The sequence below is a fragment of the Exiguobacterium sp. SL-10 genome, assembly GCF_004337025.1.
GTDB lineage: Bacteria > Bacillota > Bacilli > Exiguobacteriales > Exiguobacteriaceae > Exiguobacterium.
Map to the genome: position 1 here is coordinate 1 of NZ_SJUP01000008.1, position 57,671 is coordinate 57,671.

53 protein-coding genes, 2 tRNA genes and 3 rRNA genes (1 of these 58 running past the window's edge) are annotated in these 57,671 nt (G+C 49.6%); 46 read left to right on the forward strand and 12 right to left on the reverse strand.

What is annotated here, in order from left to right; genetic code table 11:
• The 7 genes from EVJ33_RS09920 to EVJ33_RS09950 all read left to right on the forward strand — a co-directional run.
• Positions 1–121: ribosomal RNA gene (locus EVJ33_RS09920) — 23S ribosomal RNA — on the forward strand; the annotation flags it as partial.
• Between the two features lie 100 nt (positions 122–221).
• Positions 222–337: ribosomal RNA gene (rrf, locus tag EVJ33_RS09925) — 5S ribosomal RNA — on the forward strand.
• Positions 338–427: 90 nt separating this feature from the next.
• A 5S ribosomal RNA gene (rrf, locus tag EVJ33_RS09930) occupies positions 428–543 on the forward strand.
• Between the two features lie 109 nt (positions 544–652).
• Entirely contained in the window at positions 653–1,525 is an 873-nt protein-coding gene (locus EVJ33_RS09935) for a GNAT family N-acetyltransferase (RefSeq protein WP_131436715.1), read from the forward strand.
• Positions 1,518–2,456, forward strand: a complete 939-nt coding sequence (locus EVJ33_RS09940) for a coiled-coil domain-containing protein (RefSeq protein ID WP_131436717.1) — start codon at positions 1,518–1,520, stop codon at positions 2,454–2,456. Before EVJ33_RS09935 ends, EVJ33_RS09940 begins: the two co-directional genes overlap by 8 nt.
• A gap of 161 nt (positions 2,457–2,617) precedes the next feature.
• Positions 2,618–3,247 (forward strand): uridine kinase family protein, encoded by a 630-nt coding sequence (locus EVJ33_RS09945; RefSeq protein ID WP_131436719.1) that lies wholly within the window; start codon positions 2,618–2,620, stop codon positions 3,245–3,247.
• A complete protein-coding gene (locus tag EVJ33_RS09950; protein ID WP_131436721.1) occupies positions 3,244–3,435 on the forward strand; it encodes a hypothetical protein in 192 nt (63 codons plus the stop codon). The genes EVJ33_RS09945 and EVJ33_RS09950 overlap by 4 nt, the downstream gene beginning before the upstream one ends.
• A gap of 15 nt (positions 3,436–3,450) precedes the next feature.
• On the opposite strand, the gene EVJ33_RS09955 is transcribed toward EVJ33_RS09950, so the two are convergent.
• A complete protein-coding gene (locus tag EVJ33_RS09955; RefSeq protein WP_131436723.1) occupies positions 3,451–4,233 on the reverse strand; it encodes a sporulation protein in 783 nt (260 codons plus the stop codon).
• A gap of 139 nt (positions 4,234–4,372) precedes the next feature.
• Between EVJ33_RS09955 and EVJ33_RS09960 the strand changes: the two genes are divergently transcribed.
• The 7 genes from EVJ33_RS09960 (at position 4,373) to EVJ33_RS09990 (ending at position 7,813) form a co-directional block, all read left to right on the forward strand.
• Positions 4,373–4,449: transfer RNA gene (locus EVJ33_RS09960), tRNA-Met, on the forward strand.
• Between the two features lie 25 nt (positions 4,450–4,474).
• Positions 4,475–4,551, forward strand: a tRNA-Met gene (locus EVJ33_RS09965).
• Positions 4,552–4,656: 105 nt separating this feature from the next.
• Positions 4,657–5,106, forward strand: coding sequence for a tRNA (adenosine(37)-N6)-threonylcarbamoyltransferase complex ATPase subunit type 1 TsaE (gene tsaE / locus EVJ33_RS09970; protein ID WP_131436725.1), 450 nt, complete (start codon positions 4,657–4,659; stop codon positions 5,104–5,106).
• Entirely contained in the window at positions 5,103–5,759 is a 657-nt protein-coding gene (gene tsaB / locus EVJ33_RS09975; RefSeq protein WP_131436726.1) for a tRNA (adenosine(37)-N6)-threonylcarbamoyltransferase complex dimerization subunit type 1 TsaB, read from the forward strand. Before tsaE ends, tsaB begins: the two co-directional genes overlap by 4 nt.
• Positions 5,752–6,237, forward strand: a complete 486-nt coding sequence (gene rimI / locus EVJ33_RS09980; protein ID WP_131436728.1) for a ribosomal protein S18-alanine N-acetyltransferase — start codon at positions 5,752–5,754, stop codon at positions 6,235–6,237. The genes tsaB and rimI overlap by 8 nt, the downstream gene beginning before the upstream one ends.
• Positions 6,209–7,231: a tRNA (adenosine(37)-N6)-threonylcarbamoyltransferase complex transferase subunit TsaD gene (gene tsaD, locus EVJ33_RS09985; protein ID WP_131436730.1), complete on the forward strand. Its 1,023-nt coding sequence runs from the start codon at positions 6,209–6,211 to the stop codon at positions 7,229–7,231. Before rimI ends, tsaD begins: the two co-directional genes overlap by 29 nt.
• A gap of 15 nt (positions 7,232–7,246) precedes the next feature.
• Complete coding sequence (locus tag EVJ33_RS09990; protein WP_131436732.1) at positions 7,247–7,813, forward strand: hypothetical protein; 567 nt, start codon at positions 7,247–7,249, stop codon at positions 7,811–7,813.
• Positions 7,814–7,863: 50 nt separating this feature from the next.
• Here the strand turns inward: EVJ33_RS09990 and EVJ33_RS09995 are convergent, their stop codons facing one another.
• Both EVJ33_RS09995 and EVJ33_RS10000 read right to left on the reverse strand, forming a co-directional pair.
• Complete coding sequence (locus EVJ33_RS09995) at positions 7,864–8,271, reverse strand: hypothetical protein (RefSeq protein ID WP_131436734.1); 408 nt, start codon at positions 8,269–8,271, stop codon at positions 7,864–7,866.
• Entirely contained in the window at positions 8,268–10,169 is a 1,902-nt protein-coding gene (locus EVJ33_RS10000; RefSeq protein WP_131436736.1) for an ABC-F family ATP-binding cassette domain-containing protein, read from the reverse strand. Before EVJ33_RS10000 ends, EVJ33_RS09995 begins: the two co-directional genes overlap by 4 nt.
• A gap of 149 nt (positions 10,170–10,318) precedes the next feature.
• Here EVJ33_RS10000 and EVJ33_RS10005 point away from each other — a divergent pair, with 149 nt between their 5' ends.
• The 6 genes from EVJ33_RS10005 to EVJ33_RS10030 all read left to right on the forward strand — a co-directional run bounded on the left by EVJ33_RS10005 (position 10,319) and on the right by EVJ33_RS10030 (position 16,712).
• Positions 10,319–10,975 (forward strand): redox-sensing transcriptional repressor Rex, encoded by a 657-nt coding sequence (locus EVJ33_RS10005; RefSeq protein WP_029596207.1) that lies wholly within the window; start codon positions 10,319–10,321, stop codon positions 10,973–10,975.
• Positions 10,975–11,193 (forward strand): twin-arginine translocase TatA/TatE family subunit, encoded by a 219-nt coding sequence (locus EVJ33_RS10010; RefSeq protein WP_131436738.1) that lies wholly within the window; start codon positions 10,975–10,977, stop codon positions 11,191–11,193. The genes EVJ33_RS10005 and EVJ33_RS10010 overlap by 1 nt, the downstream gene beginning before the upstream one ends.
• Before the next feature lie 3 nt (positions 11,194–11,196).
• Positions 11,197–11,985 (forward strand): twin-arginine translocase subunit TatC, encoded by a 789-nt coding sequence (gene tatC, locus EVJ33_RS10015; RefSeq protein WP_131436740.1) that lies wholly within the window; start codon positions 11,197–11,199, stop codon positions 11,983–11,985.
• 142 nt (positions 11,986–12,127) lie between these two features.
• Positions 12,128–14,773 carry a hypothetical protein gene (locus EVJ33_RS10020; RefSeq protein ID WP_131436742.1) on the forward strand — a complete coding sequence of 882 codons (2,646 nt, stop codon included), beginning with the start codon at positions 12,128–12,130 and terminating at the stop codon, positions 14,771–14,773.
• A 106-nt stretch (positions 14,774–14,879) separates the two neighbouring features.
• A complete protein-coding gene (locus EVJ33_RS10025) occupies positions 14,880–15,173 on the forward strand; it encodes a hypothetical protein (protein ID WP_131436744.1) in 294 nt (97 codons plus the stop codon).
• Positions 15,174–15,365: 192 nt separating this feature from the next.
• A complete protein-coding gene (locus tag EVJ33_RS10030; RefSeq protein WP_131436747.1) occupies positions 15,366–16,712 on the forward strand; it encodes an FAD-dependent oxidoreductase in 1,347 nt (448 codons plus the stop codon).
• A gap of 31 nt (positions 16,713–16,743) precedes the next feature.
• On the opposite strand, the gene EVJ33_RS10035 is transcribed toward EVJ33_RS10030, so the two are convergent.
• Complete coding sequence (locus EVJ33_RS10035) at positions 16,744–16,926, reverse strand: PspC domain-containing protein (RefSeq protein WP_131436749.1); 183 nt, start codon at positions 16,924–16,926, stop codon at positions 16,744–16,746.
• Positions 16,927–17,010: 84 nt separating this feature from the next.
• Positions 17,011–17,946, reverse strand: coding sequence for an ABC transporter substrate-binding protein (locus tag EVJ33_RS10040; protein ID WP_131436751.1), 936 nt, complete (start codon positions 17,944–17,946; stop codon positions 17,011–17,013).
• A 126-nt stretch (positions 17,947–18,072) separates the two neighbouring features.
• On the opposite strand from EVJ33_RS10040, the gene EVJ33_RS10045 reads away from it, so the two are divergent.
• The 5 genes from EVJ33_RS10045 to EVJ33_RS10065 all read left to right on the forward strand — a co-directional run bounded on the left by EVJ33_RS10045 (position 18,073) and on the right by EVJ33_RS10065 (position 22,070).
• Positions 18,073–19,053, forward strand: coding sequence for a FecCD family ABC transporter permease (locus EVJ33_RS10045; protein ID WP_131436974.1), 981 nt, complete (start codon positions 18,073–18,075; stop codon positions 19,051–19,053).
• Positions 19,050–20,096 (forward strand): FecCD family ABC transporter permease, encoded by a 1,047-nt coding sequence (locus tag EVJ33_RS10050; protein ID WP_131436753.1) that lies wholly within the window; start codon positions 19,050–19,052, stop codon positions 20,094–20,096. Before EVJ33_RS10045 ends, EVJ33_RS10050 begins: the two co-directional genes overlap by 4 nt.
• Positions 20,093–20,905 carry an ABC transporter ATP-binding protein gene (locus EVJ33_RS10055; RefSeq protein ID WP_131436754.1) on the forward strand — a complete coding sequence of 271 codons (813 nt, stop codon included), beginning with the start codon at positions 20,093–20,095 and terminating at the stop codon, positions 20,903–20,905. The genes EVJ33_RS10050 and EVJ33_RS10055 overlap by 4 nt, the downstream gene beginning before the upstream one ends.
• Before the next feature lie 90 nt (positions 20,906–20,995).
• Entirely contained in the window at positions 20,996–21,469 is a 474-nt protein-coding gene (locus EVJ33_RS10060; protein WP_131436755.1) for a hypothetical protein, read from the forward strand.
• Positions 21,470–21,485: 16 nt separating this feature from the next.
• On the forward strand, positions 21,486–22,070 hold the full coding sequence (locus EVJ33_RS10065; RefSeq protein ID WP_131436756.1) for an NADPH-dependent F420 reductase: 585 nt from the start codon (positions 21,486–21,488) through the stop codon (positions 22,068–22,070).
• A 40-nt stretch (positions 22,071–22,110) separates the two neighbouring features.
• On the opposite strand, the gene EVJ33_RS10070 is transcribed toward EVJ33_RS10065, so the two are convergent.
• Both EVJ33_RS10070 and tnpB read right to left on the reverse strand, forming a co-directional pair.
• Positions 22,111–22,434 carry a TM2 domain-containing protein gene (locus EVJ33_RS10070; protein ID WP_236634596.1) on the reverse strand — a complete coding sequence of 108 codons (324 nt, stop codon included), beginning with the start codon at positions 22,432–22,434 and terminating at the stop codon, positions 22,111–22,113.
• An 86-nt stretch (positions 22,435–22,520) separates the two neighbouring features.
• Positions 22,521–23,693 (reverse strand): IS200/IS605 family element RNA-guided endonuclease TnpB, encoded by a 1,173-nt coding sequence (gene tnpB / locus EVJ33_RS10075; protein ID WP_131436759.1) that lies wholly within the window; start codon positions 23,691–23,693, stop codon positions 22,521–22,523.
• A gap of 257 nt (positions 23,694–23,950) precedes the next feature.
• Here tnpB and EVJ33_RS15560 point away from each other — a divergent pair, with 257 nt between their 5' ends.
• The 3 genes from EVJ33_RS15560 to bsh all read left to right on the forward strand — a co-directional run bounded on the left by EVJ33_RS15560 (position 23,951) and on the right by bsh (position 25,603).
• Positions 23,951–24,109, forward strand: coding sequence for a hypothetical protein (locus EVJ33_RS15560; protein ID WP_021065374.1), 159 nt, complete (start codon positions 23,951–23,953; stop codon positions 24,107–24,109).
• Entirely contained in the window at positions 24,106–24,510 is a 405-nt protein-coding gene (locus EVJ33_RS10080) for a hypothetical protein (protein ID WP_131436761.1), read from the forward strand. The genes EVJ33_RS15560 and EVJ33_RS10080 overlap by 4 nt, the downstream gene beginning before the upstream one ends.
• 118 nt (positions 24,511–24,628) lie before the next feature.
• Positions 24,629–25,603 carry a choloylglycine hydrolase gene (gene bsh / locus EVJ33_RS10085; protein WP_131436763.1) on the forward strand — a complete coding sequence of 325 codons (975 nt, stop codon included), beginning with the start codon at positions 24,629–24,631 and terminating at the stop codon, positions 25,601–25,603.
• Positions 25,604–25,636: 33 nt separating this feature from the next.
• Here bsh and EVJ33_RS10090 read toward each other — a convergent pair whose 3' ends face one another.
• The gene (locus tag EVJ33_RS10090; protein WP_131436765.1) at positions 25,637–25,915 is read right to left on the reverse strand and encodes a hypothetical protein; all 279 of its coding nucleotides are present in this window, start codon (positions 25,913–25,915) and stop codon (positions 25,637–25,639) included.
• Between the two features lie 120 nt (positions 25,916–26,035).
• Between EVJ33_RS10090 and EVJ33_RS10095 the strand changes: the two genes are divergently transcribed.
• Together EVJ33_RS10095 and EVJ33_RS10100 are read left to right on the forward strand one after the other, a co-directional pair.
• Positions 26,036–26,407, forward strand: a complete 372-nt coding sequence (locus EVJ33_RS10095; RefSeq protein ID WP_131436767.1) for a hypothetical protein — start codon at positions 26,036–26,038, stop codon at positions 26,405–26,407.
• A gap of 135 nt (positions 26,408–26,542) precedes the next feature.
• Entirely contained in the window at positions 26,543–26,944 is a 402-nt protein-coding gene (locus EVJ33_RS10100) for a hypothetical protein (RefSeq protein WP_131436769.1), read from the forward strand.
• Between the two features lie 13 nt (positions 26,945–26,957).
• Here EVJ33_RS10100 and EVJ33_RS10105 read toward each other — a convergent pair whose 3' ends face one another.
• Entirely contained in the window at positions 26,958–27,167 is a 210-nt protein-coding gene (locus EVJ33_RS10105) for a YdiK family protein (RefSeq protein ID WP_021065367.1), read from the reverse strand.
• Positions 27,168–27,183: 16 nt separating this feature from the next.
• Complete coding sequence (locus EVJ33_RS10110) at positions 27,184–27,879, reverse strand: CPBP family intramembrane glutamic endopeptidase (RefSeq protein WP_236634597.1); 696 nt, start codon at positions 27,877–27,879, stop codon at positions 27,184–27,186.
• Between the two features lie 213 nt (positions 27,880–28,092).
• On the opposite strand from EVJ33_RS10110, the gene groES reads away from it, so the two are divergent.
• Complete coding sequence (groES, locus tag EVJ33_RS10115) at positions 28,093–28,377, forward strand: co-chaperone GroES (RefSeq protein WP_021065365.1); 285 nt, start codon at positions 28,093–28,095, stop codon at positions 28,375–28,377.
• Positions 28,378–28,419: 42 nt separating this feature from the next.
• Positions 28,420–30,060: a chaperonin GroEL gene (gene groL, locus EVJ33_RS10120; protein WP_131436771.1), complete on the forward strand. Its 1,641-nt coding sequence runs from the start codon at positions 28,420–28,422 to the stop codon at positions 30,058–30,060.
• A 151-nt stretch (positions 30,061–30,211) separates the two neighbouring features.
• Here the strand turns inward: groL and EVJ33_RS10125 are convergent, their stop codons facing one another.
• The gene (locus tag EVJ33_RS10125) at positions 30,212–30,862 is read right to left on the reverse strand and encodes an RNA-guided endonuclease TnpB family protein (RefSeq protein ID WP_483297311.1); all 651 of its coding nucleotides are present in this window, start codon (positions 30,860–30,862) and stop codon (positions 30,212–30,214) included.
• A 90-nt stretch (positions 30,863–30,952) separates the two neighbouring features.
• Between EVJ33_RS10125 and istA (EVJ33_RS10130) the strand changes: the two genes are divergently transcribed.
• From istA (EVJ33_RS10130) to EVJ33_RS10185, 12 genes are all read left to right on the forward strand, one after another.
• Positions 30,953–32,494 (forward strand): IS21 family transposase, encoded by a 1,542-nt coding sequence (gene istA / locus EVJ33_RS10130; RefSeq protein WP_131436978.1) that lies wholly within the window; start codon positions 30,953–30,955, stop codon positions 32,492–32,494.
• Positions 32,491–33,249 (forward strand): IS21-like element helper ATPase IstB, encoded by a 759-nt coding sequence (gene istB, locus EVJ33_RS10135; protein WP_131436773.1) that lies wholly within the window; start codon positions 32,491–32,493, stop codon positions 33,247–33,249. The genes istA (EVJ33_RS10130) and istB (EVJ33_RS10135) overlap by 4 nt, the downstream gene beginning before the upstream one ends.
• Positions 33,250–33,565: 316 nt before the next feature.
• The gene (gene istA, locus EVJ33_RS10140; protein WP_131436775.1) at positions 33,566–34,795 is read left to right on the forward strand and encodes an IS21 family transposase; all 1,230 of its coding nucleotides are present in this window, start codon (positions 33,566–33,568) and stop codon (positions 34,793–34,795) included.
• On the forward strand, positions 34,792–35,565 hold the full coding sequence (gene istB / locus EVJ33_RS10145) for an IS21-like element helper ATPase IstB (RefSeq protein ID WP_131436776.1): 774 nt from the start codon (positions 34,792–34,794) through the stop codon (positions 35,563–35,565). The genes istA (EVJ33_RS10140) and istB (EVJ33_RS10145) overlap by 4 nt, the downstream gene beginning before the upstream one ends.
• An 898-nt stretch (positions 35,566–36,463) precedes the next feature.
• Positions 36,464–37,939 (forward strand): TIGR02677 family protein, encoded by a 1,476-nt coding sequence (locus EVJ33_RS10150; RefSeq protein WP_131436778.1) that lies wholly within the window; start codon positions 36,464–36,466, stop codon positions 37,937–37,939.
• Complete coding sequence (locus EVJ33_RS10155) at positions 37,936–39,090, forward strand: TIGR02678 family protein (RefSeq protein ID WP_131436780.1); 1,155 nt, start codon at positions 37,936–37,938, stop codon at positions 39,088–39,090. The genes EVJ33_RS10150 and EVJ33_RS10155 overlap by 4 nt, the downstream gene beginning before the upstream one ends.
• On the forward strand, positions 39,087–43,181 hold the full coding sequence (locus EVJ33_RS10160) for a TIGR02680 family protein (protein ID WP_161566928.1): 4,095 nt from the start codon (positions 39,087–39,089) through the stop codon (positions 43,179–43,181). Before EVJ33_RS10155 ends, EVJ33_RS10160 begins: the two co-directional genes overlap by 4 nt.
• Positions 43,178–44,440, forward strand: a complete 1,263-nt coding sequence (locus EVJ33_RS10165; protein WP_161566929.1) for a TIGR02679 family protein — start codon at positions 43,178–43,180, stop codon at positions 44,438–44,440. The genes EVJ33_RS10160 and EVJ33_RS10165 overlap by 4 nt, the downstream gene beginning before the upstream one ends.
• Positions 44,441–44,584: 144 nt before the next feature.
• The gene (locus EVJ33_RS10170; RefSeq protein ID WP_131436786.1) at positions 44,585–45,607 is read left to right on the forward strand and encodes a hypothetical protein; all 1,023 of its coding nucleotides are present in this window, start codon (positions 44,585–44,587) and stop codon (positions 45,605–45,607) included.
• Between the two features lie 229 nt (positions 45,608–45,836).
• On the forward strand, positions 45,837–47,423 hold the full coding sequence (locus EVJ33_RS10175; protein WP_131436788.1) for a type I restriction-modification system subunit M: 1,587 nt from the start codon (positions 45,837–45,839) through the stop codon (positions 47,421–47,423).
• Positions 47,420–48,568, forward strand: coding sequence for a restriction endonuclease subunit S (locus EVJ33_RS10180; protein WP_131436790.1), 1,149 nt, complete (start codon positions 47,420–47,422; stop codon positions 48,566–48,568). The genes EVJ33_RS10175 and EVJ33_RS10180 overlap by 4 nt, the downstream gene beginning before the upstream one ends.
• A gap of 27 nt (positions 48,569–48,595) precedes the next feature.
• Positions 48,596–51,760: a type I restriction endonuclease subunit R gene (locus EVJ33_RS10185; protein ID WP_483297310.1), complete on the forward strand. Its 3,165-nt coding sequence runs from the start codon at positions 48,596–48,598 to the stop codon at positions 51,758–51,760.
• Between the two features lie 107 nt (positions 51,761–51,867).
• On the opposite strand, the gene EVJ33_RS10190 is transcribed toward EVJ33_RS10185, so the two are convergent.
• Entirely contained in the window at positions 51,868–56,046 is a 4,179-nt protein-coding gene (locus EVJ33_RS10190; protein WP_131436794.1) for an AAA domain-containing protein, read from the reverse strand.
• Positions 56,047–56,275: 229 nt separating this feature from the next.
• On the opposite strand from EVJ33_RS10190, the gene EVJ33_RS10195 reads away from it, so the two are divergent.
• Together EVJ33_RS10195 and EVJ33_RS10200 are read left to right on the forward strand one after the other, a co-directional pair.
• Complete coding sequence (locus EVJ33_RS10195; protein WP_131436796.1) at positions 56,276–56,653, forward strand: hypothetical protein; 378 nt, start codon at positions 56,276–56,278, stop codon at positions 56,651–56,653.
• A 168-nt stretch (positions 56,654–56,821) separates the two neighbouring features.
• Positions 56,822–57,671 carry the 5' portion of a Piwi domain-containing protein gene (locus EVJ33_RS10200; protein WP_131436798.1) on the forward strand. 1,259 nt of this gene lie beyond the right edge of the window, so 850 of the gene's 2,109 nt are visible here — the first part of the coding sequence; the start codon lies at positions 56,822–56,824; the stop codon falls past the right edge of the window.

Genomic DNA, 57,671 nt, shown 5'->3' on the forward strand with positions numbered 1-57,671 from the left:
TGAGATTTCCCTTTGAGCAATCAAGAAAGACCCCTCAGAGACGATGAGGTAGATAGGTCATGGGTGGAAGCACGGCGACGTGTGGAGCTGAATGATACTAATCGGTCGAGGCTTTGATCTAGTCTAATGGTTTGTATGAATTGATGAGTCTTCAGTTTTGAGAGAACAATCTCTTAAAAAGAGTTGACATTATGTTAAAATAATGTTAAATCTCATACATGTCTGGTGGCGATAGCGAAGCGGCCACACCCGTTCCCATGCCGAACACGGAAGTTAAGCGCTTCAGCGCCGAAAGTAGTTGGGGGTCTCCCCCTGTGAGGATAGGACGTTGCCAGGCCAACGCGAAGGACGATCAAGCATCTGCTTGGTCGTTCTTTTTTCATAAAAGTGTTGACGAATCACATATATAATGTTAATATAATAATTGTCTAGTGGCGATAGCGAAGTGGTCACACCCGTTCCCATGCCGAACACGGAAGTTAAGTACTTCAGCGCCGAAAGTAGTTGGGGGTCTCCCCCTGTGAGGATAGGACGTTGCTAGGCCAACGCGAAGGACGATCAAGCATCTGCTTGGTCGTCCTTTTTTGTCGTTCTCCTTGAAACTTTTCATGCATTCTTCTCGTATGAAGAGACAGAAGAGGGGGAGTCAAGTATGCAAATCCGTGAAGCGACCGTCTCAGACCACAAAGTGTTCACTGAGGTTTCACGAGCGAGCTTTAAACAAGAGGCAGATCGTCTCCGGCTACCATATCGTGACCTCAATATTGAGCCACCCGGCTATGATAATGAATCGATGAATCGTTATTTGATTGAGCAGCTGACCTGTTATGTAATCGAACTTGATGGACAGGTAATCGGTGGAACCGTCGTGACATTGACCGGACAGGAGTATGGTCGAATCGATCGTATGTTTATCCATCCCGAGCAGCAAGGACGAGGAATAGGGAAACGCGCGCTACAATTGATCGAGGGACTTCATCCGACTGTACGAATCTGGGAGTTGGAGACGTCAGCAGCCCAACCTAACAATGTCGCATTTTATCGCGCTGCCGGTTACCAATCTGTCTTCGAGTCGGACGTGGAAGTCTGTTTCATCAAACGAGTAAAGCGACCCATCGATGAAGCAATCACATTTCGATATGAAGAGCGCTCCATCAAAGGTGCCCAAGCGTATGGGGTGGATGCGAGCCAACTTGCCATCACGAATAGTAACATCTCGGAACTACGGGCCAGCAATTGTAATTTCACGAGGAGTCAGTTCCGAAATATCAATTTCCGAGAATCTGAGTTCGATGACTTAAATCTATCCGGCTCCCAGTATCGGTTCGTTACCATGTTCGAGTCGGGACGGCCGACGACGTTCTTCCACACAAACCTGACGAGCACGATTATGAAGAACTGTCGGCTCGATGGTATGCAAATCGAAGACTCATCGATTGACGGCTTGACGATTGATGGGGTACACATCAAAGACCTGTTAGAACATTATCGAAAAGAAACTGGAGGAATGAAACGTTATGAGTGATCTCTACCAAACCCAACACGACTTACAACAACAGATGGCAGAACGGGACCGACTCGCCCGAAAATTAAAAACACTCGACAAGCAAATTGCCGAACACGAAGCTGTACGAAAGCAACTTCTCAATTCGTTTACGAAGGAACAGCGCGATGTCTATGACTTAGATTCATTCTCGCTCGTCAACGCATGGCGTAAGCTAAGGGGAACATTCAACGAACAAAAAACGATTGAATTAGAAGAGGCGGCCCGGGCCGAATTGAAGTTACGCGAACATGAGGCGATGGTAGATGAGTTGGCGCTTGAGCGTCGTGACTTATATGAAACGTTTGAGACGTATCATGGAATCGACGCAAAATGGGAGACTTTCCTAAAAGAGAAGGAAACGCATTTGAAGCAAGATTCTACTGTTCGGGAAGAATTATATCGACTCACGGATCAACAGGTAAAAATGAATGAGGTGCTTGTTGAATATAAAGAAGCCATCGGTGCTGGAAATTCAGCACGGACGGCCATCTCAAGAACACTGAAACATCTCGACAGTGCGAAAGGTTGGTCGACATATGATACGTTCTTTGGAGGAGGATTGATTGCGACAGCGATGAAACATGATGCCATCGATGCTTCAGAGCGGAAGATGCATGAACTTCAAGCCGCACTCGAGCGCTTCTCGCGGGAGTTGGCTGATGTGAAAGGCGTCGTCAGCGGCTTACACATCGAACGTGGGTCACTCATTCAGTTCGCAGACTATTTCCTCGACGACATTTTCTCGGAATGGACGATGCACGGACGAATCAATGATTCACTTGATAAAGTGAACGGGCTCGATCTTGAAATTGCTAAACTGATTGAGAAAATGGAGAGAGAAGTTGAACGCTTGGAGCGACAACTCGAAGCGACCGAAACGAAACGCCAACAGCTCATCCTCACGCGATGAGCTGTTGGTCATTCTGATTATTTTCGGGACGATGACGCCAGAGCCGACGTGAACAAGAGGATTGGTTGTGGTGGGTCAAGCTGTGGATGACAATATGGACAAGTAGACATCGGATGAGTACACTTCCTTTCAATATGAAGTGTACCAAAAGGGGGATTCAAATGAATGAGTTGATCGATTATATCGTCGACGAAGTCGGGCAAGAAAGACATACAATTATCGGGATTTCAGGACACGGGGGTGCCGGGAAGTCGACGCTCGCAGACGCTTTACGTGTACGCCTCGGGGACGTGAACTATATCAATACCGACCCATACATCACGGATTCGACGTTACGGAAGAGTGCGATGCTCAACTATACGGTCGACGGAACACCACATCACTATAAAATGACGGCCTGTCATCCGGCGGCGCATCACTTGCTGTCACTCGAGCGTGATGTCCGGATGGTACGGGAAGGCATCGGCTTTTATACGATTGACGTCCCGTATCTTGAACGGACATGGATCAATCCAGCAAAACAAATCACGATTATCGAAGGGATGAGCGTCGCGTTCCTCGAACCCCACTATTTCAATGTATCGGTCTATTTGTATACGAATAGCGATACCGAGTTCGAACGCCGTTCCGTCAGAGACGTCCAAGAGCGAGGGATGGACCTGGCGTATTTGAAAGCCTCGCACGACGAGCGTCGGCTTCAGTACGAACTGTTCATGCATCCGCATCGTGAGAAGTTCCAGGTGGTCGTGAACACGAGTGGAGATGAATGGGTAAAGGATGTGACGTTGTGAAAAAACCAATCGTATGGGTGATCGGTAGTTCCATTCTGGTGTTTGTGTTCATGGCCACTCAATTGTTATTTCCGATTACGTTTCAAGAATTTATCGCCATTCTCATCGCATCTGTTGTTTTGGGCATTGTTCCCGGTGTAATTGCCTCGATGTTGCATCAATTTATAACCACGAAACAAGACAAATGAGATACGTAGCCCCGCTCATGATGAGCGGTGACTACGTAACGTTTCTTGAATCCCGAGTCCGAGTCGATCTTGTTCGCGCTCGAGTTGGTCCCACGTGAGTGAGCGATGGCGCAACGTGACGTCGTTGGCGATCGACTCGAGTGTGCGTTGCTTCTCGATGTTGTCGAGCCAGTAATAGACGTCGACCCCGTCCTCGTCGATTCGCCAAAACGATTTGACGATTTCAAATTCGTCGGCCCAGTCACCGACCGGTTTAAATCCATACTTCTCGACGAACGGGTACGGGCGTTCTTCTCCAAGTGGATCGATGACGTTGCGGACGAACATGAGCTCGAGGCCGGCGTGTTCGGTCGCCTCTAACAGACGTTTCAAAACGGGGAGCGGTTCAACTTCAACATTTTCGACGACATCGAACCAAACCCGTTTGCCGTCCGTGTCCCAGACGGTCGCTTCCACACTATATGGGGCGCCCGCTGTCGACGGAGCGTACATCGTCAAATCAAACGTGAACGGGATATGCTCTTCAGCACCAGGTTCGAGCACGGCCGATAAAGGGATCGGGACTTCTTGAAGGTCGGCCTCGCGGTTGAACTCGTTACCCTCGAGCGTGATGTCTTTAAAGGTCGTCAAAAAGTTAAGCGTCAACTCCTGCAGCCGCACGACATGTGAAGTGGTGTTCGACACGCGTAACGTTCCATGGACGGTCTCGTTCGGTAGAAACGGTACGGTGTGAAAATAGACGGATGCATCCAGTTCGGAAAAGAACCATTTTTTAAAGCGATTACCCCATTTCGACATGACGGTCGCGCTCCTTTTCTCTAGTAAAATACACTCTCTTAATTGTTCCCGAATCCAATTCTCAAAAAACATTTAGAAAAAGGTTGCATTTTATAACTGCTTCACTTATTATAGAGGATGTCGAAACAATTCAAACCATCGCGGGGTGGAGCAGTCTGGTAGCTCGTCGGGCTCATAACCCGAAGGTCGTCGGTTCAAATCCGGCCCCCGCAACCAATTTTTATTTAATTTCATATGTCGTCGCGGGGTGGAGCAGTCTGGTAGCTCGTCGGGCTCATAACCCGAAGGTCGTTGGTTCAAATCCAGCCCCCGCAACCAATTTTTTAAATGAGATAGCGAAACGATGACGTTTCGTGTTTTTTTTTGCGTAAAATTGAGTGTACAATGAGTACGTATCGCTAGAACTACTAAAGGAGAAACATCATGTATACATTGATTACCCATTCTGCGGCCGAGACGCAGGCGGTGGCAGAAAAAATCGCCACGCTCGTCCAAGCCGGGACGGTCATAACGTTGAACGGTGACCTCGGTGCCGGTAAGACGACGTTCACCCAAGGCTTTGGCAAAGGTCTCGGTGTCACGCGTAATGTCAATAGCCCGACGTTCACGATCATGAAACAGTATCAAGGGCGCTTGCCGCTTTATCATATGGACGTCTATCGTCTCGAAGACACGGGGGACGATATCGGACTCGAAGAATATATTAACGGGGATGGCGTCGCTATCGTCGAATGGTCGAACTTGATCGAGTCATCGTTGCCGACTGAACGCCTCGCCATCACGATCGAGCGAATCGGGGACGAGGAACGTCAACTGACGTTCGCGCCCGTCGGTGACATGTACGATGCGCTCGTGAAAGAGGTGCTCGCATGAAGCAACTCATGATTGATACGGCGACGACACGTCTGTCTGTCGCTTTGAGCGAACACGGACAGATTCAAGCCGAAGCGACGGTCATGGTGTCTAAAAACCATGCCGTCACGCTCATGCCGATGATCGAACAATTGATGAGCGCTGTCAAATGGACACCGAACGAGCTTGAACGCATCGTCGTGACGACAGGGCCTGGGTCTTATACGGGCATTCGTATCGGTGTGACGACGGCGAAGACGCTCGCCTACACGCTTCAAATCCCGCTCGTCGGGGTCTCGGCGCTCCGTCTCATGGCGGCGGCCCCGAACACGGAACTCCCGGTCGTATCGCTCATCGACGCCCGCCGAGGGAACGCTTATATCGGATACTATCAACAAAACGAGGCCGTTACACCCGACCGTCACGCCTCGGTAACTGCTTGGCTCGAAGCCAATATCACAGGACCGTTCGTCGTCGTCGGCGACGTCGAGCCGTTCCGTGACGTCTTGGCCGCGTATGAGTATACAGAAGCGCCGGCCGCGCATAGTTACGGCCGGGCGAGCGATCTCGTCGCCTTAGGTGAAGTCACGAATGATGTCCATGCGTTTGAGCCCGAGTATCTTCGTCTCGCTGAGGCGGAAGCGAAATGGCTCGAGGGACAGAACAATGGCTGACATTCAAATCCGTCGCATGAACTGGCTCGACGTCGATGAAGTGACCAAAGTCGAGGAAGCCTCGTTCGCCATTCCTTGGACGAAAGAGGCGTTCATGAACGAGATGCTCCGCAATGACCAAGCGATTTACTTCGTCGCTGTACATGAACGACGCGTCGTCGGTTTCATCGGCGTCTGGCAAATCGTAGACGAGGGGCATATCACGAACATCGCCGTCTTACCGGAATATCGCGGACAAGGCATCGGCAATCTGCTCCTGACGCAACTCGTCGAATTTGCCCGTTCAAAGTCACTCGCGGCGCTCACACTCGAAGTGCGTGTCTCAAACATCGGTGCCCAAAAGCTGTATGAACAGTTTGGTTTTGAAAATGCGGGACGCCGAAAACGCTATTATCAAGACAATAATGAAGACGCCTATATCTACTGGGCGAAGTTAGGAAGTGAAACAGATGGACACATCGCTCATCCTCGCGATTGAGTCGAGCTGTGATGAGACGTCGGTCGCGCTCGTGCGTGACGGTAAGACGCTCTTATCGAACGTCGTCTCGTCGCAGATTGAAAGCCACAAACGGTTCGGTGGGGTCGTGCCCGAGGTCGCCTCGCGCCACCACGTCGAACGGATCACGTACGTCATCGATGACGCTCTTAGCGAAGCCGGTGTGACGATGCAAGACGTCGATGCCGTCGCGGTCACGCAAGGGCCGGGTCTCGTCGGGGCACTTCTCGTCGGCATCAGTGCGGCCAAGGCGCTCGCGTTCGCCCACAGTAAACCACTCATCGGCGTGCATCACATCGCCGGACACATCTATGCGAACGAACTCGTCGAAAAGATGGAGTTCCCACTCGTCTGTCTCGTCGTCTCAGGCGGACATACGGAGCTCGTCTATATGCCCGAGCACGGTGTGTTCGAAGTCATCGGTGAGACACGTGACGATGCGGCCGGAGAAGCATATGACAAAGTCGCACGGACGCTCAGCCTTCCTTACCCAGGTGGACCTGCCATCGACCGTCTCGCGGCCGACGGGGAAGACACGTATAAATTCCCACGGGTTCGACTCGAGGCAGGAAGTTTCGACTTCAGCTTCAGCGGGCTCAAGTCGTCGGTCATCAACGCCGTCCATAACGCTGAACAGCGCGGGGAGACGGTCATCCCTGAAAACTTAGCGGCCAGCTTCCAAGCGAGTGTCGTCGAAGTGCTCGTCGAGAAAGCGATTCGTGCCGTGAAAGAAAAAGGCGCGAAGCAGCTACTCGTTGCGGGTGGTGTCGCGGCCAACCGTGGACTCCGTGCCGCGCTTCAAGAAGCGACGGACCGCGAAGGCATCCGCCTCGTCATCCCACCACTCGATCTATGCGGAGATAACGCCGGTATGATTGGTGTCGCGGCGCATCATGCGTATGTGCGCGGAAAGCGCGATACACTAGCGATGAATGCGGTTCCTGGGTTATCCTTAGAAGAGAGCATGACAGTCTAGGGGGAAAATATACAGATGATGAAACGCATAATCATTGGAGGTCTCATCGTACTGCTCGTCGTCGCGACGTTTTTGCAAGTACGGGAGATCATCCGCGCTTATAATATCGCTTATCAAGAAGAAATCGTGCCGCAAGAGACACGCGTTCGCTCACTGACCGATGCAGACTCGCTCGAAGGCATCGGTCGAGTCACGGGTGAGAACACGCTCGTCGAGACGTTGTACGGCTATAAGAGCCTAGACGATCAAGATATCGAGAGTGTCATCGTCGTCGACCGTAACCTCGGCGTTCAGCCGAAAGCGAGCGACGCGTATTACGAGATCGCACCGGGCCGGGAAGCGACCGAAGAAGAAGCAGCCAAGTTCGAGGACATCGTCAACGAGTTTGACAAAGAGCAACTGTTCGCCCAAGTCATCTCGACGCATGAGGCGAAGTATGTGACGAACGACGAAGAGACGCTCACGTTCTACAAAGTGTTCGTCCGCGACGTCGATACAAACGAGTACGTGTTCTTCATCACGGAAGACGGCCTCAAGCTCGACTTCCACACGCGTGGTTTCCAACCGCTGCGTTACTTCTAAACGTAAAACAGGGAAGCTAATCTCCATAATGGAGAGCGGCTTCCCTGTTTTTATATGTCCGGATGATGTTTGTTCTGTTTGTACCACATATTCACCCAGCTCACGATAAAGACGACCAAGGCGAGCACCCACATGAGGAGCGTCGACTGATAGAAGTGTCCCCATACCGAGCCTGGGGTGTAAAAGCTGTGAACGGTCACATCGACCGGCCAGACGACAAGGCGGATAAACAGCGTGCTCATGAGCAGACCGCTCAACAAACTGATGACAATCCCGCTCCACGTCTGGATGATGAAGCCGATGACGACCGGTAAGAAATAAAACAGGAGCGACGGGACGACGGTCGGTTCGCCCCGAATCAGTTCGGATACGTACTCCGTCCCCGTCGGCACGATATAGGCGAGACCGGTCAGGAAGGCGTGCATCCATTCGATTCGCATCGCACGGAATCGCATCATGAATGGAGCTCCTCCCATTCTGCGTACAGCGCCGTGATTGACTCTTTCGTCGCGTCGGACTCGGTCGACAGTTCTTGCGCCCGGGCGAAGTCGTTGAAGACGTCCGGTTCACACAACAGCTGCTCGATCTCCTCGAGACGAGCCTCGTGCCGCTCGATCGTCAGTTCGATTTCCTCGATCCGCTGTTTCATCCGGCGCTCCTCGCGCTGCTGCTCTTTGTCGGCCCGCTGTTTTTTGACGACGACTTGTTTCGTTTCCTCGCGGGCGAGCCGGGCCAGGTCTTCGAGCTCTTCCTTTTTCTCGACGTAATACGAGTAGTCGCCGAGGTACTCATCGATGCCGCTCGGCGTGATCTCTAAGACGCGCGTCGCGAGCCGGTCGATGAAGTACCGGTCGTGCGACACGAACAGGATCGTACCTGGATAGTCGACGAGGGCGTTCTCGAGAATCATCTTCGAGTCGAGATCCAAGTGGTTCGTCGGCTCATCCAAGATGAGCAAGTTCGGTTGCTCGAGTTTCAGTTTGGCGAGCGTCAAACGGGCTCGTTCGCCACCCGACAGTTCATAGACTCGTTTCATGACGTCGTCACCGCTGAACAGGAACTGTCCAAGCAGGTTACGCACTTCTTGTTCGCGCATGAGCGGCCAGTCGTTCCAAATTTCGTCGATGACGCGGTTTTTATCCGACAAGTTCTGTTGCTCCTGGTCGTAGTAGCCGATCTCGACGCCGGCACCGTAGCGGATGTCGCCGGTAAGGGCCGGCTGTTGTTTCGTCAATACTTTCAAGAGCGTCGACTTGCCGACCCCGTTCGGGCCGACGAGGGCGACTGATTCGCCGCGCTGTAGCTGGAAGCGAAGATGTTGGGCAATCGGCTCCTCATAGCCGATGGCGAGGTCACTGCCGCTCAACACGTCGTTCCCGCTTTGGCGTTTGATCGAGAAGGAGAGGACGGCACTGCGCTCGTCACCGTCCGGCGCTTCCATCCGGTCGACTTTCTCGAGACGCTTGCGGACACTCTGCGCCCGTTTCGTCGTCGTCGCCCGGGCGATGTTGCGTTGGATGAAGTCCTGCATCTTGGCGATTTCTTCTTGTTGCGACTCGAACTGCTTCTTCTCTTGTTCGTAGATGGCGGCTTTCTGTTCGAGGTACTTCGTATAGTTCCCGACGAAGCGGCGGCTTCGATGGCGTGACAGCTCATAGACGACCGAGACGACGCGGTCGAGGAAGTAGCGGTCGTGGGAGACGATAAGAACGGCGCCTTTATAGCCGCTCAAATACTTCTCGAGCCAACCGAGCGTCTCGATGTCCAAATGGTTCGTCGGCTCATCTAAGATGAGCAGGTCAGGACTTTGGAGCAGCATCTTCGCGAGTGCGAGACGTGTCCGTTGTCCGCCGGAGAGCGTATCGATGCGGCGTTCGAAGTCGTCCGGATAGAAACGCATCCCGTGAAGGACGGAGCGGATCGTCGCCTCATATTGATAACCACCGCGGTCTTTAAACGTATGCTGTTCTTCATCGTAAGACGACAGGAGGCGCTCATAAGCGGCCGGGTCGTTCAAGATGCGCTCCGAACCCATGTCTTGTTCCATGCGGCGCAGCGTTTTTTCTTGTTCGATCAAATCAGTGAAGACGGTCAGCATCTCATTCCACATCGTCTCATTCGACTCTAACCCTGAGTCTTGGGCGAGATAGCCGATGGTGACATCTTTTGGCTTCATGATATCGCCTGAGTCGTAATTGTATTCCCCGGCGATGACTTTGAGCAGTGTCGACTTACCGGCGCCGTTGCGGCCGACGAGGGCGACGCGTTCGCCTTCTTGAATTTCTAGTTTGACGTTCTCTAAAATCGGCTCGACGCCGAATGATTTCGATAAGTTATTGACTTGCAGTAGGATCAAATGAAAAAACCCCTTTCTCTCTATTTAGTATACTTTATTTCTTCCCCATTTCAGGTATATTCATTGAGTGGTCATGTGAATTCGTTTACAATCAAGGTGTATGACATTAGATTCGTTTGAAACGCGTCGTAAAAAGGAGGCTCTTTCCGTTGAGTCAAAACGAACCAAAGATTCCGCAAGCGACAGCCAAACGGTTGCCACTATACTATCGGTTTATCCAAAGCCTACATTCGTCAGGAAAACAGCGTGTCTCTTCTGCTGAACTGAGCGAGGCGGTCAAGGTCGATTCGGCCACGATCCGTCGCGATTTCTCGTACTTCGGTGCGCTCGGTAAAAAGGGATATGGCTATAACGTACAGTATCTGTTAGACTTTTTCCGTAAGACACTGAATCAGGACGAGATTACGAACGTCGCCTTGGTCGGGGTTGGTCATCTCGGGACAGCTTTCGTCAACTATAACTTCCTTAAAAACAATAACACACATATCGTCGTCGGGTTCGACGCAGACGAGACAAAAGTCGGCACGACGATGTCCGGTGTCCCGATTCATCACGTCGATGAGATGGAACAGATCATGAAGCAAAACAAGATTGACGTCGCCATTTTGACGGTGCCGTCTGCCTATGCACAGCCTGTCGCGGATGACTTGGTCCGCTTCGGCATCAAAGGCATCTTGAACTTCACGCCGGCCAGGCTTACTGTGCCGGATACGGTCCGCGTCCATCATATCGACTTGTCGATCGAACTCCAGTCGCTCATTTACTTTATGCAACACTATCCATCTGCTGAGGGGGTCCATCAATAATGGAATTACTATCATCGTTGCTCGTCGTCGGTATTCCTGGGGGAGCAAGTATCTTCATTATCGCCATCGTCGCGCTCATCATCTTCGGGCCGAAGAAATTGCCTGAATTCGGACGCGCCGCCGGACAGACGCTCCGTGAGTTCAAAAATGCCACGAGTGGTATGATGAACGAACATGACGAGAAAGACAAGAAAGAAATTGAGAAGAAAGAGCAGTAAACGATGAGCCATCAACCTGATCAAGAACGGGCACTGTCCGACCACTTGACAGAGCTGCGGAGACGACTGATGCTGTCGGCATTTGTCGTCTTTGCCTTCTTTTTGATCGCTTTGCCGAGTGTCAAATACGTGCTCGCTTATCTGCAGGCGGACCTCGTCGAACGAGGACTCGAGTTGAACGCCTTTGGGGTCGCGGACCCGCTCATGATTTATTTGAACTTGGCGCTCGTCATCGGTCTCGTCGCGGCTGGTCCGTTTCTACTGTATCAACTGTGGGCGTTTGTCGCACCTGGTCTGCATCCGAACGAGCGGAAAGCGACGCTTGCTTACATTCCAATCATTTCGGTTTTATTCCTCTTCGGTTTGGCGTTCGCCTATTATTGGTTGTTCCCGCTCGTCCTCGATATCTCGACGGACCTCGGGCAAGACCTCGGTCTGACACAAATCATCGGGGCGTCGAACTACTTCACATTCTTGTTGCAACTGACCATCCCATTCGGACTGTTATTCCAGTTACCGGTCGTGACGATGTTTTTGACGCGCATCGGTGTCGTGACGCCGTATTTCCTCTCGAAAATCCGGAAGTACGCCTACTTCGCCTTGTTCGTCGTCGCAGCGTTTATCACGCCGCCGGATTTGACGTCGCACCTCATGGTGTCACTGCCGCTCTTCTTCTTGTACGAGATCAGCTTGTCGATCTCACGCGTGACGTACCGGGGTGTGCTTCGACGTGAGAAAGAGGCGCAAGTGAAAGAACAGATGGATTTGATGAAACAGATGAATGAGAAGTGAACACTACGTCGTGCGACGTGGTGTTTTTTTGTGATTTTAGGGCTATTCAATTTTAAGAAAACGACTTAAAATTAGGAGGGTTAAATCAAAAAATGGATTATTTTTGAAAGTTATGCATTCATAAACAGAAATGAGGAGAGTAATGAAGAAATGGTTATGGAGCATGCTCGTGGTGCTCGTCATGATGGTAGCACCGGGAGTCGAAGTCCGAGCAGAGGATTATGCCAAACCGGAAAGTATTCCGTCAGGAGAAGTCGTAGGAGATAGTGGGTATGTGTGGCGTTCGGGAGATCCGGAGACGCTTGTTCACATCAAGACCGGTGAGGAATATACGTTACCGATTCGCGTGTCTGTTCTTCATAACATTCACGCAATCGGAGACGGTCGATTCATTTTGGAGGGCTGGCAAGAATGGATGGTCTGGAATCCTCACACCGGTTCAAAGACGGTCTTTCCAATTGACGCAGGGAGCGGACTTCATGCGGTCGTAGATATTAATTTGGCAGCAGACACGGTATTGTGGACCGATGACAAGAAGTATGTCACGACATCGCTTTCGGGCAAAATTCTCGGGTCGATTCAGGCGGAAAGTATGTATGAAGCGTATGGACTGCTTGATGATGGAAATGTTCTCGCATTCGTGGACGGTCAAGTGACGAAGCGGACGGTGACGGGTGAGACAATTGAAACACTCGGATCGTATACGGGTCAGGTGAGGGGCGCATCCTCAATCAAGGGATCAAATCAGTGGATTGTAGCAAAAGTAGGGGAATCGGATACACTTTTCATCTTTGATCTCGTAACGAAACAATGGATCGAGAAAGAAGCCCCAAGCGTAAGAAACCTCATATGGAATGACGGCGTCTACTATTTCACGATTCGGAAAATGTACACGACGTTCTATGTTAGTTATAACGTCGCCACAAATGAGTGGCGAGAGGCACCGATTGATGATGTCTTCGTCCAAAAACGTGGATCATGGTACGTCTTTTCTGAGAACCGGTCAGCAGGCTACACGCCCGAGTCATTTTGGAAGGCACCGTGGCAACTGCAGGTCAGTGTGCCGAAAACGACGACTCGCTATGAGGTAGGTCGTCCGTATGACGTCAACGGAACGGCCACGCTCGTCGATGGTACGGCCTTACCGATTCCAGCGACTGAGTTGACGGCACGTTTAGCCTATCAAGACGACCCGTTCGTTTGGGAGCAAGGGAAACTGACGCTACAGACGAATGAATCGTATGACATGATTTTTAAATGGAGCGATTTTGAGCGACGGTTAGATTTATGGGCATCGAAATATGTGCCGCTCACGCTCGACCCGCCAACCGGTGTCTTAGGCCCGATCAGCGGGAAGACGGCTCCGAACACGCCTGTTTTTGTCAGTGTGACGAAAAACTTGTATCAATCGAACTCATCGGATTCGTTGTTGAACTATCAATCGGCGACGGTCCAATCGGATGAATCGGGACGCTATGCGTGGCAACCGGCACGTTGGTTCACACCTGGATCGCGTGTGACTGTGAAAATCGGTAGTGGGTCAGGTGTTTACGCCGATCCGATTGAACTTCAAACGGTCAAAGAGATTGAGGACACATCATCGAACGGCATCTCGGTTCTGACGAAAACGGTCACTTCAGGTGTCACGTTGAAAACGACTCCGAACGCCACGGTGGATGTGTTGATTCGCAGTGGGAAATACTACGAGATTTCGAACGAGCAAGCGGATGAAGACGGACTCATTTCGATTAAAGAGTTTAGTACGATACCTATAGACATTGGAACCAAAGTCTACTTCAAATTAAAAGAGGCACCCACTTCTGCGTTCCGACTCACAACCGTGGACACAAGAGTGGAACCGCCTGTGTTTTCGTGGACTCGGACACCGTTAATGTATGACAAATCCATCAACATCACATCGAGTACCAATCAGGCCTATCGCATCTATCGAAATGGTACGCATGTGGCGACAACACGCGTCATGCCGTACACATTCGATACCCCATTGAAGGAAGGAGATGTCATCCTCGTCACACGTTCGAGCGGGGATGCGACGTACGAACTTACGAAGACGGTCCAAGCGTTCACTCCGACGCTCAGTGTAACGGACACGTTGATGACAAAGACACAAGCGACACTCTCAATCAAAAAGACGAGCACGGCGACAGTGCGCTTCTATGTAAATGACAAACTTGTCTCGGTTAAACGCCTATCGACGACACGTTACACGGTTCCGGCCAAACCGGGGGATCGGGTTCGCGTCAAAGCATCGGTCGGATCGAAATCACGTGAGGTCTCATTGAACTTGCCGAAGACGTCGTTGTCGACCCTCTCGATTAACGATGAGAAATCGTTATGGGTCGGATACGTGATTCCGAATAGCACGGTCACATTGAAAAAAGGCTCAACAGTGCTCGCTACAGCGAAAGCGAGTAGCACCGGACGTGTGACGCTCCGCTTCACCCGTCAACCGGTCAATACGACGCTCTCGTTGACGAGCCAAAGCGGACCGTTTCGACACATGCAGACGGTGAAAGTGACGACCGGACCGACACCGACGCTCGTGACGACGATTCCATCGAGCACATCGAAGACAGTGAAGGCGACATCAAACGTCGCGTACGGTACCTTGACGCTCACGCGAGGGTCGACGGTCCTCGCGAAGAAGACGGTGACAGCCACGTCGACAACGCTCAGTTTCACCTCACAAAAGAAAGGAACGAAATTGACACTCCGTCTCGTGACGCCAAAAGGCCGAAGCGTGACGAAGACAATTTACGTTCGTTGACAAAGAAGTCATTCGCGATGATGCGGATGGCTTTTTTTAGAGATGGGGAACGAGGGAGAGCCGTGATACGATGGAGCCAATCGAACATAGGTCAGGGGGAGAAGCGATGACTTGGGAGTACTATGGGGATGAACTCCTCATCATCGGTGTGTTGACGACAATTTTGTTGATTGTGGTGCTGAACTTTCTAAAGTCACGATTTAGGCGCAGATTCGTCTTCTCGTTGACGTTGCTCGTCGTGGGATACGTATCTTGTATCATCGGACTCGTCTTCGTCCGTGGTTGGGACGCGCTGGGTTGGATCATGATTGGCTTCAGTTTGTATGTAATTGGTCTCGTCACGTATCTCGGTGTCATCATCTATCACTGGATCAAAGCGCGACGTACGACAAAATCATGAGTAAGCCGTTCCGGTTGCGGAGCGGTTTTTTTGTCGTCACAACGGACGTTCAAACTTCTGACATAATTACGTGAAAAACTGAGCAAAGGGATTGTCAAATCGTCTTGTGAAATAGTACACTAAGTTCAGAAAGTGAATGTGACATTTATCACAATCATAAACTTGCCAACCACTCAAAGGAGAGACTACCATATGAAAATCGCAGTCATCGGATGTACACACGCAGGAACAGCAGCCGTCAAAGGATTACTCGACAAACACGACAATCTCGACATCACCGTGTACGAGCGTAACGACAACGTCAGCTTCCTCTCGTGTGGAATCGCCCTCCACGTCGGCGGTGTCGTCAAACGCGCGGAAGAATTGTTTTACTCGTCACCGACCGAGCTCGAAGAACTCGGCGCGACGATGCGCATGAAACACGACGTGTTGAACATCGATACAGAAGCGAAGACGGTCCATGCCAAAAACCTTGAGACGGGGGAAGACGTGCATGACACGTTCGACCGCTTGATTGTCACGACGGGGTCATGGCCGATTGTCCCGACGCTCCCTGGCATCGAGATGACTGGGATTGAGCTCTGCAAAAACTATGGCCATGCCCAACGCATCATCGAGCGAGCGAAAGACGCGACGAACATCGCCGTCATCGGCGCCGGCTATATCGGTGTCGAACTCGTCGAGGCGTTCGAAGTGTACGGCAAACACGTCACGTTCATCGATAGTGCCGACCGCATCTTGAACAAGTACCTCGACAAGTCGTTCACGGATCAACTCGAAGCGGACATGACGTCACGCGGCATCGACCTCGAGCTCGGCCAGACGGTCGAAGCGTTCCGTGGGACAGACGGTAACGTTACGCACGTCGTGACCGACAAAGGTGAGTTTGAAGCTGACCTCGTCATCCTTTGTGTCGGATTCCGCCCAAACACGGGACTCCTCGAAGGGAAAGTCGACATGCTCGGCAACGGCGCCATCATCGTCGACGAATATATGCGCACGAGCAACCCGGACGTCTTCGCCGCTGGTGACAGCTGTGCCGTCTATTACAACCCGGCGCGCACACACGCCTACATTCCGCTTGCGACGAACGCGGTCCGCATGGGAACGCTCGTCGCCGAGAACCTCGTCACACCGCGTGTCCGTTATCAAGGCACGCAAGGGACGTCAGGCCTCCGTCTCTATGATTGGAACATTGCTTCGTCAGGTCTCACAGAAGAAGCAGCCGGCTTGTTCGGTCTCGACGTCGAGAGTGTCGTGATTGAAGACGCGTACCGTCCGGAGTTCATGCCGACAGCGGAACCGGTCCAGTTCAAACTCGTCTATGAAGTCGGCACGCATCGCGTCGTCGGTGGACAAGTTCTCTCGAAAGCGGATATGACGCAAGCGGTCAACACGTTGTCGCTCGCGATCCAAAACGAAATGACGGTCGAAGAACTTGCCTACGTCGACTTCTTCTTCCAACCGCACTACAACAAGCCATGGCACTTCATCAACAGTGGTGCGCTCGCGGCGATGAAAGACAAAGTCAACGCATAAAAAAACTCGGGAGCCGCGGCTTCCGAGTTTTTTATAAATAGCGCGGGGCTTCCTTCATCGAATTGGCGAGAATGATATAGATGAGGACGTTTCCCGGTACGATCAAAAAGAGCAGGCGGACACCGAGTGGGGACAAGTCGAAGTATTCAGCGATGCCGCCACAGACGCCCGAGAGTGAGCGGTTCGTGGCAGATTTACGAAGCGGACGTTGCATAAGTAGGGCTCCTCTCTCAACTGTGATATGAAAATTTTACCATATGACAATAGCAAAAAGCGCGCCGATTTGGCGCGCTTTCGCTTATTTCAAGATGGTGACGAGTTCGTCGAGCACTTCGTTGGCTGACAAGACACCGCCTGATGTGTTCCACGTGTCATCGCTCACTTCGGTCACTTCACCGGCCTTGACAGCGTCGAGGTCTTTCCAAAGTTGGTTCGACTGCCACTCTTCGGCTGTCTTCGATCCATCTGCTCCGCCGTATGTGAAGTAGACGATATGGTCGCCATCCATTTCCGGGATGCGCTCCATCGTGATCTCTTCAGCGAACTCGGTGCGGTCTTGTGACGCCGGGCGTTTGATGCCGACGTCGCCCAAGATGACACCTGAGAAGCTGTCCGTGAAGTAGATGCGTGACGCGCCAGGAAGGAAGCGTACGACCGAAAGCTCTTTGTTCACAGCGTCGTCGAGCTCGGTTTTCGTATCTTCGACGTGTTGCTCGTAGTCAGCCAAGACGTCTTTTCCTTTGTCCTCAAGGTTGAGGGCGTTCGCGTAGAGCGCGAAGTTCTCCTGCCAATCACCTTTGAGCGTCTCCGACATGACCGTCGGTGCGATGGCGTTCAATTTGTCATAGATGTTCTCTTGGCGAAGTTTCGTCCCGATGATGAGGTCTGGCTCGAGTTTCGCGATCGCTTCGAGGTTGACCTCGCTCTCCGTCCCGACTTCAGTGACATCGGTCATCTCTGACTCGATGTGTGGGTACCACGGGTCACCGTTCCATGATTTGACGGCGCCGACTTGTTTGACGCCGAGGGCGATGAGCGCCTCGGTCCCTTCGTTCGTCAAGACGACGACACGTTTCGGTTCGACTGGCACTTCAGCCGTACCCATGGCGTGCTCGACCGTGCGCGTTTCTTGATCTGCTGACTCGTTCGAGTTGCTCGTCTCGTCTGACCCGCCGCAAGCAGCAAGGACGACCGTGAGGCAGAGCGTGAGTAGGGCTAACGCAAACTTTTTCATATGTATAAAGTCTCCTCTGATTTGTAAGATTTCCTCCCTGACTATAAGTGATAATGATTCTCACTGTCAACCCCTTTTTCTGGCAGCGAGATTTTGCTATGGTAGGAGAGGAAAGAAGTGAGTAAAATGATAAAACCTTGGATCAAACTAATCGCCTTGATCATCGCGTTACCTATCTTGAGTTATATCAGTCTCCGTGTCGGCGTCATCCCGGTCGGCCATACTGACGTCCTTGCACTTGGAAGCGACGCGTCATCGCAAGCGATGATTGCGCTCAACGACAATCGCATTCCGCGCACCATCGTCGCGCTTCTCGTCGGTAGCGTTCTCGGACTCGCCGGATTGCTGTTCCAACTTGTGACCCGCAACCCGCTCGCGTCACCGGACATCCTGGCGGTCAACGCGGGGGCGAGTCTCGCCATCGTCCTCGTGACGTTGTTCGGCTTCAGCAGCATCGCCTCGTTCACATCGGCGGCGCTCGTCGGAGCCTTCATCGCCGGGGTCATCGTCTATCTACTCAGTGCGAACGGGGGCAACGTCATGTATATGACGCTCGCCGGGGCATCGCTCGCGGCGCTGTTCAGCTCGTTCACGCAGTCAATTATCGCCTACGAGGAAGGGGCGCTCGATGAGGTCCTGTTCTGGTTGACGGGCTCGGTCGCGGGCCGCTCGCTAGCACTCGTCACGACGTTGTTGCCGTGGATGATTGTCGCGAGCCTGTGCGTCCTCCTCATCAGTAAAGAACTCGAGACGTTGTCGCTCGGTGACCAGGTCGCCCGATCGCTCGGCCAAAACGTCGGTGTCATCAAGTTTGTCGCCGTCACGCTCGCTGTTGTCTTGTCGGCGTTCGGGGTCGCGCTCGCAGGTCCCATCGCCTTCGTCGGCCTGCTAGCCCCGCACCTCGCGCGCTATATGTTCGGCACGGCGTTCTTCGCTCGGCTCGCCGGGAGTGCGCTCCTTGGGAGTGTGCTGCTGTTATCGGCCGACATCTTCGGACGACTCGTCCTGTTCCCACGGGAAGTGACGGTCGGTGTCGTGCTCGCCGTCATCGGGGGCGCGTTCTTCATCTATCTCGTCAGCGCCAGACAAGGAGTCTTTAAATCATGAAATCATACAGTTTTCGAAAAGGCCCGTTCTCATTCACGCTCCGGAAACGGGAGATCGTGCTCGCGGTCGCGCTCCTTACCGGCCTGTTCATCGCCTTCTATTTGGGACTCGCCGTCGGGGACACGTTCTTGACCCCGTGGTCGCTCGGTGCGCTTTTCCTCGGTTCGGGTGACGCGTTCGCAGAGCTGGTCGTGTTCGAGTTCAGGATGCCACGCGTCCTCATGGCCATCACGGCCGGTGCATGTCTCGCGGTCAGCGGGCACTTATTACAACTCACGATTAAGAACGAACTCGCCTCGCCGGAGATTTTTGGAATCGTCGGCGGGGCCGGGGTGGCGACGGCGACGTTCTTCACCGTCTTCACCGATGAGCGGACGAATCAACTGTCCGTTCCGCTCGCCTACATCCCGTTCGCCTCGTTCGCCGGGGCGCTCACGGTCGGTGCGTTCTTATTTTATCTATTGAAACGGGGTGTCCCACCGGTCCGGCTCGCGTTGATTGGGATCGGAATCAGCATCTTCTCGCAAGGCATCGTTCAGTTCATGATGCTCGCCTCGAACGTGTATCGGAAGAATGACATACAACAATGGCTCACCGGTACCGTCTACGCGGCGACTTGGAATCAATTGAAGATCATGGTGCCGCTCGCGATTCTATTCTTGCTCGCCGCCTTCTTGATTGAACGGCACGTCCGTCCCCTCCACATTAGCGAGGCGGTCGCGACGAGCATCGGTGTGCCGGTCCGAGGCACACAGCGGGGCACGCTCTTGTTGTCGTGCCTTCTCGCCGGGATTGGGGTCGCCTTCGTCGGAGCGATCGGCTTCGTCGGATTGATGGCCCCGCACATCGCGCGCCAAGGCTTGAAGCTGCCGTACATTTGGGCGACGCTCCTCGTCGGGGCGACGATTGTCGTCTTGGCGGACGTGCTCGCTCGGACAATCTTTTACCCGTATGAGCTTCGAACTGGCGTCATGACGGCCGTCATCGGCGCGCCGTACTTCTTCTATTTACTTCGCCGGATGATGAAAGGAAGCATGAGATGAATACATTTGATTTACAACAAGTCGCCATCGGCTATGAGCAGAAGGTCGTGCTCGACGGGTTGACGTTCTCGATCCCTCACGGCAAAATCACCGTGCTGTTAGGGGCGAACGGATGCGGCAAGTCGACGTTGTTATCGACGCTCGCTCGTCAACGGGACGTGCTCGGTGGGACGATTGCGTTCCGCGACAAGCCGCTCGATGCGTATCGGGCGAAGGAAGCGGCCCGGCTCATGGCGTTCATGCCGCAAGTGAACGTCGCGCCGGACGGATTGACCGTCGAACAACTCGTCCGGTTCGGCCGTTATCCGTATCAGACGTTCTTCAAGCGCTACTCGAAAGATGATGAACGGGCCGTCGAACGGGCGCTCGCCTTCACGGACACTGTCTCGCTCCGGGACACGCTCGTTTCGAACTTATCGGGCGGGCAGAAGCAACGCGTCTGGATTGCGCTCGCATTGGCCCAGGAGTCGGAAACGATTCTACTCGATGAGCCGACGACGTATCTCGATATGTCGCACCAAATCGAGATTCTCGACTTGATGTACCGCTTGAACCGGTTAGAGGGTAAGACGATCATCATGGTGCTCCACGACTTGCATCTCGCTTGTCGCTACGCCGACCATATCATCGCGCTCGCTGGAGGCAACGTCTATCGGCAAGGTAGTCCGAACGATGTCGTCGACGAGGATTTCATGCAGGACGTGTTCGGCTTGAAAGTCGTCGTGACGGAAGACCCGCTCTACGGCACGCCGCTCTGCATCCCGTATTCGCATTACGAACTAAATGAGAAGCGGCCACCCACGACCTAGTCCTCGGACTAGGTTTTTTTTCGTCTGAAGCCGGGGAAGTGGTAAGAGAAAGCTGATGTGTCACCTGTGTTCCATAAAGGAGGAGCCGACATGGCCAAGAAGGAAAAACAACCGTACCATATCGTCACGTTCACGTTTCCAGAGGAGTCCATCTCGTATCAAGCGTTCAGCAAGTTGAAAAAGTATCACGCGGAAGGACTCGTCGGGTTCGAACAACTCGTCGTCATCAAGCGTGAGGACAACGGGGCATTTTCATTTGAAGATGCGGTGCAACTTACGCCGACGAACAAGTCGACGAAAGGCGCGTTGATCGGAATGGCGGTCGGGATTCTCGGAGGACCGTTCGGGATCTTGTTCGGGACGCTCACGGGTGGTTTGATTGGCGGAACGAAAGATTTGAAACACGTCCAAAGCATTCAAGAGACGTTCAAACGGACGGTCGGGAATATCGAGCCTGGACAGACCGGGGTGATGGCGATCGGGGAAGAGTTCGACCACTCGGTGCTCGACGGGCTCGCAACGGAACTCGGCGGGACGGTGACGCGGACGGACGAAGAACTGTGAAGGGGAGTCGTTATACATGAAGATTGGTATTTTAGGGGCAGGGAAAGTCGGCCGGACACTCGGACGGAAGTTCGAGGACGTCGGTTATGAGGTGTTGTACGGGACGCGCTCGGAGCGAGAAGGGACGATGTCGCTGCAGGAAGTGGCGTCGAACGCGCAAATCCTGTTGTTGACGACGCCGTTCGCGGCGGCCGTCGATTTGATTCAATCACTTCGGGACTTGGACGACAAGATTGTCATCGACGTGACGAATCCGATCGCAAAAGAGTTCGATTCCGTCGAGCGACCGGAAGGGAAGTCGGGAGCCGAGCATCTGCAGGAACTTGCGCCGCACGTTCGCATCGTCAAGGCGTTCAACCAGACCGGCGTCGAGAACTTGGAGAACCCGAACATGTCGATGATGTTCATCGCCGGAGACGAGCAAGAGTCGGTCCGAGCCGTCCAAGACCTTGCCTCGAAAATCGGCTTTGACGCCCATACGCTCCGTCACTTGAAGTTGGCGCGTGAGCTTGAGTCGCTCGCGTGGCTGTGGATCCATTACGCGACGAAAGAACGGAAGCACCGCAACTTCGCGTTCTATTTGAAAGAGAATAGCTTCTAATCGAAAAGACGGTCACGCGTTGGCGTGACCGTCTTGGACGTTAAAAGGCAGCTTGACGTTCAGAGCGAGTCTTCAACGACTCGATCGTCTCGCGTTCGATGGCTTCGACTTCGCGTTGTTGCCAGCCTGGCATGAGGAACGCGTCGACGAGGGCCCAAATACCTGTGACGAACAGTCCGAGAAAACCAATCAACACAACCGTAAGGACGATTGAACCGACCGTGAGGGCAAGCATCGCGAGGGCGCTACCGGTTTTCTTGAAATAGAAGCGGTGAGCACCAAAGCCGCCGAGGAAGAACCAAAGTAAGTACGCGACGACGAGATTGCGTTTCTTTTTCTCGACTTCGCTGTTGACGAGGAGCATTTCCTCTGTCGTTGAACTACCTCCACCTATGCTTCGTTTGGAGGTGGAGGATTCCTGGGTCATCCAGTCTAACGACCGGAACCTGATCAGGCTAGCCCCGTCATCCCGACGGTTGAAGAGGCCAGGATGCGTTCAGCCTCTCGTTTCAAGTTCAGTCCTGCGTTCACATCGCGGTCGTGGTGGGTCCCGCAACCCGGGCATGTCCACTCGCGCAGACCGAGATGCTTCACGTCTTTGTGTCGATGGCCGCAACTCGAACAGAGCTGGCTCGAGGCGAAGGTCATCCCGACCTTCACGACGGTCTTGCCGTACCAGTCCGCCTTGTATGCGAGCATGCGGAAGAATTCCGACCAGCTGACGTCGGAGATGGACTTGCTGAGCTTGCGGTCCTGCTGGATATCCTTCACCTGCAACGTCTCGATGCCGATGATGTCGTGGTTTTTGACGATCTCGGTCGACACCTTGTGAAGGAAGTCGGTACGCTTGTTGGCGATCTTCTCATGGATGCGGGCGACCTTGCGCTTCTGTTTCTGGTAGTTCTTGGCCTCGGACAGCTTGACGTTCCGGTTCAGTGCGATGAGCCGACGACGGGACAGCTTGCGCTGCTCGCGCGCCAGTCTCTTCTCGAGCGAACGGAAGTAGCGGTCGTTTTGGTACACCGTGCCGTCGGACAGGACGGCGAAGTGCTTGAGCCCGACGTCGACGCCGACCGAGGAACCGGTCTTCGGCAGCTCGTCGATCTCCTGCTCGACGCTGAGGGAGACGAAGTGTTTGCCCGTCGCGTTCCGTCGGATCGTCGCGCTAATGATCCGGCCCTCGACCTTCCTGGAGTTGGCGAACCGGACCCACTTCAGCTTCGGGAGTTTAAGGTGGTTGCCGACGATCGACACCTCAGGAAGTTGAGACTTGCCTTGGATGTTCGTCTTATAGGATTGGACCGGGTTTCGTTTCGACTTGAACCGGGGCCGTTCGTTCTGCTTCTTGAAGAAGCGGTCATATGCATCCGCCAGGTGTTTGATGCTATTTTGCACAGAAGTGCTATCGACTTCCTTCAACCAGTCAAGCTCTTGCTTGAGTACAGGTATTTCTTTTGAACAGGAGCCGTAGGACAGTCCTTTTCCTGTCGCCTTGTAGGTTTGTTCCCACTTCGCCAAGAAGTGGTTGAAGACGAAGCGTGAACAACCGATCGTCTTGGCGATCAGGATCTCCTGCTCCGTTGTCGGATAGATCCGGAATCTATACGCTTTATGCTTCAACATGGTGTTCACCCCTCTAGGTATTTATACCCAAAAAAGAGGCTGGCGATTCATCTCCCACTTTCACTACGGCTTCGCCCGCCACGTTTAGAAGTGGGAGTATTCTCGTCTAATTTCGATAAATCGGTACGTGAATAATTCATGATGTGATGTGCCTTCTTTCCAAAAATTGATATAATGAATGCAATGTTTTTTGTATCGGGAAACGGATGAATTCCCATGACTTTCTATTATTTTTTTTGGAAGCGAGGAACAACCGAATGGGTTTTGCGATTGTGACGTTCATCGTCGCGTTTATTCACGTGATCGCCGGAGCGGTCGTCTTACATAAGTATCCGCAATATAAATCGATCGCCATCAGTGTGATCGTGCTCGGTTTCGTATATGGACTGTTGACGGTGGGGTTCATCGTCCTATGAATAAGTTCTTGAAACCTCGAGTGAACTATACAAATGAAGGTGCATTAAAACTCGGGATGTTCATCATGGTCGGGTTTGTGATTGGTGATATTTGGTTTGGCGAGTTGCCGGATACGACCGTTATGATGGTCGCACTGTTCTTTTATGCGTGGCGTCGAGACATCGCGTTTGCTCACGATGAAAAAATCGGTCAAGCTATTGGACGTGAGGCGAATGACCTCGCTTTACGTATCATCATCGCCACTTTGGTCATTGCTTTCTTCGTGTCGTTCTTCGTCGATACAATGAGCTATCCGCTTGAATCATTTGTATATTTTACCTTGGCGTTCGTGTTCGGATTGAAAGGAATCGGACTTTGGTTCTTCATGCCGGAAACAACGGTCGAGACCGAACTGAATTAACATGAAGAACGATGTGGCACACGCCTCATCGTTTTTTCTTATGGTTGATGTCAGACGATAACGTGAATAGACCAAAGAGTGCTGTTATTGTCTGCATTGGAACGGAAGGAGTTTTGTTATGTGTACAGCAATTACGTATGCTCCGCACGCCCACTACTTCGGCAGAAACTTAGACTTGAACGTGTCCTATCACGAGCAAGTGACGATCACGCCCCGATACTATCCGTTCAACTTCAGACGGGTGGGCGAGAATGCGAACCATTACGCGATGATCGGGATGGCGACCGTCGTCCAGGACTATCCGCTTTATTATGAGGCGACGAACGAGAAGGGACTGAGCATGGCGGGGCTGAACTTTCCGGGGAATGCCGTGTTCAAGCCAGAAGTCGACGGGAAAGACAACGTGTCCCCGTTTGAGTTCATTCCGTGGATTCTTGGGCAATGCGCAACTGTCGAAGAGGCGAGAGGACGGCTCGCGACTATTCATTTGGTCAACTTGAACTTCAGTGACGCGCTACCGCTTCATCCGTTACACTGGATCATCGCTGACACAGATACCTCGATTATCGTCGAGCCGATGGCGGACGGATTGCGCGTATACGACAATCCAGTCGGGGTTTTGACGAACAATCCGTCGTTCGAGTATCAACTGTTCAATCTGAACGATTATCGCCACGTCTCGACGAAACTGCCGGCCAATACGTTCGCGCCGACGTTGAACCTCGATGCCTATTGTCTCGGGTTAGGCGGACAGGGCTTACCGGGCGACTTATCATCGACGTCACGCTTCGTTCGGGCGACGTTCGCGACATTCAATTCGGTCTGTGAACCGACCGAGGCGTCCGCGGTCGGACAATTTTTCAAACTATTGGATACGGTGCTGCAAACGCGTGGCTTGAACGAGGCCGAAGACGGGACGTACGAGTACACCATCTATTCATCATGTTGCAACGTCGACGATGGCATCTATTACTACCGGACGTATGACAACAACCAAATCACAGCCGTATCGCTGTTCCATGAGGCGCTCGACAGCGAGCGATTGATCACGTATCGCTTACAACATCAACAACAAATTCATTATGAGAATTGAAAACAGCCCTCTTCGCGTGAAGGGGGCTGTGTGTTAGAGTGTGTCGTTATAGAGCGGGGCCTCATCGTCCGTACTGATGATTTTCAAATGACGCTCGTCTTTTACATAGACGCTCTTATAGGCCACGCGTTCATCGTCATAAAACAAGATGACGCGGTTGCCGTCATTGTCCGTCTCGATTTTTGATTCATACTGCGCGATATCAATCGTCTCCTCAAGCACGCCATACTCTTCGTATGTAGACAGGTCGTCTTCGTTTGAGCAGGCGACGAGAAACAGGGAAGCGACCATCGCGAGAAGTGCTTTCTTCATCGTATCTCTCCTTATTTGATAGTTAACCTATCAAATATAACGCAGATTGATTTCTTTTTCAAAAGCGAATGAAACTTTGATTAGTTTTCTTCGTATAAATTGAACAGAGGAGGGGAAAAGATGAGCGGGCGTAACATGGCGGTAGCGGTGAGTATCGGTTTAGTGGCGGCAGCCGTTCTTTTCGGTGTGTCCTCGCATTTGTTGTTTCTCATCGCGAGTGTGTTATTTTATCGGTGGCACCGACGAAAGGCCGGACAGTATCCGACCTTTACGCGAGAGCGCCTGTGTTGGCGTTCGAGTGAGAAGACGTGGCTCTTCGCGATCATCGTGTTCATTGTCATCTTCTTAATCGGGTTTGGTGCGCCGCATTTGACGCAATCGACACAACAGTTCGCACTGACCGCGTTGACGTATTTGTTTGCGACGAAAGGACTGTTCTTGATGAATGAGATACATACGTATGAGCAAGCAATGGAACAGGATGAGAGATAAGGCATCTGGTTGTGACAAAGACGAGATGACAGAACTGGTACGACAATAAGCTGGCGCGGACATTCGACGCGTATTTGCTCCATCGGCAAATCGAACGCGAGGTGAATGAAGGCCTTTATCGTAAGGAGGGACTCGATGAGGAAAAAACTATTAATTGCGTTTCTGTTGTTTAACCCAATTGTGTTTGTATTGGGTTGGTGGCATGGTGAGTTCGTCATGATCACGTGGGCGGCGTTCGGTGTTGTCGTGCACACCTATTATCATGACCGTCTCGAACGGTTTGACGCCGAGACAGTCATAGCGCTGAAACAGAAGGTCGATTCAAAGTTGGTATCGTCGCTCTCATTCGTGACGATTTTTGTATTTTTTATCGTCGTCTGGTTCTTTGATGAGACGACCGTTCCGTTGCTTGATACGCTATACGTCATCGTCGGACTGGTGATGGTACGACGGGGGCTCTTGATTCGACGTACCATACTCGATGAAACGATTGATACGACAAATATTGTGTACATGAAGAAAAGCCCGAGCTCTTAAGCCCGGGCTTTCGTTATGCCGATTTATCGGTCTTTTCTTTTTTCGCTTTTCGGGCGAGCGTTAAAATCTGATACACCTTGAAGAAGTCATACGCGGCTACGGCGATGATGAAGTACGTCCAGAAGCTGAAGCCGTACTCTTGTACCGAGTAGTAGGCGAGGACGGTGAACAGAATCCCGAATGAGAGACTGAACAAAAACATAACTTTTAAGTGTCGCGGCATCAATGCCACCTCATTTCTACATTAAGAATAGTACGACCATGACGAGCGCGTTGTTAAACGCGTGAATCGCGATCGGAACGATCAAGCGACGCGTCTTGGCATACGCGACCGTGAAGGCGAAGCTCATCGCCACGTAAACAAGAATCTTGTTGTCACCATGGATGAACGCGAACAAGAGCGAGCTGACCGCGAAGGCAATCCAGAACCCGAAGCGGGCGCTCAAGTTGCCAAACAAGATGTGGCGGAACAAAATTTCTTCCATAATCGGTCCAAGTAAGACGACTGAGAGCGTCATAACCGGAACGAGTCGGACGATATCCGCGATTTGCTCGGTGTTCTGGGAACCCATGACGTCACCCGAGATCCACGTCTCGATCAAGTTGGCGACGATGACGAGCCCGTACTGCATGAGAATCCCGAGGCCGATCCATTTGACCGTATCGTTCAAGTTCGACTGGATGCCCTGTTGTTTATACAACTTTAAGTCAGGCCAGAGCAAGAAGACCGAGATGACGATCGTCAAGCTGAACCCGATGGCGAACCAGAGACCGGTCGCCGTCGGCGTGATCCATTCTGGTCGCACTCCGCTAATCAATACTGGAAAGAATTGAACAAACGCGTATAGCAGAATCGGGATGATATGCCGAATCCGAATGTTAGGCGCCATCGAAAAACGGGTATTTATCGATTGGTTTGAGTTTAGTGTAGCCAATTCAACACGTCCTTATTTCTAAGAGTCAACGTTCCTTTTGACCATTGTATCAAATAAGGTCTCTTGACCGCGAGTGGGAGCATTTTTTCGATGTTCCCGCTTGCATTTTCAGGCGTCTCATACTACACTAATCAATGTTAGCACTCCTTTTTGATGAGTGCTAAAACTTACGATTCAACGATACATCATTCATATTCGGAGGAGGTTTTTTCTATGTTAAAACCACTAGGCGATCGCGTCATCATCGAAGTCGTGGAGAAAGAAGAAAAGACGATCGGAGGCATCGTGCTTCCTGATACGGCGAAAGAAAAGCCGCAACAAGGACGCGTCCTCGCAGTCGGTACAGGCCGCGTCACGGACCAAGGTGAGCGGATCGCGCTCGACGTCAAAGAAAATGATTTGGTCATCTACTCGAAATACGCGGGTACCGAAGTGAAGCATGAAGGCAAAGAATACTTAATCGTTCGAGAGAGCGACATTCTCGCAATCGTAGGCTAAGACTCACCATTCTTCAAAAACTTTTTTAGGGGGAAATGAACAATGGCAAAAGAAATCAAATTCTCAGAAGACGCACGTCACGCGATGCTTCGCGGTGTCGACGCACTCGCTGACGCGGTAAAAGTCACAATCGGACCGAAAGGACGCAACGTCGTCCTCGAGAAGAAGTTCGGCTCACCGCTCATCACGAATGACGGCGTGACAATCGCGAAAGAAATCGAACTCGAAGACCACTTCGAAAACATGGGCGCGAAGCTCGTTGCCGAAGTCGCATCGAAGACGAACGAAGTCGCAGGGGACGGTACAACGACAGCGACAGTCCTCGCTCAAGCGATGATCCGTGAAGGTCTCAAAAACGTGACAGCGGGCGCGAACCCGATGATCCTCCGTAAAGGAATCGACAAAGCGGTTCGTCGTGCACTCGAAGAGCTCAAGCTCATCTCGAAACCGATCGAGTCGAAAGAAGCGATCGCTCAAGTTGCGGCCATCTCGGCAGCGGACGAAGAAGTCGGCGAGTTGATCGCGGAAGCGATGGAACGCGTCGGCAACGACGGCGTCATCACGATCGAAGAGTCACGCGGCTTCACGACTGAACTCGACGTCGTCGAAGGGATGCAGTTCGACCGCGGATATCTTTCACCATACATGATCTCAGACTCAGACAAGATGGAAGCGGTGCTCGACAACCCGTTCATCTTGATCACCGATAAGAAGATCTCGAACATCCAAGAAATCATCCCAGTGCTCGAGCAAGTCGTGCAACAAGGGAAACCAATCTTGATCGTCGCAGAAGACATCGAAGGCGATGCGCTCGCGACACTCGTCTTGAACAAGCTCCGTGGTACGTTCAACGCGGTCGCGGTCAAGGCACCAGGCTTCGGCGATCGTCGTAAAGCGATGCTCGAAGACCTCGCGACGCTCACAGGCGGCCAAGTCATCACAGAAGACCTCGGCCTCGAGCTCAAGTCGGCCTCGCTCCAACAGCTCGGACGCGCATCGAAAGTCGTCGTCACGAAAGACACGACAACGATCGTCGAAGGTGCTGGAGACGAAGCAACGATCAAAGCACGCGTTCAAACGATTCGCAACCAAATCGAAGAGACATCGTCTGATTTCGACCGGGAGAAACTCCAAGAGCGTCTCGCGAAACTCGCTGGCGGTGTAGCCGTCGTCAAAGTCGGCGCAGCGACGGAGACTGAATTGAAAGAACGTAAGCTCCGCATCGAAGACGCGCTCAACGCGACACGCGCAGCGGTCGAAGAAGGCATCGTCGCAGGTGGTGGTACAGCCTTCATCAACGTCATCCCAGCCGTTCGTGCGTTGCTTGCAGAAGTGACAGCGGATGAAGCGACAGGTGTCAAACTCGTCCTCCGTGCCCTCGAAGCACCGGTCCGTCAAATCGCGGAAAACGCAGGCGAAGAAGGTTCGGTCATCGTCGAGAAGCTCAAGAACGAGTCGGTCGGCATCGGCTACAACGCCGCAACTGGTGAGTACGTCGATATGATCGCTCACGGTATCGTCGATCCGGCGAAAGTGACGCGCTCAGCGCTTCAAAACGCAGCATCCGTCTCAGCCATGTTCCTCACAACGGAAGCGGTCATCGCAGACAAGCCAGAACCAGCAGGCGCTGGCGGCGGCATGCCTGACATGGGCGGCATGGGTGGAATGGGCGGCATGATGTGACATTCCTGAATGAGACCTACTAAAAGCTAATGTATTAGTAGGCTAAAACGGGATTCTCAAATGCTTATCCGAACGCAGTCCATTTCTGTTTTGTTCAAGCTCTGAGATAAGGGTGTGCCATCACCCCTCCTGAGACAGACCTTATAGGTTCTCAGGCTGATTGACTGTTACCATCAATCACAGGTGCGTGACATACGTTCATCGCACCAACTATATCCCTGTGCTTTTTGAATCCACAGGAACAAGAATACGTTCGATCCTTTGCTTTGTTTTTCTGGCCGCAATTGGGGCAAGATTGACTAGTAAAAGCAGGGTCGACGTATTTTACTTGGATTCCCTCCAAAGATGCTTTATAAGTGATGAATTTCGAAAGGCGATAGAAGGACCAAGTGTGCAAATTTCTGTTGTTTTTACGGCTTGTTCTTGCCGTCTTACGAATATTAGTTAATTTTTCAAGATGGATGATAGAGATATCATTTTGTTTTGCAAATTCAACTATTGCTCGGCTTGTTTTGTGATCTTTATCTATCATCCATCTTTGTTCTTTATCACTAAGTCTTTTTATTGCTTGGAGTTTCTTTTGAACTCCGAGCTTTTTTCGTGTTACATGAAATTTTCTCTTCATATATTTATTTTCTCTTCCATTACCAAAGAATTTTACTTTGTTTTGGTTCGTTGATACTACTGCTGGAACTTTAAGACCTAGATCGACTCCCATCACATTTTTATTTATATCTTGGACTGATGATAGCGATATAGTGTGAACGCTAGAATAAAATTGACAGTTTTTGCTCGATACGATTTTACACTATTGCCGAAAAATCAGAACAGAACTCCGATAGATTAGTTGAGGCTATTTTATCTGGAGGGAATCGATTTGGAGGAAAAGTTAGTGCTACACATCAAGATTCATCAAATGTATCAGCAAAGCATGAAAGTGGCTCAAATCGCCACAGCACTGAAGGTATCGAGACCGACGGTATATAAGTACCTGAAGATGACATATGAAGATGCCCTACATGAATTTGACGGGAAAGCCTGTTCACGAAAGAAGAAGCTCGATGCTTATCGAGACTGGATCATTGCATGGTTGGAGGAGTATCCGCATTTGAGCAGCGCACAAGTCCATGACTGGTTACTTGAAAGATATCCCGACCTCTCGGTCGGATCGAGCACGGTCAGGACATACGTGAAGGAAATCCGAGAAATCTATCAGATTGAAAAGAAAAGGGTCGTCCGCCATTACGAGGCCATCCCAGAACAACCGATGGGCAAGCAAATACAGGTGGACTGGGGTGAGACCAGACAACGGACTAAAGATGGAAAAATGATAAAGCTTTATTTCATCGCGTTCGTACTTGCGCACTCTCGGATGAAATATGTCGAATGGAGAGAACGACCGTTCACCACCAAGGACACCATTCACTGCCACGAAAATGCGTTTCAATTCTATGGTGGGCGCCCTTCTGAAATCGTTTACGACCAGGATCACCTCATCGCAATCAACGAGAACGCAGGTGACGTCCTATTGACCAATGAGTTTCAAGCCTACGTGAACGAACGAAAGTTTAGAATCCACTTATGTCGTCGGGCCGACCCGGAGTCAAAAGGTATGATCGAGAATGTCGTGAAGTACATCAAACGGAACTTCGCGGACAGCCGAGTGTACCGGCATATCGAGGATTGGAACGACCGTTCCATGAGATGGTTGGAGAGGACAGGGAATCATAACGTCCATCAGACAACGAAAAAAAGACCAGCTGAAGTGTTCTCCGTCGAAAAACAACACTTACAACCGGTCTTATCGCTACTCTCTTTCGAAAGTATCCGTACCGAAAGTATAGCAAGGAACGTCAGCAAGGACAACACAATCCGTTATCGCTCAAACCGTTACACCGTCCCAATCGGGACCTACTCATCGGTCAAGAAGAAGATGGTGTTCCTCGAGGTGACCGAACAGGAACGGTTATTGATTCGCGAATCTCCCGAGGGAGAAGTGATCGCAGACCACCGGGTCAGCAAAGAGAGCGGAAAACTGATTCAACGCCGTGACCATCTTCGGGATCGTTCCAAAGGAATCGAAGAACTGAAGCAACAGGTCCTCACCTATTTCGAGGACAGAGAGGCGGCGTCCGATTATCTGGGTGAGCTCTCAAAGCGTTACCCGAGATACCGACGTGACCAGTTCAACATCATCAGGGACGTCGCGACCATGTATCCCAGTCACTTAACGATGGCACTGGAAAAGTGTTCGCAAGAGAGTCTGTTCAGCGCCAACGATTTCCGAGACGTGGTCCACTATCTCGCGATCCTCGCGGACGATGGGTGTGATACAAAACCCGATACCGAACGTCCGAAGAAATCCGGGATACAGGTCGCAACGAGACCGATCCAAGCCTACACCGACATCCTGAAAGGGGTGACGGCAAAATGAGTCGAAGCGTTTCCGAGTTACAACAGGACTTTCGGCAGCTTCGTCTCGCCGAGACGGCTGACGCCCTCCCACAGATTTTGAGAGAGGCCGAAATGGCCTCCTGGACGTATATCGAATTTCTAAGTGCCATCACGAACCATGAACGCGCCAAACGAGACGCTAAAAGTTTGGAGAGACGAATGAAGTGGGCCCGATTCCCGTTCATTAAATCCCTCTCGGAGTTCAATTTAGAGGAACAGACCGCACTAACCGCCCGACAGCTGAAGCAGTTGAAACAGCTCAACTGGCTCGAACAACAGTACAACCTGATCCTCTTGGGCCCTCCGGGCGTCGGAAAGACGTTTTTGGCTGTGGGGCTGGGAATCGAGGCGGTCAACCACGGGTTCAAGGTATACTTCGTCACGATGGGCGAACTCGTCCAACTATTAAAAAGTGAAGAGTTCTCAAGCAAGTCGAAGATCCAGTTAAAAAGGTTGCGAGATTCGGACCTGGTCATCATCGATGACCTGATGTATATGGCCATGGACCAACGAGAAGCCAATCTCTTCTTCCATCTCGTCAACCACCTTTATGAGCGCAGCTCGATCATCCTGACCTCGAACAAAAGCCCCGATCAATGGGGCGAATTGATCGGGGACCAGGGCATCACGACTGCGATACTGGACCGCTTACTCCATCGCGTCGAAATCATACATAGTGATGACGACAGTCATCGGATGAGGAACCGGAAATCATTGTTTTCGGCAGAACTGTAAAAGGCAAACGAGCAAAAAGTGTCAAAATCAACTTGACGTCTACATATAGTTATAGAAATTTGAGCAATCCATTTATTATTCTTTCTTAGAATACGCAAAGTGCCTAATTTATGTGTAGATAATTTAATAAAATCTTTCTCAGTTATATGTGCAAACAGTTTGGTTCTACTCACTTTATTGTTAATCATTATTGGTAAAGAGACATAATCTAAACCTATATGTAATCAACGCTGTTAAAATCCCTTATATCAACGTATTAAAAATCCCTCAAATTAACGGATAATGATTCTGACAACCTGAAAATGGAGTGTGAGACATGATCCGAAGTGAGGGATTTTTTATGATTCGTGAGTTAAGAAGCAAAGGATGGACAATCAGAGCCATCTCTGACGAGACGGGATATGATCCTAAGACAATCCGAAAGTATTTGAAGATGGAAAATGCACCTACGAAAGTGAAGCGGAAAAAGAGGAAAGGAAAACTCGAACTCTACAAAGACTACATAAACGAACGTATCAAAGAAGGTACAACCAATTGCGAGGTTCTGTTCGATGAGATTCAAAAGCTAGGCTATGAAGGGAAAATGACGATTCTGAGAGAGTACGTGAGACCTTACAGACTTCAGCCTAAAAAGCAGGCTACCGTCAGGTTTGAAACGCCGCCTGGACGACAGGGACAGATGGATTGGAGTGATGTCGGGACGTATGAAGTAGACGGTGAAATGCGTATGGTGTATGCCTTCTCCATCATCCTCGGGTATTCAAGGATGCGATACATCGAGTTCACGACCGACATGACGCTGGAGACTCTGATGAAGTGCCATATGAATGCGTTCGCCTTCTTCAATGGCGTACCGCAACAGATTCTCTATGACAACATGAAAACTGCGGTCATCAGCCACAACCCAAACGGTATCAAGTTCAATCAGAAGTTCGAAGATTTCTTGGCCTATTATGGGATTACGCCGAAGGCGTGCAAGCCCAGACGGGCACAGACGAAAGGGAAGATCGAGCGCTCATTCGGCTATATGAAACAGAACTTTTTCAAACGACGTATCGGAAAGACATTGGAACAATTAAATCGTGACGTCCTCGAGTGGCTACAAAACACGGCCAATAAAAAGAAAAACGATACGACGAAAGAGTCACCTGAGAAACGCTTCGAGATCGAACAAGGTTTTCTAGCACCAGGACATTTGAAGCCGCATTATCCGGTCCATCGCTGGGAAACACGTCAAGTAAGCAAAGACTGTTTTGTGTCCTACCAAGGACGACAGTATTCAGTTCCGTTCCGGTTCGTCGGACAGCATGTACGAATTAGAATCACCCTCGACCATCATCTCGAGGTCTACGCTGATGGCGAACAAATCGCCCAACATCCGATTGCCTCCGGGAACTTGAAGTATCAATTAAATTTAGAGCATTACAAAGGGCTAGAAACGACTCAAAAAGGTTTGCCGACCCGTCGTCTCCAGCCCGATATTCCTGAAGTGGAACGTCGTTCCCTTCAAGTGTACGAACAGTTCGAAAGGAGCGATCACGAATGAACACGGACCTTCTCACTGAACGCTTAGAAAAAGTTGGATGGCAATTGTCGGCCAACCAGCTTGAAGGAATCCTTGAAGATGCCTCCAAGAATAATGTAGCATATTCGGACTTTCTAAACAGTATTCTGATGACGGAAATCGAACACCGTGAATCAACAGAGCTATCGAAACGAATAAAACGTGCCAGACTCCCCTATTTTAAGACGCTAGAAGACTTCGACTTTGCGTTTCAGCCGAGCATCAATGAAAAGCGCGTCAGGGAGGTGATGACCTGTCGGTTCATCGATAACGGCTTCAATGTATTATTATTGGGCCCGCCGGGGGTGGGGAAGACACACTTGGCAATTTCAATCGCTGCGGAAGCTGTCACGAAAGGTTATCGGACTTCGTTCATTACCGCGAACGATTTTGTCGAGGAGTGTCAAAAAGCAGAGAAATCTGGCCTTCTTCCTCGTATCATCAAAAGGTACTGTCGATCCGAGCTACTCATTCTAGATGAAATCGGTTATTTTCCGTTCGACGCCATCAGTGCGAATGCGCTGTTTCAAATCATCTCGAAGAGATATGAGAGAGGCTCGATCATCCTGACTTCAAACAAGTCATATATTGAATGGGGAAAAATATTTGGTGACGAGGTTTTGGCAACCGCAATTTTAGATCGCCTTCTTCATCATGCGACCACTTTTAACATTCGGGGAGATTCATATCGGATGAGGGAAAAGAAACGGGCCGGCATCCAGCCGACCCGTGTCGATAGTTTCCAAGAGTAACGTGTAAAAAAGGGATTTTTAATCCGTTATTAAGAGGGAATTTTAAACCGCTGTTGACACCTATAGAATAGTTTTGGTTGTTCCAAATACAAATCGGTTTTTTCAAAATGGGAATTTTCGCAAAATCCTTTTTCCGAGCTTTTCGAAATACACTTGTTGCATCTTTGATTGTTTGATTTTTAACTGCGCTAGGTAAGTTAGCACTTACTGATTTACTTGTATATTGAATAATCTTTTTTTCTCGAACCATTTCTGTTACCAAATAGTTTACCGTAGTTATATAATCCCTGTTCATAGCAAACAAAATTGATTCTTGAAAAGCAGTTAGTTTTAATTTAATTCTTACAGTCAATATTTGAGACATTATATCAACCTTCTTATTTTTTTTATATGGTATGAATATATAATACGAAAAAGAACGTATGTTCTGTTTATAATGTTATTCCCGATTCTTAAGTAAATTTGTTAGTAGAAAACCCGAAAATTATTTGTGACTTAATTCACAAAATTAAGAATGCAACATATTTTTAAAAATTAAAATAATATATTCAAATATTTGTATTGGATGGACCTAGTAAATTAATCTACGAGATACATAGAATTATGCGGTGGATTCTGTAAAAGACTTAAGACCTGTTGGTCCAAACTGTCATGCGATACTTCATCGAAAAGGATATGGGTTATTTGTTGACTATTTATTAGCTGAAAAAGCGCTTGTTAAAGTAATGAATGCGTTTAAAACATATATTTTTTACGAGCTATGGATTTCTATCCTTGGCTCGTTTTTTTAACCTTGCACAAAATTGTTCATCACTTTCCAAAAACAGGAATGCTCTATTTCCGCTTTCCCTGATCTGTATTATGCTTAATCATGGAGAACATAGAGAGGGGCAACCGTATGCGACCAGGGCTGCAAAAGAAAATCAGAGAAGCGACGTATTTGACGGCGGAGAAGGCATGGAGCTATCGTCCGATTTTACGTTACTTCTACATCCAGCATGAACGGATGCGTGAATTTTTATATCCGGAAGAGATTTATGCGTACTTGAAGCAATACATAGAATTTAAAGAATACACGATGGACGGGTTGCACCAAGATTTGGAGTCGCTCGTCAAATGGGGCAACTTGATTGCCAGTCAAGAACACCGGAAGGCGAAGACGATTGAAGAATATAAAAAGAAAAGTTTTCGCTACCAATGTACACCCTACACGGTCGAGTTCGAACGGATGATGATTCAACTCGAGCAACTCGGCGACAGTTTCGGCGGCTCACTCGAGAAGACACAGTTCGAGCGGCTCTATCACGTCCTTGACGCGATTGCTCAGGCAGACGGAAAGCCCGACGCCGAATGTGCACAGCTTTGGGAAGATGCCATGCTCTATTTCCGTCAAATCACGCAGAACACGTCGGACTATATCGCCTATATCCATAGTGAAAAAGTCGTCGACAAGATGAAGACGGAAGCGTTCCTCGTCTATAAGGACCGCTTCACGACGTATTTGCGCGACTTCATCATCGCGTTACAGCGGACGGCGATGCAGATTCAGGACTTGCTGACGTCGCTCACGACGAAGCGGCTCGAACCGTTCTTTCAACAAGTTGTCCGGCATCAGCATCAGGCGTTCCGATTCGAAGAAGACGACATGGACCCGATGATCGACTTAGTCGAAAAGTGGCGTAACTTGAGAGCGTGGTTTCTCGGGACGACGCACGGCGAGAGCGAGTTTGAACGTCTGCAAGAACGGACGAACGAGGCTATCCGCCGCATCACCCGCATCGTTCAACGCATGAGCGAACGGCATCAACAATTTCGGAGCCGGCGCCGTGATTACGAGCATTTGGCAAAGTGGTTCGATGGGATGGAGACGATCGAAACGGCCCATGAGCTGTCATCGGTCGTGTTCGGCGTGTTCCATACGCGTCACCTTTACGGGGACCATGTTCCGACCGACGACATGTACGTCGACGTGTGGGACGAGGCACCGATCGAGCACGAGACGAAACCGCGGACGACGAAATTTAAAGAATCGACGAAAGCCGGGGCCATCATCGACCGATCTGACAAGATTGCGGAGATGCGCCGACTTCATTTAAAGCAACTTGAAGAAGAGAAAGAAACGATTGAACAATACATCGAAGCGGGCGTCATCTCGATCAAGGCGCTCCCGGTCATCGAACCGCACGTGCGAAAGCTGTTATTGTCGTGGCTTGGTAAAGCGATGGTGCGGGAAGATCGGATTGTCAAAACGGAGTATGGTCGCCGCGTGCGGGTGACGCTCGAAGAAGAGCGTGTCATCCTGCGGGCGACCGACGGATCACTTGAGATGCCGAACGTAGAGTATCACTTTATCGACGAGGAGGTGACGTCATGAGTGAGGAAACAAAAGTAGATGAACGGATGCAAGACGCACTCGGGATCCTCTTCGAACAGTTTTGGGTATTACGAGCGGAGCAACCGCCCATCTACCAAAAAATCCGAGAACGTGAACATCAACTGAAACGTTACGTGACCGAGAAGTTCGGCTTTGATTTGATCGTGCATCAACATTTCATCAAACTTGAGAAGCTCCCGGTCGACCCAAAACCATGGATGGGCATCCAAGCGTTCACCGAACCGATGGACTACGCAATTTTCTGTTGCGCGCTCGCATTTACAGAAAGCAAGTCGGTCGATGAGCAGTTCTTGTTGTCCCATATCACGGAAGACATTCAAGAGATGTACCCTGGCGACTTGCCGCTCGATTGGACGAACTACCGTCATCGCAAATCGCTCGTCCGCGCGCTCAAACAACTTGATGAGCTGAAGTTGATTCGTGCGGTCGACGGGGACGTCGACTTGTTCGCGATGAGCGAGACGGAAGAAGTGTTGTACGAAGTGAGCGTCCATGCCCGCTATTTCATGCGGTCTTACCCAGAGGACTTATTCAATTACGAGACGATTCAAGATATCTTGACGAGCGAGTGGAGCCGTCAAAAAGAAGATGAGCGGCGGAAACGCGTATACCGCAAGCTCATGTTCTCGCCAATCGTGTATCGGGAGTCAAAAGACGATCCAGACTTCGCCTATATCCGTAACTTCAGGAACCGGCTCGGGGATGAGTTCGAGAAGTTCACGCCGTTCCGGTTAGAAGTGTTCAAAAATGCGGCCATGCTCGTCCTTCCTGACCAAAAACAGCGCTACACATTGTTCCCGAATCAAAAAGGAATCACGGGCATCGCTTTGCATGTGGCAAGTCATCTTAGGAAACTTGAACTGCCGGTCAACGAGATGGGCGAGATCCGGGTCACGTTGCTCGAATTTGAGCGGATGGTCGAGGCGGTTCAGCTTGAGTGGGGACCAGGTTGGGCAAAACAATATCGTGAAGACACACCGAAAAAAGTGGCGGCAGAACTCGTTTCGCTCCTCCTTGAATGGGAGTTCGGATATGTGGAGACCGATTCAGGAATCCTTGTCATCCAGTCCGGGTTCGGTCGCACCGTTGGATATTACCCAGAAAAATTTGTAGAGGAGCTGACGAAATGAGGGCGCAAAATCGCTGGAAAATGAACCGAGCAGGCTTGCTTAATTTTTGGTATTACACAGAAGAGACGTTCGATTTCTCGGACGGGAAGCTGTTGCTTCGAGGGAGTAACGGATCAGGTAAATCCGTGACGATGCAGAGCTTCCTGCCCGTGTTACTTGACGGGAAGAAGTCACCGGACCGGCTCGACCCGTTCGGTTCGAGAGCGCGCAAGATGGAAGACTATTTACTCGGCGAGAAAGAAGTCGTCGACCGGGAAGAGCGGACAGGCTATTTGTTCATCGAATACAAGAAGGCCGAGACGAATCAATATGTGACGACCGGGATCGGGCTTCAAGCGAAGCGTGGGAAGCCCCTCAAATTCTGGGGATTCGTCATCACGGACAATCGTCGCATTAACATCGACATCGAGTTGTATAAACTCGACCGCCAAGGGACACAGACGAGTAAAATCCCGTACTCACGGGTCGAGCTCGAACGGGTCATCGGGGATGGGGGAAAAGTCGTTACGACGCAAGGCGAGTATATGCAGCTCGTCAACAAACACGTCTTCGGCTTCGAGTCAATCGATGCCTATGAAGAGTTGATCAAGTTGCTCATCCAGTTGCGGAGCCCGAAACTGTCGAAAGACTTCAGGCCGACCGTCATCTACGAGATTCTCGAGGCAGCGTTGCCACCGTTGTCAGATGATGACTTACGCCACTTGTCCGACACGATTGAACAGATGGATCAAACGAAGCAACAACTCGAGCAGCTCGAGCGTGAGCTCATCGCGTTGCAGAAATTGAGCCGTACGTACGATGCGTACAATGAGCGTCATGTGGCCGACCTCGCCGTCGAGTACCGGATGGCGACCGAACGAGAGACGACGGAAGCGCAAAAGCTTGAGGATTTACGTGAACTCCAAGCATCAAGGGCGCGTGAGGTCGAGACGCTGAAACAACTGATTCAACAACTCGAGCAAGACAAAGCGACGGCAGAGCGTCAAAGGCAACGTTTGGCGTCGCATAAAGTTTGGAACTTAGCAAAAGAGTTGGAAAATGAAAAGGAAGCGCTACTGAGAATCACGGGCAATCATCAACGCCAAGAGGAACGTCGAACGAAGACTGCTCGCAGAATCTTTGATGCGAACCAAGAGAAAGACAAAGAACAGCTAAGCTATCGCACAACACTCCAAACGATTGATGACCTGATAGAGGATATGGAGTACGACGCGGAACAGGCGGCGTTCGACCGTCATGAGTTGAATGTCTCTGACTATCGACGCTTAAATCTTGACTTCGATTTCCTGACATGGAAACAAGAAGTGGTCGAACATACGAACTGTCTCGGCAAAGTGGCAGAAGGGATGCGGGCGCTCGAAGAGACGAAGCAAAAGCTCCAAACGGAAAACAAGCAACTCGCCGATGAGCAACAAGTACGCGACCAGAGAAAACACGAACAGAATGATTGGAAGAAGACGTTCGAGCAAGATCTCGAGCGTCATCTCGCAGACGTATATAGCTGGACCAATGAGCATCCCGAGTTTGACATCGAAGGAGAAACGGTCGGGCACATCGAGCGCACGCTTCGAAACGATTATGACCCGTCGACGTATGAGGATGTGTTGCGTCTCGTTCAACCACATGTGGTCCGTTACCAGAACCGCCTGCGTGAAAAAGTTGCCGCGAAGAAAGCGGCGGAACGCGTGATCGATGCGAATATTCAGGACGTCGAGACGACGCTTTCTGAATGGAGAGCGAAGACCGACCCCGAACCAGCCATCGATCCGATGACGAAAGCAGCCCGTGACCAGATGCGGGCCGACGGAGTCGTGTTCGCGCCGTTATATGCGCTCGTCGAGTTCGTGGACGGGGTAGAGGTAGAGGTTCAGAAACGGATTGAAGCGGCGTTGATTGATAACGGGATGCTAGACGCCCTTATCACCGAGGCAGATGTCACATACGACCGAGTCCTGTTACCGGCGCCGCAGATGATGGCACACACGTTAGCCGATTATTTGAAGCCGAGCCCAGGAGATACTGGGATTGCTTCAGACAGAATCGATGACGTGCTCCGTAGTGTTCTTATTGGCGACAGTAAGACGTCGATCCGAGAAGATGGGACGTATCGACTCGGTCAATTGAAAGGACATGCGGTGCCGGTCGAACACGTCCGTTTCCTCGGACGCGTTGCTCGGAAACGTTATCGGGACGAGAAGATTGAACAGTTGACGCATGAGATTGAACAACTTCAACTCGAGCGCGTGACGTTACGTGGTGAGCAAGCGGAGTTGCGCCAACAGATCGAGTTAGCCGACGCGGCATGGAACGTGTTTCCTTCCGACCGCGATCTGCGGATGAGCCACCAAGAGATTCAAAAGGTCGGGTTTGAGATTGAGAGCCTGGAGCGACGTTGCCGTCAGATTGAAGAGCTGTTGAAACAGACGAGTGAGCGCTTCAACGTGTTGAAGCGTGAGGTATACACGCTAGCTGAGCCGTTTGAACTAGAAAAGACGCAAGCCGCGTTTGAGCAAGCGAAGCGGGCGATGGTGAATTATAAAGATTTATTACTCGAGACGCATCGGGAGCACGACAATGCGGTCGCGTCGAACAAACGGCTCGTAACGATTGAAACGAGTATCGAGGAAGCAGAAGAGGACATCCTCGAACTGATGGGTGCACTGAACGAACTCGAGGACGGGATGGAACGAGTTCGAAAAAATATCGCGAAAATTGAAGAACAGCTGAAACAAGAGGACGCTGACGACATCCATCAACAAAGTCAATCTGTTCAAGAGGAGTTGGCAAGAATTGAGTCTGAATTGAGTAGATCGTGGAAGCTCGTCACGACTCGAGAAACACAACTTGAGGCGGATGCGACCAAGCTAGACGCTAAGAGTCATAGCCATACGCTGTCAAAACAGATGCGGCAAGCATGGGAAATGGCGCTCAAAGCGGAGTGGAAACGAGGTGTCGTCTCACTCGACGTGGACGGAGATGATCCTGAAGTGGTGTCCCAAACGATTGAAGCGGTGTACAGGAAACGACTTACGAGTAGCGCATCAAAAGCCGACGAACTTTTATCGAAAGCGTTCATCGACCAACAAAATGATTTGATGGAATATCGGATGCGAAACTTCACCGAAGAGCTACCGCTTGAAGCGTGGATGCAGGGCGTTGACGACCGGTTCAGACGAGAAGTCGAAATATGGCAACAGAAGACGACACGTCGCATCATCTCGCTCGACTTACGTGGCCAGCAGGCGAGCCCGCAAGCGGTCAAACGAACGGTCGAGGAGGAGTTCGCACGCCAAGAGAGTATCTTGAATGAGAGCGATAAAGAACTGTATGAAGAAATCCTCTTCAAATCGGTCGGGACGAAGCTTCGCTCTCGTATTCGCCGCGCCGAACAATGGACTGAGAAAATGAATGCGTTGATGGAGAGCCGGAACACGTCGTCAGGCCTTACGTTCTCAATCAAATGGCGGCCACGTACGGCAGAGAGTGAGGAAGAACTCGACACGAAAGATTTGGTCCATATTTTGAAACAAGATGCGAAGCTGTTGAAAGACGAGGACTTCGAGCGGATCACGACCCATTTCCGGTCGAAACTGAGTAAAGCGAAGCAGATGATCAAAGAAGACGGGGACGGACAGACGCTCCTGCAAGTGCTTCGTGAAGTGCTCGATTATCGGAAATGGTTCTCGTTCGTATTGTACTTCGAGCGGACGAATGAACCGAAGCGTGAACTAACAAATAACAACTTCTTTAAGTTCAGCGGCGGGGAGAAAGCGATGGCGATGTACATCCCTCTCTTCACAGCGTGTTACTCGCGTTATCAAGAGGCGGCTGATACAGCGCCGTATATCATTTCGCTCGACGAGGCGTTCGCCGGGGTCGATGAGAACAACATCCGTGAGATGTTCGAGATTGTTGAGCAGCTCGGCTTTGACTACATCATGAACTCACAAATTCTGTGGGGCGATTACGATACGATTTCGTCGCTGTCGATTTGTGAGCTGTTGCGTCCGAAAAACGCGGACTACGTCACCGTACTTCATTACGTATGGGACGGGGAGAAGCGACATGCGAGAGAAGAGACATTGTTATGAAGTCGTTAGTTGAAGAAGCCGTACATTATTTCAAAGCGTCGACAGGATTCTCACGTCTGTTTGAACAGTTCCGGAAGAAATATGCCTCGCTCGGAAAAGTTGGCGGGGCGGTACCGGTTCATTCCTATAAAGACGATGAACTCTACGCGATCGCCCGCTTCTTCGGAGACGACGTCACGACAATCCGGTTGAAGAAAACGGTGACACTTCGAGCGTTCGAGAAAAAACTGCAGACGACAAAGTTTGAAGGGGTGACGTTGCTCGAATTGCTCGAGGCTTATTTCGGTGAAGTACTCGTGACGAAACAAGAAGCGCTTGCCCAATTGGAAGGACAGCGAACGGAACGTTTTCGTGAGCTCGCGCTGACGTACCCGAGTCTCACGTTTTGGTTCAACCACATCGAACAAAAGTCAGCCGATACGCATTGGATCAATCGGATGCTTGGCACAGATCAGTTTGGTCTGTATTGTAGACAGCTGACGCAAGCACTAGACGGGTTGCCGCTCGATTACGAGCGGCTGCCGGTATTTGGGCAGCGCATCCTTGGCAATCCACATGCGTTCGACCGGACGAACGATTTAGGGCGACTGTTGATTCACGCACTGCACGTCAAACGTGGGCAAGGTGGCCCACCACCGAGTGACACGGAGCGGGTGAACGACTTGTTGTTGGAATTTAAGTTGCTGCGGGATGACATCACCAATTTTGTGACGTGTGCGAATGTGACGGCGGAACATGAGGGGACAGAACATCCGATGTGGCATGGGGCACGAACGACACACAGTGTCTTGAACGTGCCGATGCGTGAGCTGTTGAACGTGGACCGTGTGAGACCGAGCCAAGGAAACACCGTATGGATTGTCGAGAATTCCGGGGTGTTCTCTAGCTTACTCGATGACGTGCCAGATGCACCGCTCGTCTGTACACACGGTCAGTTCAAACTCGCGGCGTATCGCTTACTAGACGCGCTCGTCGCATCGGGCTGTCGATTGAAGTATGCCGGAGACTTTGATCCGGAAGGACTACAGATGGCAGCACGGTTGAAAGAACGTTACGGGGATAAACTAGATTACTGGTGCATGGATTTAGAGAGTTATGTGGCGTCTGAGCCGAATGTTGAGTTGTCAGCAGAACGATTGGTGAAGCTAGGACGGGTGACGGATATTCAGTTACAAGACGTCGTGGAAGAGATGAAACGGCAAGGGAGAGCGGGATATCAGGAGGCACTGATTCGACAAATGACAAAATATTTAAAGTGAAAGGGAACGTATATTCTTATTTTTGTTAAGTATGTGATATGATTTTCGTAGTTTGTAGAAAGGAGTCAGCACTTTTTGGTTTTACAGATAATGAATAATAGTCTTTTTCAATAATAATTGAATCGAAGGATTGGAGAGATATTCATGAAGAAACCAAAGAAAGAGTTATTTAGTAGATATTATAAAATAAAAGAAAATCCTGAAAAATTTGATTTTTTTGATATCTATCTTAACGCTGATTCGCTATTTTTTGTAGATGCGGCGAAAATAAAGCACGAAGCTAATCGAAAAAGTGAATATCAATATCTATTCATTCGTATGCAAAATACGATTGATAGTTTTTTTAAGAGTATTGAAAATATATATGAAGACTTAAGCAGCCATGAAGAAATATATTTAGCAGAAAACACTGATAAATTTAAGGGGATTTTGGGACAGTCGAAAGAAACACAATCGACACATCTTGGATTCAGCAAAATCGGATCGTCTGGAACAGGCAATTCGTACAAAATTTTAAAGGATGCTTTTGACTACGTATATATGGAAAATCTTTATGAACTGGGTTTAGTGAATAGTATGGAGGACTTGACGCTGTTCACTAAAAACTTTGCCAATGACCGAATGTCAGACCTTATCATTAGTCTTATTATTCCTGAACTTGCAGAGTTCAGTTTGTTGCAAGCTGAAAAGTATAAAATCAGCGATACTTATATTTCTAAAAAACCTATCAAATTAGGACATAAATGGGATAATGAGACGATGGAATGGGTTCTTTATAAAGACAAAGCAATTGAATATATGAATAAACCGGTGTTGTTAGTACCTTTTCGCCTTATCTCAAGAAATTTCTTGTATGACCCTAAAAAATATCTGTCGCATTCACTTTATAGAAGACAGGACGAATATAAAAAAATAAAATCTCGTTATAATGGTGTGAATAAAGATGGTAGTATAAAACCTCCTTCACATAAAACAATCAAAGAAGTCGAAATCAAAGAATCAAACTTATCAACTAAACAATATCTAATTGCACGCACACAAGCTGATAAAGATTTGAAAGCAACTTTTTTAACTAATATAAAACATGCTTTAGAGGCAGGTGCTACTGTTTTGACCATAGAGGAAATTGAAGCCTACCGAAGAGCAGATGAGAAGAAAGATAAATAGGGCATACCTAAGCCATCTATCGTCTTACCCCGATAGATGGCTTTTTTTAGATGAGAAAAGTGCAAACAAACTTAGCAGTGTTTCAGAAGTAAACCAATCTGAAAATGATTAAGGTATGTAAAATAATGGATGTGGTGTTGCTTTAAGAAACTTCGCAAAAACGGTATACTTCTTAGTGTAGAATAATTTTTCATCACGAAACTTAGAATATCAGACAGGGGAAATAATCATGTCAGTATTGAATCAAAAACTGTTCAGCGCAGCGGATAACCTTCGCAGCAAGATGGACGCCTCAGAATACAAGAACTACTTACTAGGACTCATCTTTTATAAATATCTCTCAGACAAGCTGCTCGAGAAAGTAGTTGTAAGTGCAGACGCTTCACTAGAGGACTATGACACGCAGAAGAAACAGACAGAACTCTACATCGAATTATTGGCGGATGACGACATCAAGGACGACTTGATTGAGACACTCGTCGATGTGCTCGGTTACGACATTGAACCAAAATACCTGTTCAACGTTCTCGCGGAACAAGCACAACAAAACATCTTCCAATTGAATGATTTAAATAAGGCGTTCGTTGATTTAGCCTCAAAGTATGTGCAGTTCAATGGATTGTTTGACGATGTTGATTTGACGTCGAAGAAGCTCGGGTCGGATGATCAGCAGCGGAACATCACCATCACGGAAGTATTGAAGAAATTGGCTCACGTCGATTTAGTCGGTTATGGCGGCGATGTCATCGGGGACGCGTATGAATACCTAATCAGTCAATTCGCATCAGAGGCTGGGAAGAAGGCAGGCGAGTTCTATACGCCACACCAAGTTTCGGACATGATGGCACGCATCGTCACCATCGGACAAGAAGACAAGAAACTTTTCAGCGTCTTTGACCCGACGATGGGATCTGGGTCGCTCATGTTGAACGTCCGGAACTATCTCAATTTTCCGGACAGCGTGAAGTACCACGGACAAGAGCTGAACACGACGACGTTTAACTTGGCGAAAATGAACTTGATTCTCCACGGTGTCGACAGTGAAGACATGCGCCTCAGAAATGGAGATACATTGAACAAGGATTGGCCGACGGATGAGCCGTACACATTCGACTCGGTCCTCATGAACCCGCCGTACTCTGCAAAATGGTCAGGGGATGACACGTTCCTCGACGATTCACGTTTTAACCGATATGGAAAATTGGCGCCGAAGACAAAAGCAGACTTTGCATTCCTTCTTCATGGTTTCTATCACTTGAAAGATTCCGGGACGATGGCGATTGTCTTGCCTCACGGGATTCTTTTCCGTGGAGCAGCAGAGGGCATCATTCGTAAGAAGCTGTTGGAAGATGGAAGTATCGACGCGGTCATCGGGTTACCAGGAAACATGTTCTTTGGTACTTCAATTCCGACAACGGTCGTTATTTTGAAGAAGAATCGTGAGACACGTGATGTGCTCTTCATCGATGCGAGTAAAGATTTCGTCAAAGGCAAGAATCAGAACAAACTTTCAAGTGAACACATTGACCGAATCGTTGAAACGTACAAAATGCGAGAGATTGCAGAGAAATATGCTTATGTTGCGAGTTTCGATGAAATCAAGGAGAATGATTTTAATCTCAATATTCCGAGATATGTCGATACATCTGAAGAAGAAGAACAAATTGACCTGTCATCAATCGGGCAAGAACTGAAAGTAGTTCGTGAAAAGAAAGCTGAGCTGGAATCAAATCTATATGAGATGATTTCATCACTTCAATTTGATGAGAAAGACGAAGAATGGATTCAAGGAGCATTAGAGGTGTTTAAGAAATGAGTAATGTTTTTTCACCTAAGCTACGATTTAAAGAATTCAAAAAAGCTTGGAAAATTTATTCTTTAAAAGAAGTTGCTGATTTCTTTAATGAAAAGAGGATACCAATTGAATCTGAAAAACGTGTTTCAGGAGAGTATCCTTACTACGGTGCTACAGGTATTATCGATTATGTAGACAATTATATTCTTGAAGGAGAGTATGTCTTACTAGCTGAGGATGGCGCAAATATAATAACACGTAATAGTCCCATTGCTTATCTAACCGGAGGAAAGTTCTGGGTAAATAACCATGCGCATATTATGCAATCAAAAAATGGTTCCAACACCTTTCTTGCTCAAGTACTCGAGAACCAAAACTATGTAAAATATAATTCTGGAACTGCACAGCCAAAGCTTAACAGTCAAGTTGTAAAGGGAATGCACGTTATATTACCAGAAGTAAAGGAACAAACTAAAATCGGCTCATTTTTTAAAGACTTAGACGATACGATTGCTCTCCATCAGCAAGAATTGGAAGCCCTCAAAAAAACCAAACAAGGTTTCTTGCAAAAGATGTTTCCTAAAGATGGAGACACTATTCCAAAAGTTCGCCTTAAAGGTTTTACTGACGAATGGACGCTATATGAATTGAAAGATGTTGCGACATTTATTAACGGAAGAGCTTATAAACAAAACGAATTGTTGGATTCAGGGAAGTATAAAGTATTGAGAGTAGGAAACTTTTATACAAATACTTCATGGTACTATTCAGATTTAGAATTGGGCGAAAAGTATTATGCGAACTATGATGATTTATTGTATACGTGGTCAGCATCTTTTGGACCTCATATTTGGAAAGGGGATAAAGTAATATATCATTATCATATTTGGAGAGTGGATTTAAAAAATGGATTTGACAAACACTTTATAGTTCAATTATTTGAATATGACAAAGCTAAAATAATGAGTGATAAAAACGGCTCTACAATGGTTCATATCACAAAAAAAGGTATGGAAGAGAAAATTGTCCGCATCCCATCGTATGATGAACAAATCAAAATCGGTGAGTTGTTTAGGAAGCTGGATGAGGTCATCGAGCTGAAGGAGAAAGAAATCGACGCTTTGAAAGAGACGAAAAAAGGCTTCCTTCAAAAGATGTTCGTATAATCTAATGAGACGAAAAGGGGAATCGTGGTGAAGACGACACATAGTGATGAGCTCGCGGTCGAACATCGACTGATCGAGGTGCTCGGGGAAGGGTATAACCAATGGAACTATCGACCGGATTTGAAATCGGAGACGGATCTGTGGAACAATCTCCGTCACAAGATCACGCGCAACAACTTATCTGAGATTGGTGAACATCCAATCACGGACAAAGAGTTCGACACCATCAAGACGGAGCTCCTCTCGAAGACGCAGACACCGTTCGACGCGGCACGCTGGTTAAAAGGGGAGAATGGAATCGCTCGCATCACTATCGAGCGTGAGAATGCCTCGCTCGGTTCTATGTCACTTATCCTCTACTCGAACCAGGATATCGGTGGCGGCATCTCGACGTATGAGGTCGTGCATCAGATTGCCAAACAGAGAGTGGATGAGGACGGACGCGACCGTCGTTTCGACGTGACGCTACTCATCAACGGTCTTCCGATTGTCCAAATTGAGTTGAAGAAAGTGACAGCGAAGGACGGGGTGTATCAGGCGCACAACCAAATCAAGAAGTACGCTGAGGAAGGGTTGTTCCGCAACAACATCTTCTCGACGCTCCAGCTGTTCGTCATCTCGAACGAAAAGACCACGCGTTATTTCGCGAACGCGCTTCCGAAGGACATGCATCGGAAGTTCATCTTCAGCTGGCGCACGACCGACAACCGAAAAGTCGACAATCTGTATGAGTTCGTGAAACAGATGTTGAACATCCCGGACGCACATCGCTTGATCGCGAACTATACGATTGTCAGCGAGGACCAGGACAACAAGGCCCTCATGGTCCTTCATCCATATCAGATCCACGCCATCGAGGCGCTCTTCACGTCTGCGATGAAACATGAGTCCGGCTTCGTCTGGCACGCGACCGGGTCCGGGAAGACGCTTACGAGTTTCGTCTCGACGAAACTCCTCGCTCGGAAGCCTGGTGTCGACCGGACTATTATGTTGATTGACCGGAAGGACCTCGACAGTCAGACGACAAGCGAGTTCACGAAATTCGCTTCGGAGTTCAACACGGGCATCTCGTCAGGGAACGCAGCAGCCAACAGTTTGATTGTCGGAACGTCGAGTTCGAAGAAACTGAGTGAGACTCTCCTGTCGGATACGAACTCGAATACGGTCATCATCACGACACGACAGAAACTCGAGGCAGCGCTCCGAATTGCGCAGAAGCAGGAAGAAGAGAAGGGTACACATCGCTTCAAAAAGCTGATTGGTCAACATATCGTCTTCGTCGTCGATGAGTGTCACCGAGCGCTTAGCGCAGAAGGGATGGAGGCGATCAAAGGCTTCTTTCCGAACGCGACATGGTTCGGTTTCACCGGTACGCCGATCTTCAATGAGAACAAGAAACAGGCACAAGGTCAGCTCGCCCGTACGACGCGTGACCAGTATGGGGAGCTTCTCCATTCGTATACCATCAAGAACGCGCTTGAAGACGGGGCCGTGCTCGGCTTCCAGGTCGAACATGAGGACACGATTGAACCGACTTCTCTAAAGAACCGAATCTTCAGCATTCTGCGTCAGGACGAGAAGCACGGACATCTTTCCAATAACGAGTTGAACGACCTCATCGACCAGATGGACGCGCTCGAGAAGGAGAAACATATCCCGAATGATTTGTATGAGCGAGACGAACATATTCAGAAAGTCATCCATAAGATGTTCCGTCCGGACAACGCCTACACGAAGTTCGACTTCAAGAACGGTCGTCCACAAAAGTCGGCGATTCTGACCACGAGCTCAATTGCGATGGCGAAACGCTATTATCAGGCCATCCAGGCGATGAAGGAAGACCCGGACTGGATGACGAACGAGTTTGCCGGCCAACCAATCCGGAAAGGCCGCACCATCGACGATCCAGACTTCCCACGAATCGCCATCACGTACTCGATGCAGGAGAATGAGGACAACTCGAAACAAGTCGAGGACGAAATGAGACAAGTCATTCACGACTATAACGCCTACTACGGGACGGCGTGGTCAATTGAAGACGTCGAACGTTATAACGGCGACATCAACAACCGTCTCGCCCGCAAGAAAGCCGAGTTTAAAGAGTTCGGGAATCAAGTCGATCTCGTCATCGTTGTTGACCGACTGCTTACAGGTTTTGATGCGCCGACCATCCAGACGCTCTTCGTCGACCGGAACTTGAGCTATGCGAACTTGATTCAAGCCTTCTCACGGACGAACCGGACGTATCCGGACAAGACGAAAGGGTTGATTGTGACGTTCCGGAAGCCGGCGCTCATGGAGAAGAATGTCCAGGATGCGACCCGTCTCTATTCGAATGATAATGATGATTCGAGCCTTGTCTATCCGACGTATGAAGAGTCGAAGAAATGGTTCAATAAAGCGCATAAAGCACTTCAAGCTATAACGGCTCGACCGGATGATATTGACGAACATTCACCTATCGATGAACGCATCGATTTCGTGAAGGCATATCAAGAACTGAACAATGCTTTTGGGGCGCTGATCACATATGACGACTACAACGATGATATGGAGAAGTCGAATGCCCTTCCTGACAAAGTGAAAACGTTGGAAGAGTATACGGCTATCTACAATACGGTCAAAGGCTCATTGGTTGCAGAGGACCCTTCCGATTATGGAGATAAAGGAGAGATTCCTGACTACTCCGACCTAGAATTTTATGGCGAGCACTCGGCGATTTTATATGATGTCGATTCACGTTATATCGACAAATTACTCGGAGATTACTCTGCTAACAATGAAGACATCCGCTCAGAGATTGAGAAGGCCCTTCAAAAGTTGAACAAATCTGAAGTCGTCAAAGACGTGTATCGTTCGATTTTAAACGCGATTGATAACGGTGAGATTCAAGAAGAGAACATCTTTGCGGTCAAACGAAGTTACTTCACGCGTTCTTACGAAACAGCAATCTCTGATTTTGCGGAGACGTGGTTTGTCGAAGAACATGAATTGCATGCTTCAGCCGTTCAATATCACATTGGGGCTGACCCAATCCCGAACATAGGCGGTATCATCAGCAATAATGATTTCGCAAGCTATAAAAAAGCGAATCCAGGTGCGATGAAGTTGAAATATGGACCTGAATTGAAGCGCCAGTGGCGAACTTTGTTGGATGAGGTCGTCATTCCGCTCGGGCAAGAATTGAAGTGACGTGATACAAGAACGTGAAAATGGTGTGTCCGCGAAAACGCAGACACACCATTTTTGTGTATATGAAGGTGACCGCTCTTTCGAACGGTCATCTACTAAGCACGAACTTATTTACTATTTAACCGTATCGGCTCAATCCCCATCTCATCAAGCAACGTCCATAACGGCTCCATCGCTTGATCCGCATCGCGGTAGAAATGGCGACCACGGACGCGCCAGAACGTCCAACCGGCCCGTTCCAGCACTTTTTGACGGAACATATCTTGCTCGTACACCTCCGGTCCGTGCCAACGTTCGCCGTCACATTCGACCGCAAGGCGGTTCGATTCGCCTTCGATGACGAGGTCGATGCGATAACCGTTCACTTGAACTTGCGGACGCACGAGGTACCCCCGGTTCGTCAGACGCTTATACACTTCTTCTTCAAAAGGAGAGTCGAACAAGTGGTGGACTGCTTCGAACGATTCTTGATCGCCGAGCGGATTCTGGCAGTAGTTGACGAGTTTATAGCGCATGCAGTTCTGGTTGCCGATGTCTTGCAGCGTCACGGAATGGAACAAAATCATCTGATCCCGAGCCCGACTCGCCGCGACGTTAAAGCGCTGGCTGTCGGTCTCTTTCGTGAGTGCCGCGAAACGACGGTTCGGTGCGACGACGAGTGACAGCAACATGACGTCACGCTCATCACCTTGGAACGTATAGGCGTCACCGAACCGGACGTTGTGTTCAATCAGCTTGTCGATGCCGATCAAGTCGGTCGCCATCCGTTCGATTTGATCCGTTTGGGCTTTACCGAGGAGCGAAATGACCCCGAACGTCCGTTTTGCGTAGCGTGGGTCGTCAATCAACTGCTTCAAGTGAGCGACGAGCGCTTTCGCTTCCGGGACGTTGAACTTGTCTTTCGTCGTTTCAGCAACATTTCCACCTTCCACAAAGACGCTTTGTACAGCCGGCGTCAACCGTTCGGCACGTTGCGGGAGTCGGAGCGGGACGATCCGACCTTCGTACACATGAGCGTTGCTGAAACCGATAATCTCCGGTACGCAACGGAAGTGTTCACGGAGCCCGACCGTCGCACTGAACTTGACGGAGGCGAGGTCGTATAGACTGGATGAGCCATCGAATAACGTCATCGTCGTGTCGTTTCCGAAGTATGTCTTTTTCTTCTCTTGGATCGCATTTTGGTCTTGGAACGTCGTTGGACTGATTTGGCGGTCGTCCCCGACGATGATGGCTTTTCGAGCACGCGACAAGAGCGAGATGGCATCCATCGTGCTTTGCGAGCTCTCATCGAAGATGATGACGTCGAACAGCTCATCGATTTCTTTGAATGATTCGAGCACGCGGTTCACCGGCATGATCCAAACTGGGATCGCGTCTTGGGCCGCAGCCATTTGACGGGCGGCTTCCCGCTTATGACGAGCCGCATGTTTCCCGGTGCCTTTCCCTATTTGGCGAATCAACTTCGCCCAACTGTTCAAACGTTCTTGTTTCGACGGTGTCATCCGCGTCAGCTGCTCTTTCCACGCATATGTCGCACACAAGTCCGCCGTTGCTTTTCCTTCCTCTTTCTCCAATCGTTTCATCTTCTCCCGATAATCGTCGTCGCTCAGTGCTTCGAGTAACGTCAAGACACGTGCTACTTTCCAATCGAGTTCGAACGTCTGAAGTTGAAGCGTCGGAGCAGTCCCGTCGTAAAACGCGTTCAACCAACCTGGCGCGACTTGTTTGAAGCGCTCTGTTAGTTCTTTTAGGCGTGTCGCTTTTGTGTTTTGTTGTTCGAGTAATGCCAACTCTTCAATGGACTGTGTGTAACGTCCGGCATCCCAAGTTTGCACCGCTTGCTTGAGACGTAACGCCGCAGGATGGATGTGCGTGTCATGGATGAGTGAAAGATAAGACGTCTGGATTGTCTGTAGCTCCTTCATCTCATCGAGCGCCAGCGAGGCATCTAGCTCTTGTTTAGCTTGCGCCAACCAAGCTTTCTCATAGCGGAACCGTTCGTTGTACAGACGGAAAGTCGGAGCCAATGACTCGTTGTACGTCACAAAGACAGCTTTCCATTCACGGAGCGCATGAAGCGCCGTCCGATAAGACGAAAATTCAGGCGTCTCTAACTCGAGCTCAAAGTGATCACACGCGTATTTGAAACGACGTGATAATGTCGTCAACGATGACTTCAATTCATCGAATTGTTTCAACAGTTGAAGGTCGGCACTCGATTGCGGAGCCTTCCCGTCAATTTTGGTTTCATCGAGTAAGACGGCATATTTTTTACGTTTTGTCAGTTTGAAGAAAAAGCCGTCAGTCTTTCCTTCATCTAGAACCGGACCAAGTTCATCAACGAGAGTCCAGACATCATTCGGTAAAGTAGACGGCAATTCGATGTCGTGGACGGCGAGTTTACGCTCCAACGACTCTAGTGCTTTGACGTCGCGTTCAAACGTCTGACAGTCTTCTTCACATTGCACTTCATCGCTTCGATGGGTGGACCAGTAGCTGTATCGTTCACGTAGCCACTCGGGTTGATGATCAAATGACTCGAGTAACGTCTGAATATGGTCTCGTGTCTGTTGACGAAGTGACGTCGATTTTTCCTGTAACCATGACGCAGCGGCCTGGGTCTGTTCGAGAGCGGCGAGTTGTTCGTAACGACCGCTTTCGGCTAAGAACGTTTCAAGGGACGGAAGCGTTGTCGTCGCTGGATAGGTCGTCACATTCGGTCCTTGGTTGAGAGTTTCCCGTTCTGCCATGAGTTGATAGAAGTCCGCCAATTCATCAGCCGTCAGCGGACAAGTGTCTGTCAATACGGGAAGCGGAAGCTGCATCGTGACTTTTTGTTCGCTCGTCCACTTGGCCCAGTCGGTCGGGGAACGCGTCTCATCTAAATATGGAATCTCTGTATGCTCGCTAGCGGCTTGCTCAATCATTTTCCGACGCAGACGGGCAATCTCTTCACGTGTCTCATATAGCTTTTGTTGCTCTTGCTTTCCTTTATCATCTAACTCTAAAGCAGTCGTGCGATTCAATTCCGAAGCAATTGCTTGAAGGGAACTTTCCGTCTGCTTTGTCGTCTTTGAATCTGATCCGAGAACTGATACCGCAAGTTGGCGAATTTGGGCCGGGAGTTTATCACGTAAGACGTTCAACGCATGTTCCTTTTCACTGGTGACGAGGACGCGCTTTCCGTGTGCAAGTAAATGCGAAATCAAGTTTGAAATCGTGTGACTCTTCCCGGTGCCAGGGGGGCCTTGTACGACGACACCGGCATGGTTACTCAATTGGCTTAAAATGCGTTTTTGTTCGTCATTATATGGAAGTGGGAAGAGAATCTCTTCACCGACCGGCTTCCACGTGTCACGATCGAGCGCATCAAGCGCATGGATTTCTTCGTCGTTCGACGTCAAAAACTGTTGCAAGGCAGGTGAAGGTGATAGACCGTTTTCGATCAACGTGGCCAAGTTCTCATGTTCTTCGACCCACGCATGGGCAGACTTCTTGCGAACGTATAAGCGCATGCCTGGCATTGCATAGACGGTTGCGATTTCGCCATAGGCGTGGTCGTCATTCAATAACTTCAAGACGCGTTCTGATTGCTCTTGTAATTCTGTTTCGACCCACGGTTTAAAGTCGAAAGCAAGTTCTTCTTTAAAATCGACTTCGTAACGAGACAGCTCAGATGACATCCAAACGTGATCACGATTGAGCATATCGAGTTCTAGCTTTGTTGGTACAGCTGATGCTTCGATGCGGAACAGACTCTTCTCTTGATCGAACTCGAGTACGGCCGCTCGTGTGAACAACGGCCGTTCGACTTTGTCATTCGGCCAGTGCAGCATCCCGAATGAATAGACAAGTTCATATGTATCGCTCTCGGTCGAGAGAAGTTGCATCGTCCGATACATCGTGTCGTATAATTTTCGAGCAGATTCGTGTGCTTTTTTCTCTTGTTCCCATGTTTCAATCGAAGTTAAAAAGTCATTGAACGTCGCGTCGAGCTTTTCAGGGAACAACTCTGTCCGTTTATACGTTTCGCCTTCTTGGAGAACATAGGCATACAGTTCTCGCGGTAGACTTGGTCGTTTCTCTGCGAATGGTGCAAGAAAATGAACTTCGATGGAGAGCTCCTCTTCTTGAGTGACGCGCACGTTTGGATACGTTAACGCCTCGGAAGATAAAAGGAGTTCATAACTTTTTGTATTGATTTCAGTGCGAATATCCATCCGTTTGACAGCTGCTAAAAACTTAAATAAATCAGCTGTCTTTTGTTGGGTTGTTTCGTTCATGGTTAAATCCTTCTTTCTTTCAAAAACGATGATGTGACAGTCGTCTCATTCCAATCATAGGGAATGTTTCCCGTCAATTTAGGAATCAATTAACATTATAACTTTAGTCAGATTATTTTTGAATGAAATAGTTAGAATACCCACACATAAAAAAACAGAGGTGGTGTATATGAATATAAAAGGATTTATTGTATTATTTAACCAACATAAATTTTAAGGAGTGATAGAGATGGAAGAAGTAATATTCTATTTGCAACAAATCGCTAATAAATTGGACAGTATAGAGGGAAAATTAAGTGATATAGAATCTGAAACCTCATTTTTAAATGCAACATTGTCTGGAGTGAATACAGAACTAGGAAATATTACTTACACGCTTGAAGGCATTCAAGGATCAGGATCATTTAATAGTGTTACTGATATCCACGATAAACTTGTGGAATTTCAAGGTAATGGAGTACATAATTTTGGTGACATTATTGAAGCGGTTGAGGAACTGAAAGGTAATGGACTGTTTAACACCATTTCAGACTTGCATGACAAATTAGACAGTATCCAAGGATTGGGCTTTAACAGCATTGCAGATGTAGTAGAGCGACTCGATTGAAATCTAATTCAAAGTTACAAATAATACAACTTCATCCATGTGATGGAGTTTTTTTGTCTCAGAAGTAAACTTCCCATTTGAACCCTATCCGTTATTTTATCTACCTAATATTAGGAATTCCGTTATAGTGGATGCAATGATTGAACAACGGGGAAGGATGAGGGAAAGATGAACCAGTATTATTTAACAGAATGGCGATCATTAACGAAAGCAACGGACGTGACACTCCATCTCTATACGGTACCGCTCCAGGATCCATCATCACGACATACGCAAGGTGGGAAGTTGATTTTTCAATTAAATAAATTGAACAACTTTCAACCGATTGTGTTCTTTGATCAGTACATTGCTTCGTTTGAAGAAATCAAACAGTGGGGAAACGAGACGTTTCTTCAATATGAAGCGCGTCCGATCAATCTTTCACGTAACGTCGAGCGAACGCTACTTGAACGACTGTTGAAAAAGCAGTTGGAGCGATTGGGACATCCGCAGTACATGATGAACCGGGGAAAGTTCCGCTCGAAACAGGCGTACCCACAGTCGACAAGTGGGCTACTCATCTATCCGGCACTCGATCTCAACGTGAACGTGTATGAGACGGATGACATCGTCTTTGGCTTCGATTTGACCCATCAATTTGAATACCGCGAAAACCTACTGCAGCAGCTCAAGCGTGAGCCGAAATCCGTGTCTGCAGGAATGCGTGTCATCGATTCGACTCATCCGAAATCGTATGAGTACGAATTTGTAGAAGTTGCGCCTTATCGAGCGAGTGAAGTGAGTCCGATTCTAAAGTGTTCGATCATTGATTATTTCGCAAAGAAAGATCCAAAACGAGTCATCGCACCAGACGCACTCGTCGTACACGTCAAAGATCGAAACAATCAAATTCTTCCATACTTACCCGAGCAACTGAAACAGAGCTGTTCCTTTGAAACGATTCCAGCTAAACAGCTCGGCGCAGTCAATCGAATCATCAAGTTGTCGCCTGACGCGCGGATGTCGAAATTGATGCCGG

Excerpts from the sequence above, each read along its gene's own strand:
- EVJ33_RS10025 (WP_131436744.1), top strand. The coding sequence starts at position 14,880 with ATGACTTGGGAGTACTATGGGGATGAACTCCTCATCATCGGTGTGTTG.
- EVJ33_RS10055 (WP_131436754.1), top strand. The coding sequence starts at position 20,093 with ATGAATACATTTGATTTACAACAAGTCGCCATCGGCTATGAGCAGAAG.
- EVJ33_RS10165 (WP_161566929.1), top strand. The coding sequence starts at position 43,178 with ATGAAGTCGTTAGTTGAAGAAGCCGTACATTATTTCAAAGCGTCGACA.
- rimI (WP_131436728.1), top strand. The coding sequence starts at position 5,752 with ATGGCTGACATTCAAATCCGTCGCATGAACTGGCTCGACGTCGATGAA.
- EVJ33_RS09945 (WP_131436719.1), top strand. The coding sequence starts at position 2,618 with ATGAATGAGTTGATCGATTATATCGTCGACGAAGTCGGGCAAGAAAGA.
- EVJ33_RS10060 (WP_131436755.1), top strand. The coding sequence starts at position 20,996 with ATGGCCAAGAAGGAAAAACAACCGTACCATATCGTCACGTTCACGTTT.
- groES (WP_021065365.1), top strand. The coding sequence starts at position 28,093 with ATGTTAAAACCACTAGGCGATCGCGTCATCATCGAAGTCGTGGAGAAA.
- tatC (WP_131436740.1), top strand. The coding sequence starts at position 11,197 with ATGAGCCATCAACCTGATCAAGAACGGGCACTGTCCGACCACTTGACA.
- groL (WP_131436771.1), top strand. The coding sequence starts at position 28,420 with ATGGCAAAAGAAATCAAATTCTCAGAAGACGCACGTCACGCGATGCTT.
- EVJ33_RS10105 (WP_021065367.1), bottom strand. The coding sequence starts at position 27,167 with ATGCCGCGACACTTAAAAGTTATGTTTTTGTTCAGTCTCTCATTCGGG.
- EVJ33_RS10095 (WP_131436767.1), top strand. The coding sequence starts at position 26,036 with ATGAGCGGGCGTAACATGGCGGTAGCGGTGAGTATCGGTTTAGTGGCG.
- bsh (WP_131436763.1), top strand. The coding sequence starts at position 24,629 with ATGTGTACAGCAATTACGTATGCTCCGCACGCCCACTACTTCGGCAGA.
- EVJ33_RS10070 (WP_236634596.1), bottom strand. The coding sequence starts at position 22,434 with ATGCTCCTCGTCAACAGCGAAGTCGAGAAAAAGAAACGCAATCTCGTC.
- EVJ33_RS09990 (WP_131436732.1), top strand. The coding sequence starts at position 7,247 with ATGATGAAACGCATAATCATTGGAGGTCTCATCGTACTGCTCGTCGTC.
- istB (WP_131436773.1), top strand. The coding sequence starts at position 32,491 with ATGAGTCGAAGCGTTTCCGAGTTACAACAGGACTTTCGGCAGCTTCGT.
- EVJ33_RS10080 (WP_131436761.1), top strand. The coding sequence starts at position 24,106 with ATGAATAAGTTCTTGAAACCTCGAGTGAACTATACAAATGAAGGTGCA.
- EVJ33_RS10040 (WP_131436751.1), bottom strand. The coding sequence starts at position 17,946 with ATGAAAAAGTTTGCGTTAGCCCTACTCACGCTCTGCCTCACGGTCGTC.
- tsaD (WP_131436730.1), top strand. The coding sequence starts at position 6,209 with ATGGACACATCGCTCATCCTCGCGATTGAGTCGAGCTGTGATGAGACG.
- EVJ33_RS09995 (WP_131436734.1), bottom strand. The coding sequence starts at position 8,271 with ATGATGCGATTCCGTGCGATGCGAATCGAATGGATGCACGCCTTCCTG.
- EVJ33_RS10050 (WP_131436753.1), top strand. The coding sequence starts at position 19,050 with ATGAAATCATACAGTTTTCGAAAAGGCCCGTTCTCATTCACGCTCCGG.
- tsaE (WP_131436725.1), top strand. The coding sequence starts at position 4,657 with ATGTATACATTGATTACCCATTCTGCGGCCGAGACGCAGGCGGTGGCA.
- EVJ33_RS10030 (WP_131436747.1), top strand. The coding sequence starts at position 15,366 with ATGAAAATCGCAGTCATCGGATGTACACACGCAGGAACAGCAGCCGTC.
- EVJ33_RS10180 (WP_131436790.1), top strand. The coding sequence starts at position 47,420 with ATGAGTAATGTTTTTTCACCTAAGCTACGATTTAAAGAATTCAAAAAA.
- EVJ33_RS09935 (WP_131436715.1), top strand. The coding sequence starts at position 653 with ATGCAAATCCGTGAAGCGACCGTCTCAGACCACAAAGTGTTCACTGAG.
- tsaB (WP_131436726.1), top strand. The coding sequence starts at position 5,103 with ATGAAGCAACTCATGATTGATACGGCGACGACACGTCTGTCTGTCGCT.
- istB (WP_131436776.1), top strand. The coding sequence starts at position 34,792 with ATGAACACGGACCTTCTCACTGAACGCTTAGAAAAAGTTGGATGGCAA.
- EVJ33_RS10090 (WP_131436765.1), bottom strand. The coding sequence starts at position 25,915 with ATGAAGAAAGCACTTCTCGCGATGGTCGCTTCCCTGTTTCTCGTCGCC.
- EVJ33_RS15560 (WP_021065374.1), top strand. The coding sequence starts at position 23,951 with ATGGGTTTTGCGATTGTGACGTTCATCGTCGCGTTTATTCACGTGATC.
- tnpB (WP_131436759.1), bottom strand. The coding sequence starts at position 23,693 with ATGTTGAAGCATAAAGCGTATAGATTCCGGATCTATCCGACAACGGAG.
- EVJ33_RS10175 (WP_131436788.1), top strand. The coding sequence starts at position 45,837 with ATGTCAGTATTGAATCAAAAACTGTTCAGCGCAGCGGATAACCTTCGC.
- EVJ33_RS09955 (WP_131436723.1), bottom strand. The coding sequence starts at position 4,233 with ATGTCGAAATGGGGTAATCGCTTTAAAAAATGGTTCTTTTCCGAACTG.
- EVJ33_RS09940 (WP_131436717.1), top strand. The coding sequence starts at position 1,518 with ATGAGTGATCTCTACCAAACCCAACACGACTTACAACAACAGATGGCA.
- EVJ33_RS10100 (WP_131436769.1), top strand. The coding sequence starts at position 26,543 with ATGAGGAAAAAACTATTAATTGCGTTTCTGTTGTTTAACCCAATTGTG.
- EVJ33_RS10035 (WP_131436749.1), bottom strand. The coding sequence starts at position 16,926 with ATGCAACGTCCGCTTCGTAAATCTGCCACGAACCGCTCACTCTCGGGC.
- EVJ33_RS10020 (WP_131436742.1), top strand. The coding sequence starts at position 12,128 with ATGAAGAAATGGTTATGGAGCATGCTCGTGGTGCTCGTCATGATGGTA.
- EVJ33_RS10155 (WP_131436780.1), top strand. The coding sequence starts at position 37,936 with ATGAGTGAGGAAACAAAAGTAGATGAACGGATGCAAGACGCACTCGGG.
- EVJ33_RS10170 (WP_131436786.1), top strand. The coding sequence starts at position 44,585 with ATGAAGAAACCAAAGAAAGAGTTATTTAGTAGATATTATAAAATAAAA.
- istA (WP_131436775.1), top strand. The coding sequence starts at position 33,566 with ATGATCCGAAGTGAGGGATTTTTTATGATTCGTGAGTTAAGAAGCAAA.
- EVJ33_RS10010 (WP_131436738.1), top strand. The coding sequence starts at position 10,975 with ATGGAATTACTATCATCGTTGCTCGTCGTCGGTATTCCTGGGGGAGCA.
- EVJ33_RS10195 (WP_131436796.1), top strand. The coding sequence starts at position 56,276 with ATGGAAGAAGTAATATTCTATTTGCAACAAATCGCTAATAAATTGGAC.
- EVJ33_RS10160 (WP_161566928.1), top strand. The coding sequence starts at position 39,087 with ATGAGGGCGCAAAATCGCTGGAAAATGAACCGAGCAGGCTTGCTTAAT.
- EVJ33_RS10045 (WP_131436974.1), top strand. The coding sequence starts at position 18,073 with ATGATAAAACCTTGGATCAAACTAATCGCCTTGATCATCGCGTTACCT.
- EVJ33_RS10065 (WP_131436756.1), top strand. The coding sequence starts at position 21,486 with ATGAAGATTGGTATTTTAGGGGCAGGGAAAGTCGGCCGGACACTCGGA.
- EVJ33_RS10150 (WP_131436778.1), top strand. The coding sequence starts at position 36,464 with ATGCGACCAGGGCTGCAAAAGAAAATCAGAGAAGCGACGTATTTGACG.
- EVJ33_RS10190 (WP_131436794.1), bottom strand. The coding sequence starts at position 56,046 with ATGAACGAAACAACCCAACAAAAGACAGCTGATTTATTTAAGTTTTTA.